Here is a 57,671-nt window from a genome sequence, read left to right as displayed (position 1 = left end):
ATATCTTTCATCGCCGAAGAGTCTGCTGGAAATTGAGGACTCAGTAATTGCTAAAGAGAGCAAAACCCCAACATATGATGAATACATGAGCTTTGTAACGGAATCCAAAGGGAAGGTTCCCTGGTATTTTAATCTGTTCGGAAAGCCGCTTTATTTCCTCGAGCTCATACGCAATAAGCCCACAAAGTTATTCTACAGGCTTATTGATATTTTCCCTGATGAATGGGAATCAATGAGCCAGACAAAAAAAGTAATTGCAACCGTAATGTATGGTGTAGTTTTTATGCTTACAGTGCTGTGGTTTTTTCTTATACATGTGCTTGATTCCGTTGCGCTAAGCCTGAACGTGTTTTCAACACTGGGCTTCGGGCAGATACCTATTAAAGGAATTCCCCGATACTTAACTATTCTCGAAGGATTCATAGGCTGGTTTTTGCTTAGCATTTTCAGCGTTTCTTTAATTAGCCAGGTAATACAATAATTTCTATGAGTAATCTCGAAGACCTATATCATGAAACAGGGATTAAAGAAAAACCTAATGAGTCTAGGATCAAACCAGCTATTCTAAAATTTTTTGTTTATATTATTATTCTGGGTAGTATTATATATTGGGCATATCTAAAAAATATTCTTGATTTTAGTACTTCTCAGCCTTATTATTTTATTGTCTTAGCAGCACTATTTTTATATGTTATTTTCAATAAGTTAAATTCTTATTGGGAAATAGTAAAACAAAATAGAAAATTCTTTAAGCCATAATGTTGATTCTGGCCATTTGAAATATACTGATAATCAAACTTCATAGCAGAGTAATGTTGTTAGCTGAAATTAATCGCAATCGTAGAACCCTCTGCAGAAAAGTCATGTTTGCCTGCCTTATCGAACGTAATGAGAGAAGGTAGAAAAAAATCACTTGAAAATTAGAAGCCCCGAAGAGGCAGCGTGTTTGATAGCCTAATTAGCATTTGAAGGGACAAGCAATTGTAAAATAGCTCCGTAGGAGCGCCATGTTTGTAGAAAGTTAAACCCAAGAAAATCAGAGCTCCGTAGGAGCGATATGTAAAAAAATGGCTAATTCATATTCACAAATCTACATTCAAATAGTTTTTGCAGTCAAAGGCAGACAAAATCTGGTCAAAAGAGAACACAAAGAGGAATTACACAAATACATCACCGGGATAGTAAAAGGCAAAAAACAAAAAATGCTGGCAATAAATTGTATGTCTGACCATACCCACATGTTTATTGGTTTTACACCTGATATGAAGATTTCGGACCTTGTTAGGGATGTAAAATCTATTTCATCCGGTTTTATAAATGAAAAGAAATTTGTAAAAGGAAAATTCAATTGGCAGCATGGATTTGGCGCTTTTTCTTATTCACATTCGCACATTGATAGGGTTGTGAAATATGTTCTAAATCAGGAGGAACATCACAAAAAGAAGACTTTTCGAGAAGAATATATTGGCTTGCTGGAAAAATTTAATGTGGAATATGATCCAAAATACATTTTCGAATTTTATGATGATTAACATATCGCTCCTACGGAGCTATAGACCATTAAGAAACCAAATTTTTTTAAACCAATGTTGAAAAAGATTATCATCCTGTTATCATTTGCGATTTCGCTGAATATCCTATCTCAAAATGAAATAACCACGGAGAAGCTTATTGGATGTTGGGTTCAGACCGAATCAGGCTTCTGGAAGAATGATAGTATATATCTTATAAATAATTTGGGAATGTTGAACGGAGTTTATGATGGTTTATGCTTTGACAAAGATTCTGTGGAGTTTTTGCATGGGTTAGATAGATTTGATCTTTTGTATTCTTCAAAAGAATATGATTTAAGGAAAAACTCTGATTTTATCTGGAACAATAGAAAATGTAAATACTATATCGAAGGTAGTAATTTATTCGTCGTTAGAATATTGTTCAATGATACTTCTAAAATAATCATCAAAAAAAATAAAAACGATACTCTCATAATTAAAAAAGGGAATTATTCTGAATCATTCATTAAAAAGTATTACAACTTTGACTCCATTATTGCATTTAGAAAAATTACGATAATTGATGATGGTATAGGCGAGGTAATTCGACCTGCATACGTTATGGAGATTTTTGATAATAGAACATTGAAATTATTTACTGACGAGAGCCGTATTTTTGAAAAAGGAACCTACATGGCAAAAATTCCGAAAAATAATTTTGATCTTTTATTAAAGTATTTCAGTTTTCTCAATTTAAATGTGATTAATAATAAGATGTTTGATGGAGAAAACTCAGAATCAACTCCCACTACAATTGTTATTGAACTTAAGGATAATCAAAAGATTTTTGTCCGATCTAATGGGTATTATGAACCGCATGAATTTAGATGGTTCCTGAGACTTTTGTATAGCTTATATTATAAATTAGATTGCACAAGGATTAATTAAATGAAATTCTTCAACTTCAAATTCATTCTGACCGCAACATTAACATACATTCCATACACCGCGCTATGGTTTTTTTGGCATAATAATTTATTTCATAAATTATATTATTCCGTAAATTCATTTTATTCCATTAATGAGCAGAATATCTGGCTCATGAATTTTGCGAATGCTCTTCTTGTGTACGGATTTGTATATTTTTACCGCCGCTTTGTTAAGCCGGATACACTCTCATTTAAAGCTGCGCTGTGGGGTGTGTATTACAATTTATCTGTTACAGGATTTTATACATTTATGCTCATGGGTGCGTTTAAGGAATGGAATGCATCAATTTTAATCCACGATCTTATATGGGCTGTTTTAAGCGGTACAATTTCCGGGCTGTTGGCTTTTCATCTGAATAAATATTTTGGCGGAAATCTCAAGCAAATCACTTGAAAATCCCGAAATTTAAACTTACATTTATTTAACAATTTCCATTGAATTTAACCTAATCTATGAATAATTTTACCGATTAAAGCATTAAAATAATTAAAATTCAGGTAAAATTGGCAAAAACAGTAGGTTCTGTTTTATTCGTACTATTATTCACAACCCTAAGCTACGCTCAGCAATACGTAACGGTTACTGCATCCCCTCAGAAAAAGGATTTTTATCCCAGCGAAAACATTCGTGTTAATGTAAAAGCTGATATTCAGGGCGGCTATCACATCAATGCAAACCAGGTCAGCGATCCTGATCTAATCCCTACAACTATTGAAGTAGATGCGGGCAGCCTGAAGGTCGGGAAGATCTCATGGCCGGGTTCGCATAAATTCAAATTCAGCTTTTCTGAAACTGAGCTTGATGTTTATGAAGGCTCAATTACTATTGGTGTGAATTTAAAAGCGCCTAAGGATATCAAGCCGGGCAAATATGATATTTCAGGCAAGCTGAATTACCAGGCTTGTAATGACAGAGCTTGTTTCGCGCCTAAAGATGCGCCGTTCACAGTTACAGTGGTAATAAAAGAAGATACTGCAAAAGTTGATACTTCAAAAACTGAAACACCGAAGGATACAACTAAAAAAACCGATACGCTGGATAATTCTGTTAAACAGGATACAACTTCCAAAACTCAGCTTACCGAAAATAAAAGAGATACAACCCAGTTAGTTACATCCACTGAAAATAAAAACCAGATAGCAGCATATATTGAAGAGAACGGAATGTTCGTTGCTCTGCTGATAATTTTTGTGCTCGGCATTGGACTTAATTTAACACCATGCGTTTACCCGCTGATTCCAATAACAATAAGCTATTTCGGCGCGCAGGTATCAAACAGCAAGGGCGGAAAGCTTTTAATGGCTCTTTTCTATGTGCTCGGCATGTCGGTCACATATTCAGTGCTTGGACTCGTTGCTGCGCTCACAGGCGGAGTATTCGGAAGTTTACTGCAATCACCGCTTGTAATAGGTTTTCTGGTGCTCATTTTCCTTGCACTTGCTTTGAGTATGTTCGGGGTTTATGAAATTAAAATTCCGCAGTCACTTGCTAACTTCAGCGGTAAGAACCGCCAGGGATATTTCGGCACTTTTTTGATGGGTCTTACAGTTGGTTTTATAGCTGCTCCCTGTATCGGACCGTTAGTTCTAAGCCTGCTGGTTTATGTTGGTCAGATTGGAAGTCCCTTTTTAGGATTTATAATGTTCTTTGTGCTTTCACTTGGCCTTGGTTTGCCATACGTTTTCCTTGCAATGTTCTCAAGCTCCATCACAAAGCTGCCGCGCTCAGGTGAATGGATGGAAGGCGTAAAGATAATTTTCGGGCTCATGATGATCGGACTCGCACTTTATACAGCGCAGCCGCTGATGTCTGTTGAGCTTTACGAAATTATATTCCCAATATTCCTGATACTGAGCGGTATTTATCTTATAATGATAGACAGGAAAGCAGTTGCTGCAGCAACATATACCAGGATAAAATACGCTATTGCGATAGCTGTAATAATATGGGGCGCTATGAACCTGCATTTTGGCGAAGAGCAGGTTGTTGGCACAGGTAAGTATGAATGGCAGATGCTGCAAACCCAGTCATTAATAGATGGTTCAATTGCAAAGTCAAAAGATAAGCCTACTATTATTGATTTTTACGCTGACTGGTGCGCTCAATGTAAAGAGCTTGATAAATATACTTATGTTGATCCTAAAATTATTGAGCTTTCCAAAAAATTCAATAACATAAAAGTTGATCTGACAAAAGGCGATAAAGAAATTGAAGGCAAGTTCAAAATACAGGGTCTGCCTGTTGTTGCCTTTATTGATAAGAACGGAAAAGAAATGGAAGACCTGAGGGTCACAGGCTTTTTAAAGGCTGATGAGTTCATAAAGATTATGGAAAAAGCGCTTGCAAGGTAATTAAGTGAGCGTGTAACCAAAATGTTTTTTAAATTGTTCTGTTAATTAAGAAATTAAACAATATATAATGAGATTTTTGAAATTTGCCGTATTAATGCTGCTGCCTTTAACATTATTTGCTCAGAATAATTTTGAGCCAGGTTTCAGGCTCAAAAGCAGTGATAAGAAGATCATACCCCTGTCACATATCGATGCCGCCCCAATGAAGCAGAATTCAGGTTCCAGCTTTATTGATTCCGTTACCGGCACTGAAACTAAATCAACAGTCAGGAAATCAAAAAAATCACCCGGACTGGCATTCATTTACGGACTTTTAGTTCCGGGAATGGGGCATGTATATGCCGACCGCTTTAATACCGGTAAATATTTCATGATATCTGAAGCCACACTGTGGCTTACTTACGCAGCTTTTACAATTTACGGCAATTGGCTGCTTGATGATGCCTACAGCTATGCTACAACCCACGCAGGTATCACAGTTGGTGATAAAGCCAGGGATGATAAGTTCTTTATTGATATTGCAAATTACAGCAATGTTGATGAGTATAACAATGAAAAGCTACGCTTTGGTGAATATGACAAGCTTTACCTGCCTGAGAACGGCTATTACTTCTGGTGGAATTCAGATGAAGAGCGCAGGCAATACCGCGGCGATAAAATTGGCGGTGACAGAACACTCAATGACAGGCTTTTTGTTGTAGGCGCAGTTCTGATAAATCACCTGGTAAGCGGTATAAGCGCAGTTTTTGCAGCTAACGGTTACAACAGTGATATCAGTAAAAAAAGCTCAGGCGGTTTAAGAATGAACGCAGGTGTTATTAAGAACTTTAACCGAATTGATGGTATTAAGTTCAGTATATCAAAGAATTTTTAGCTTTGCCTCATACAGCAAAACTAATTGATAAAAACACCGTAAACCTTAAGCTGCTTATTGAATATGACGGTAAAAATTATTCAGGCTGGCAAAGACAGAAAAATGAGCCAAGCATTCAGCAGAAAATTGAAGACTCTCTTGCCGTAATCTTTAAAGGTGAGAAGATAACAATTACCGGCGCAGGCAGAACAGATGCAGGAGTTCACGCATATGCGCAGTGCGCAAATTTCAGGATCGATGGATCCAGGCTGCAGAAAAAGGGTACTGAGCGCCTTAAGAATTCACTTAACGCATTGCTTCCCGGTGATATTGTAATAAAGAGTGTAAAAAAAGTAAGTGCCGGTTTCAGCGCGCGGTATTCAGCTAAAAAAAGAGAGTATATATACCGTATCACGGAAAGCAGCAGGGCAATTGACCGTGAAAAAGTTTACAATATCAAAGGCAGCTTGGATTTAAAAATTGCCAGGAAGTTCTGTAAAATTATTACAGGCAACCACTCATTTAAAGCTTTATGCAAGAATAAAACCGATGATCACGGGTTCAGAAGCATAATTTACACCGCTGCAGTAACAAAGAAAAAAGACGGTGTTATAGAGTTCAGAATTTCAGCCAACAGGTTCCTGCATTCAATGGTAAGGGCAATTACCGGGGCTATGATAAAAACAGCAACAGGCAGGATGCCGCTGGAAGAATTCACAGAAAAATTCAAAAAGGGAGATGAAATAAAGATACAGTACGTACCTTCTAACGCTTTATTTTTATCAAAAGTAACTTATTAAAACCATGAAAATTAAATTATCCGCAGCGCTTGCAGCGCTGATCTTCACAACCTCATTATTTTCTCAGGAGCTTAACACTCAGGAGCTGTATCAGCAAAAACTTTCTTTAACCGGAAGCAAAGAGAATTCTTTTGATCTTTCTTCCACCCGGAAGCTGATCATAGAAGATAAACTATCCGGTGTAAACAGTGAGCTCAGTAAAGAAAAAATATTTCTTTCGGATTCCTATAAATTTAATAATGCTGAAAGTAAGTTCCGTGCTGCTGAAGATAACCTGCAGGTTAAGAAAAAAGAAAAATCAGTCGGTCTTGGTGTATTGCTTTCTGCAGTATTGCCGGGGGCGGGGGAGTTCTACGGCGGTAATTATCTTAAAGCAGGTATATTTTTCGGGATAGAAGTGCTTGCATGGGCAACTTTTGCGTACTTCGAAAGCAAAGGAAATAAAAAAGAAGAAGAGTATATTGCTTATGCTGACCAGTACTGGGATGTAAGAACTTACGCAAGATGGCTTAAAAATGAAGGTTTCAGTGAGTCCAGCGGAATTAATCCCGATGAGCCGAACCGTGATATTCTGCGTGAGCAGATTATGGTTTGCGAGCGCGCTAATTTCTCTCACACCATGCCTGAATACGGTTCACAGCAATACTATGAGCTGATCGGCAAGTATCAGAACTTCCAGGCCGGATGGACAAACTTAACGCACATTCCAACAAAGGCTGCGGGTCCTTATAACTACCAGACTTACCGTGACCCGGTTTTTACAAACTATGCTTCTGAAAGGCAAAAAGCTAACGATTTTTTTGATTATGCTAAGATCGGGCCGATAACTGCAATAGTGAATCATATTCTGAGCGCTGCTGATGCCGCATGGGTAATTTCAACCTATAACAGCAAGATCAAGCTTGAAACCGGCTTCAGGATGCAGAACAGGGTATCTCCATACACCTACAGGATTCAGCAGTTTCCCACATTCAATGTGGCAGTAAGTTTTTGATTTTCTCAAAATGTAAAGACGCCCCGCTGGGGCGTCTATTATTATTACACGTTGTAAGCTAGCAATGCAAGAGCGGCATGTATTTATTTAATTGTTAATTTATTGAGTTAGCCTTTTTTATTATGCAGCTCAATAAACTCTCACCCTGAGCCTTTCGAAAGGTGAAGTCATCCCTCGACAAGCTCGGTATGAGTAACTACTTTAGATGAGAAATTACTCTATAAGTTTCAAATAATTCAAGAAAAGGTATACCCTAAACAAGATTAACAAACAAATACTTTATACTTTTTCAGCTTAAAATATTTTGCAGCAGCCTTTATATCTTCATTTTTAAACACGCCGTAAACTGTTGAGCCGCTTCCGCTCATTAACGCATATTCAGCCCCTGAGGATATCATGTCATATTTTATCTTTTCAATTTCAGGATATTTGCTGAATACTACACGCTCAAAATCATTTATCATCAGCGCGGAATTATCAATTGAATATTTTTTAACTCTGTCTAGCAATTTTCTTTTAACACCTTTAATTGCCAGAGCTTTAAAAGCCCATGGAGTTGAAATATGAATTCCGGGGTTTACAAGCAGTATTTTTCCTTTGATTCTGAATTGAGAAAGGGGAGTAAGCTTTTCACCCCTTCCTGCAGCGTAAGCTGCTTTACCAACAAGGAAAAACGGAACATCACTGCCTGCGGCAAGCGCAATACGGGTGATTGCTGAAGTACTTCCTTTTATACGGAAATGCTTAAGTAATATCTTAAGCAGTGCGGCAGCATCAGAGCTGCCGCCGCCGAGTCCCGCCCCGGTTGGAATATTTTTCTTAATATAAACATCAATTTTGTACGACCCATTTATTTCAAAATTACTCAGAAAAATTTCTACGGTTTTATAACAAATGTTATTTTTGCCCGATATTTTTTCCTTTGAATCAGTTTCAACTGAAATCACATTATTACCGGTAGTTTCTGATATTTTCCTTATCTTAACGGTTAACACATCACTAAGCTTTACCGGGTAAAATATCGTTTCCAGGTTATGATAGCCGTCTTTTCTTTTGGAAAGGATTCTGAGCCCTGCATTAATTTTAGCGGGTGCTGTAATTTTGTAAATTGCTGTTTTTCTTTTTTTCATTCGAGCAAAATTGCAAATTTAAATAGACTTTACAATCTAAAATTTAAGTTCAATCCTTAACCAAAAATGCCGTAACTAAACGGCATTTAAGAGGAAATATCAAATTGAATATTCGCAAATTTTCAAGTATTTTAGCACCCTATGAAAAAAATTATACCGCTTCTTCTTGTTTTGATGAGCTTTTCATCATTTTCGCAAATTGTACCTTTTACAGTAAACCTGGATACTTCAATTACAAAGACCCTTGATAGCGCTTTGATCTACGTTAAAAATCCAACAAACAAGGTTATAAACGTTACTTCAATAAGAAACACATCTCCGTTTTTTTTCACACGTATTAATACTTTGAATGTTAATCCCAATGATAGTTCAGCGTTATGGGTAATATATTCATCTTATCATAACTTAACGTACCGTTCATTTTTAATTCTGGATGCGCGGGTGCCCAACGGGGGAATGCATTATTCATTGGTATATGGATTAATTGCTACTTCCAAATATCCTGATGTGATCTATGCATTTTCGCAGGGCTTAAGCGATGAACCGCTTAAATCTGCGCTTAAAACATTTACTTCTACGGGTTATATTTCACTTGGCTACAATACAGCCAGGGACAGGATGTTTGAAACTGTAGATGATTACGGCGGCGATACTATAGAATGTATTTACAGCGGAAGGAAAATTTACGCTACAACACGAACCCAGGCACAGAACCAGAATTTTGATACAGAACATACATGGCCGCAGAGCTTTTTCAATGAAAATGAACCGATGAGAAGTGATATTCATCACCTGTTCCCGACCTATTCACCGGCAAACAATGCCAGGTCATCATATCCGTTCGGTTTTGTGGTATCCAATATCACTTACCAGGATGGCGGTTCAAAGCTTGGCAGGGATGTAAATAATAATATTGTTTTTGAACCAAGAGATGTTCAGAAGGGAAATACAGCGCGGGCAGTGTTTTATTTCATAACCCGTTACCAGAATCACGAAAATTACCTTGCCCTGGTTCAGGAAACTGCTTTAAGGCAGTTCCATGCTATGGATACGGTTAATGCAAGGGAAAGAACAAGAAATGACAGGATAAAAACCTACCAGAATAACCGCAATCCGTTTGTTGACCACCCGGAATTTGTTGAAAGGATAGCTGCATTTTACACTACTCAAAACACAGCTCCTAAAGCAAAGATCTCTGCAGCGCCGTATACCGTAAACTTTGATACGCTGTCTAATCCGGGGGATACTGTAAGTTATTTTGTATCCATTTGTAATTACGGCAATACTAATTTAAGTGTCAGCTCTGTTACTTCAAACAATCCAGTTTTTACGGTTGAAAGCTTTCCCGCAACAATAAGTGCCAACCAGTTCGGTTATGCAAAAGTTAAATTTACTCCAACTTCGGCTAATACTTTTTATACAGGTGTGCTCACGATAAATAACAGCGATAGTACTCTGAATATTACACTGAACGGTGTAAGCGGAATTGTAAACGGTATAACGCCTGTTGCAGGTGAAATACCACGCAGCTTCAGCATGTACCAAAATTATCCCAACCCGTTCAATCCTGTAACGAATATTAAGTTCAGCATTCCTAAAAGCGGATTTGTAAAGATTGATGTTTATGATATTAACGGAAAGGCTGTTAGAACGCTGGTTTCGCAAAATCTGCCTGCAGGCAGCTTTATTGCTGATTTCGATGCTTCTTCGCTTACAAGCGGAGTCTATTTTTACAGGTTAACATCCGGTTCATTTACTGAAACCCGAAGAATGATATTGGTGAAATAACAATCTATGGTATCTTAAACGTTGTGTACTTTCTTGTGAAGGATACTGGATATTAACTTAAAGTATATTAAATAGATTCTTCTTTTTGTATATTGTTAATGTAAATCTTAATAAACTAAAACCTTCAGGAGTTCATTATGAAGAATCTATTTTTATTGCTTCTAGCCGCTTTATCTCTTACCCAGCTTATTCCATCTCAATGGGTTTACCAGCAGGTACCAAATAATGCAAGTTATTTCATTTCGCTGGATTTCATTTCATTAACAAACGGCGCAGCCGGCGGTATTTATTCAAATAATTTTACAGGCAGGGGAGTGTATACAACAAATTCCGGTACTAACTGGTTTGTTTCAACAGTACCTGATTCATGCAGGGTTATGCTTGATATTGAATTTGTCGGCAATTCAACCGGTTTTTGTGCCGGTGCATATAATACCTCTGTTTTAAATAACTCTCAAAGTAATACCGGTTTAATTTATGATAAAAAAACTTACCAGGTTATTAACAACCCTGAAAGTTTTAATGGAGCAGGGTATAAAGGGCTATTCCTTAAAACAGTCAATGGAGGGCAAAGCTGGGCAACTTTCGGAAGCTTACCTGTTAACGTTTATTATATGCTTGGAATGGACTTCATCAATGAAACTACCGGTTATGCGATAGTATCATATGATTTTTCAGGGGGCGTTAATGACGGTGTAATAAAAACGACCAATGGGGGAGTTAACTGGTTTACGCTGCCAATGCCTGAAATAATAAATCACTTGAGTGATATTGAATTTATAAACAGCAGTACAGGGTTTGCAGTTGGTTATGATAAAGTAAACGATTCTGCCCGCGGTGTTATTCTGAAAACTACTAATTCAGGTTCAAGCTGGCAAAGACAGGTTTCCAGTCAGCATATGCAGTATCGCAATATTTGTTTTACTGATCAAAATACCGGTATTGTAATATCCGGTTTAACAGGCCTGATAAACTACCCGGCAAGCAATATTTATAAAACAACAAACTCAGGTTTAAGCTGGAGCTTGATCACAACTCTTCAGGATATAGAACTTCAGGATGTAAATTTTTTAAAAGGTACAGGAACTGCTTTTGTATGCGGTTCAAGATATCTGCCGGGTTTCGAAAGTATAGACTATTCATCCAAAAGCTCTAATTACGGTTCAAGCTGGCAGGCAGGTACATTCAATGATACAGGTCTGGGATTTTTTACTTCTGAATTATTAAATAACAGCTCCTGGTATCTGGCAGGGGGTAATTTTGATGCACAATTAAGTCCTGTAATTCTTCATACATCTAACGGTACACCAATTGGTATTATTAATGAAGGCAATCAACTGCCTGATGTGTTTTTACTCGAGCAGAACTACCCGAATCCTTTTAATCCTTCAACAAACATAAAATTCAGCATCCCCAAAAGCAGTTTTGTATTACTTTCTGTTTATGATATTAACGGTAGTGAAGTCAGCCAGCTTGTAGCTCAGCAAATGAGCCCGGGTAGCTATAATGCCAGCTGGAATGCTGCAGGTTTATCCAGCGGGATCTATTTCTATGTTCTTGAATCTGGAAGCTTTAAAGAAACTAAAAAAATGATTTTGTTAAAATAAATTATTAACAGGTTTTATGCTGAAAGTAACAGTCATTCTAATATTATTTGGTTTTATTCTAAACGGATGTTCAAAAGATGAACCGCCGGCTCCGGGTGATAGTGATATTGTGTATGTTTGCACTTCAAATTCCGCTAAAACATACCACACACTCAGGGATTGCGGTTCATTGAAACAATGTAAAGAAGATGTGCTTGAAGTTACCAGGAAAAAAGCACGTGAGAATGAAAGAATTATATGTATGAACTGCAGTAAAAAACAGGATAGTAATTTTAAGGATTCTGTTTCAAAATAAACCAATTAAGTATCAGCTAAGCTCTTATAACAATTATCAAACATGGTATAAAAACGAAAGGCAGCTTTTTCAAGCTGCCTTTTCAGGGGGATTGGTTGTTTAAGCCGATTATGCTATGCTTAATATTTGATCTTTTTGAAGATTGTAATAGAAAGCAGGCTGTGAGTCATTATCGTGATTTTTAATATGTCCCAGCATTAAAGCCTGAACTTTGTTTGCTTCTGCCATATTATTTAATTTTTCAAGATATTTGTAGTGCTTATCAAGGAATATCTTTGATTCCTTATAGTTACCTTCAATGCTGTAGTTCTCACTGTATATCTTGCAGATCTTGCTTAAGTCTTTGTAAGACTTTGCTGTTTTTGCAAGCTTTTCAGCAATGTGTAAATATGTTACAGCTTTTTCGGTATCTTTGAATTTAAGATATAATCTTGCAAGCCCTGTATTAATTCTTAAAATATTCATTATATCGTTGATCTTTTCTGATACTTCAAGCCCGTCTTTGAAATACTGGATACTTGCTTTGTAGTCATTAAGCTCAAAATATAATTCGCCAAGCTCGCATAAAGTATGGTCAACAGAGCTTTTATCGCCTATTTCCCTGTAATACTTTAAAGCGCGGTTGTAATATTTTATTGCTTCAGGGAAGCATCTCATTTTTGAATAAGCTTTTCCTAAGTTTGCATAAACCTGGGTTTCTGCCTGGCGGTTACCGTACTTTTTCATAAGAAGCATTGCTTCGCTTAAATATGTAATAGCGTTTGCAAAATCTTCCATGTAAATGTATGTTCTGCCGATGTTGGCTAAAGTAAAGCTTTCATCAATAATTGATTTCTTTTCCTGGGTTTTCTTCAATGCTTCTGTGAAGTACATTAAAGATTCATGGTAGCTTCCTGTTTCCAGGTAAACTATTCCCAGGTTATTGTATAAAGCGTAGTGAATTTCAGTTTCACTGCTTTTATATATACTTAAGCTTTCGAGGTAGTTGTTTAAAGCGGCTTTTAGATCGCCGTTCTGCTGGTATGAAAGTCCTCTGTTTGTCAGTACTGTTGCTTCAAAATTCAGGTCGCCTATTGACTGAAGAACGAAAATGCTTTCATCGTAGTATTCAATTGCTTTTGTGAAATCGCTTAATGAATAGTATACGTTTGCGAGTGCATTTAATGTTCTTGTTTCACCTCTTTTATCTTTAAGCTTTCTGTATAAGCTTAAAGCTTCCTGGTAATATTCTATAGCAGCCTCAAAATTTGAAGACAATCTGCATGAGATACCTGCATTCAGATAAGCTTTGGCAAGTCCTTTGGAATAACCTAAGAGCTGTGCCATGCTTATAGCTTCTTTGCTGAGTGATAGCGAGAGGTTGTTGTTGTCTTTTCTTGCTTCATCTGCTTTACTGTTAAGTAAATCAACCTCTTCAAAGCTATTTCTGTTGATTGTTTTTATATTTTCTGTAGATTTCATTTTTTGTGTATTAGAAAATAGTTTTATTGAAGTAGGTTATTTTACTAAAGTCATTTTTTTGATGTCTCTGAAGCTTCCTGCTTCGAGCTTATAGAAATATATACCTGATGATAAATATGCTGCGTTAAATGATATATTATGTGTTCCTGCTGTTAAGTTCTGGTTTACTAAAACGTTAATTTCCCTTCCAAGCATATCATAAACTGCAAGCTTAACGAATGTTGCTTCCGCAAGATCAAATCTAATGCTTGTCGAAGGATTGAACGGATTAGGATAGTTCTGGTGAAGACTGAAGCTACCCGGATTGGTATTTTCAAGGTTAAGCTCGCTGTTATCGCCGAACTCTACTGACATAGTTGAAATATATGTTGATGAGATCCCGGCTTCAACTATCAGTTCACTGAAACCTGTAATTACTACTTTTTTAGTCGGTGTAATTGCTATATCTTTTGCAATATCTGTTGAAGTACCTGTGAAAGTATACCTGTTAACCTGGGACTGAACCCCGTTATCTACGTTATATCTGACTGTTGCGTAGTCAAATGTATTAGTTGTACCCCAGCTTTTACCGGTTACAACAACACTTTTTGTGTTTGTATTGTTTAACAGAATACCGATTGAGCCTGCAACATCTTCGCCGCCGCCTGTGCCGTTGTATTCTGATGCCCAGGTCTGAACGCCGGTGCTGCTGTATTTTAATGTCAGGTAGTTCACGCCTCCATTAGAAGAAGTTGTTTCACCTGTAATGTATGTTGAGCCGTCTGTATCTACTACTATTCCCCAGGCTTTGTCATTTTGATTGCCTGAACCGTTGTATGTTTTAGACCATACTATTGAGCCTAAAGTGTTGTACTTAGCTGTATATGTATTGGTGGTATTGGCTGCTTCAGTGATATATCCTGTAATGAAAACATTATCATCAACATCAACAACAATACCCCAGGCTTTATCTTCTGAATTCCCGGTCCCGTTCACGGTATTTAACCACTGGAGGACACCGCTGCTGTTGTATTTTAAAACTGCTATATCAGTGTTATTCGAGCCTGATTCAGAAACAAATCCGGTTACATAAACATTTCCGCTGTTTCCAACAGCAATACCCAGACCCTGTGCATTCAGGTTCCTTATTCCGTCCTCGCTTGCTGTCCATAAAGGTGTACCAGCTGCGTTGTATTTTCTTACAAGAATATCGGTATAACCGTCAAGTTGTGTTGAGTAGCCTGTTATATAAATAAAGCCGGAAACATCAACTGCTATTCCAAGGCCTTTATCTATTGTGGGTGTATCAGCTCCTGAATAAGTTTGTGCCCACTGAAATGTTCCGTTTGAGGAATATTTAATGATTACTACATCTTCAGATTTGCCGGTAAACTGAGCAAAACCTACTACGTAAACGTTTCCTGCATTATCAACGCAGATACCGTTACCTTCATCATTTAGATTTGCTGTTCCATTATAACCTCTTACCCAGGCCGTATCGCCATTTTGGTTGTATTTAATAGTTATAATATCGTTTTGTGATGCCCCTTCGTAGGAATATCCCGTAACATAGCTGTTTCCTGAAGCATCGCATGTTACAGCATTGCCCTTGGCATTGGTAAAATTAACATCTCCTGCGTAATTCCCGTAATTAGAAACCCACTGTGAGTATGTTAAACTGAATGTACAAAGCAATAATGCAGTAAATAGTAGCTTTTTCATTGTTTTGTTAATAGTTAATTAAATTGGTTTTTTTAGATCTGTTTATTTCTTCTATGACAAAATTAGCCTTTTAAAGCTGTTTTTTAGGTCACGGTGCACGTTACAATGGGTTATTTACTGCATTCACGGTAGAAGAATTGTAGAATACTAAGAATTTTTATCGTTTTTATTTGTAATGCAGTTACGAAATAGCTCGGTTATTAGTCTAGGGTTGTAGTAGTAAAATCGGTTAGATTATAGCTATTTCACGGTATGTTTTTCGGGAATTGATGATGAGGTATGATTAATTGCATACTGATCAAATATAAATCATCAAATTTTCTGATGTTACCATATACGAAAACCTTCTCAAGTTATATAAAATTTAATTGGTTACATTAATTATAATTATTGTTGAATATACTTTGAAAATTGAATAAGTTAGAGAAATTAGCTGTTTGCTGCTGGTTACAATACATTTGTATATCTTTGGATAATCCTTATTTATTGATATTTTTACAATTAAAGGCAAATTTAAATTGATCGGAAGTTAATTTTATTACAACTACTGTTTATATGGAATCGATCTTAAGAAATCTCCTCGAAAAAAAAGGCTGTTCATTCGATAGATACCTTAATAAAATTCAATATATTAAAACCAAAGATGATATCCGGGAATCATTATTTCTTACTCCCGTTATAACATCAAAAAAAAGTAAAATATTATTCATAACCAGGGAAATTAAAGGTAACTGGTTCGAAAGTATAAAGGATATTGATGATATTATCTCATTTGTTGTAAAGAACTACAATTATAAATTAAAAGATTACACTTATTACTTTCATATTTACATCGAAAATATCAAGTTTGAACACTTTTACAAAGTAGATACTGAAAAAAATAATAAATTATCACGCCTTTCACAGGAAGAGCTGGAAAAAATATTATAATATAGTTTTTCACTTTTCACTGCTCATATTTTTCTCGCCTGTTTTAATATCCAGTCTTTATAATGAAGGATTTTTTTCTTTTCTGTATCTTTTATCAATTTTAGTTTAGTCTTAATATCCGGTTTAAATTTCAGATCCATAAGCCTTTCCATTATATCGATATATGTTTTGAACGATTCCCGCTGGTATTCAGTTATTGTTTTGTTGTTTTTAATTATCAATTTGTTTCTTGAGATCTCATTCCTGCATTTATCAAAATAGCCCAGCTCAAAAAGGCATACAAGCTTGTCAATTTTCATATCAAGATTCAATATCTGAATATTTTTGGGACATTTATCGTAAAATCCCAGGGTATTCAGAAAATTCTTCTGATGCATATTGATCTTACCTTTCGAAAAATTCAACATGGTTTCCTTATTTTCAGGTGCAAGGATATCTGTGTATTCTTTAATGAATTTTTCAGCTCCTGCGATATCGTTCTGTTTCAGGGCAGTAAGTATAAATTCCCTGAAAAGCATTGAAGGCATGTATTCATTACCTGATTTCATATAAGCATTATGCCTGATTATCAGCTTCAAAAGATCATATAATTCGATATTAAATTCTGTTCGCCTTATATTTATCTGGGTAATAGTATATGAATACAATAAGCTGAATACAGTGAACTTAGATATCTGCTCAAATATCCCTATATTCTCTAGGAAATCCTTTTTAGCCTTAAAATAAAGCTCATCATTCGTTTTGTTTTCATAAAGCCTGCTTATCTGCACCATGACTTTCATATACGCTGAAAGTTTGTTATGGCTGAGTGATTTTACAAGATTTTCAATGTTGATATTGCTCATATATTTTTCAAGCTGCAAAATCGAAGTTCCTGCAATTTGAAAGTTTTCAATATTTTTTATTGCGCAGTACATTGTCAGCAGCCTGGTTATTATATAAATAAGGAATATCTCAATGTTTTTCTCAAGCAGCTTGTGAACTTCAATGAATTTTTCCCGTTCGATCAAACACTGGCCTTTTAACATTAACAGCTTATCAAGCTCATACAGCTGCCTTTCGCTTATTTTATTTAAATTCTCTTCTTCATGAAGCATTCTGTCTAATGAATTATCAAAAACAGTGTATATCTTTCTTTCCATCATTACTTCTGCTACCAAACGGCCTCGTAAATTCTGGTCTTTGTTCAGTTTCATGCTTAACATGAAGTTTTCAACCATCCTGTTCAGCTCTGATAGCCGGGAAATTATCACCCTGTTGTTGAATTTTTTACCCGGGTACAGCGAGCTGTACATTGATTCAAGTGAAAGCTCTTTGCTGCTGAATTCAGGGTAAAATCGTAATAAATGATCAACCAAAGGAAAATAATCACGGCTCGCATAAACTGAGTCTGATTTAATATAACGCTCAAATCTTTTTAATTCTATTGGCTGAATTGAGGAAAGAAGGTCAAAAATACGCAGTTTTTTCATAAAATCCCTGTAAAATTCTGGTTACAATAATATATGTAGTATTATGGAATTTATTATATAAGTAAATATAATTCATATATTAGCTGGTTACAATGATAAAATTTCTTTTTGAAACTGCGTTTATATAAGTTATCTTTGGAACTGAAATTTTATAAGGTAAGTGTTTTATAATATATGAGTTTAACCGGTTCTATTCTTAAAGAGATCTTACAAAGCAAAGAGTGTTCTGTAGGTAAATATCTTTCCCCAATGTTCTGTAATGATGAAAAGGGAGTAATGATCGAATATTATATTACTCCTGTGGTTACCAAATCCAAATCAGATATCCTTATCATATCAAAAATTGTAAAAGGAAACTGGTACGAAGCCCTTTTAAATATTGAAAATATTGTAAAAAGCATCAAGGATCATTATAACCTTAACACAGATGAATACACTGTGATACTTCATGCCTATTTTGATGTTGTTGAGCTCGAAAATTTTTATGTAGTTGATGTAAAGGATAAATATATGCTTCACAAGCTTAAGCTCAGTGAATTTGAAAAGATCCTGAGCAATTAGGCTGCTTTTTGCTGCATCTCACGTGCGCAAAAATCCCCCGCTGCCGTTAAACATTATGAATTTAATTTTGACGGCAGCTTTTTTTTACGCCTAGGCTTCATTTATAGCAGCCTGCTGTTCAATTTCAGCAGCTTCATTTCTGGAATTCAGCTTTATAATGCCAAGCTTGCCCAATCCCAGGATTATATAATATGTAAAATCAACTTCATACCATTTAACACCGAAGTTTATGGCTGATGCGTGCTTGTGATGGTCATTATGATAAGCTTCGCCCATCAGCAGCACATCTACCGGCAGCAGGTTGGTTGATGTATTTTTCATTTCAAAGTTCCTGTAGCCGTATTTATGGGCAAACCAGTTCACAATTGCGCCGTGGAAAGGCACCATAAAAATTTCTATGGGCAGCAGAAGGAAATACCAGTATGATGGAGCGAATATTACATATATCGCAATATAAAACAAGCTCCATACAACCTTTGATGTTTTAGTTACAGTCCACCTGTCAAACCATGGCCAGTCAGGGATATCTTTCACAAAACGCTTTTCAGGCTCAACAGTTTTAAAGAATATCTGCTGGTATATTTTGCGGGTATGGCGCATCATTGAAAACACATTTTTAAAGAAAAGGGGTGAGTGAGGGTCTTTATCTGTATCCGTATAAGCGTGATGCATCCTGTGCATGACCGCGTATGCGCGCGGTGACATATATGAAGAGCCCTGTGCTATATAAGCGAATACAAAAAATACGCGCTCCCAGAATTTGCTCATTTTAAAAGCGCGGTGTGATGCGTACCGGTGATGAAAAAATGTCTGAAAAAACAGTGCAAGGTACCAGTGAAAAATAAAAAATAGAATGAACATTGTTTGTATTTAAATTAACAGTAAACCCTGCTTTTTGAAGCAGGGTTAAAAATTTTTATAATTGGTGTAATATTCGGAAACTAAACCTTATCCCTTATTATGCTCGAAGCTAGATCAAGGTCTTTTTCATGCTGGACTTTATGGGCATTATTCTGCAGCGTTACAATTCCAAGCTTGCTGAATGCAAGAATAATATAATATGTGATATCAATTTCAAACCATCTTACGCCCATTTTTATGCTTGCGGGATTCCTGTGATGATCGTTATGGTATGACTCACCGAGGAAAATAAAATCAAACGGGTACAGATTTGTTGATGTATTTTTAAGCTCATAATTCCTGTAGCCAATTTTATGGCCGAACCAGTTCACAATTACCGCATGAGCCGGATTCATAAGGATCGATATCGGCAGCAGCAGGAATTGCCACCAGGCTGTTGCGAATATAACATAGAATGCAATATATGCTGCGATCCATAATACTTTAACCCAGCGTGAATCCGCCCAGCTATCGAACCACGGCCAGTCAGGTACATCTTTCTTAAAGCGGGGCTCAATTTCAATATTTTCCCAGTAACAGGCAGTGTACATTTTGCGTGTATTTTCCATCATTGCGAAAAGATTTTTATGATTGGAAGGTGAGTGAGGGTCCTTTGGCGTATCAGCGTATGCATGATGCATCCTGTGCATCAGCGCGTATGCGCGCGGTGACATATATGTGGCGCCCTGTGTTATAAAGGCGAATACATAAAAAAATCGTTCCCAGAATTTGTTCATTTTAAACGCACGGTGTGCAGCGTATCTGTGCTGAAGAAAGGTTTGTGAAAATATTGAAGTGTACCACTGAATTATAAAAAAGATGATAATAACCATTAAATCAGGCTTTCTAATTTTTGAATATTAATTTTTTGATATTTTTGAGGCAGATCGGATGATTGTGGTTAATTATTAACTAAATATAACCATAATATAGACCAATTAAAACCTATCTCATAATACCAAATTTCAAATACCAAATAACAAATAGCAAATACCATTTCACGTTTCACGTTTGACATTTCACGTTTCACGTTTGACATTTCACGTTTCTCGTTTGACATTAATGTTTCTTTTATATTATCTTTGTATCACAAATTATTTAAACAGTTCTTTTAAATATATAAGTCACATTACAAGTGACGTTTATCAAGAAAGACTTGAGGGTCAGGCCCGATGATAGTCTTAGCAACCCGCGTTGAGCTAATAAACCGGCAAAAAACGTGATAGGTGCTAACTCCTTCTTCAATTTACAATTGAAGGCAGATAAACAGGTATAAAGGTTTGCTTCATCGAACGCCTCTAACAGCCTGCTTTAGAGGTTTTTTTATTTTATACACTCCATTCTTATATCTATCAAGCCTAACGATTAAGTTTTCTCCTGATAAACATTCATTATTTTCATCTGTACAGACGTCCCGCCGGGACGTCTCTGCAGGGCAGATGGTGGCTTAAAACCAGTTACCACGCCATATCAAACAATCAGACGATTGTTTGATATTTCCCCTCCTTAAAAAAGGAGGGGAGCAATGTCTTCACAAAAATTTTATTCATAAACCGCCTGGGAAGCAAAAATATTTCCCCGGTAAAATAAAATAGGAGAAACATCATGCAGTTCGAAACAGCAGCAATACACGCAGTACCATCATGCAGGCTCACAGGAGCCGTTTCAACACCCATTTATCAAACATCCACGTATGAGCAGGATGCGCCGGGCGTGCACAAGGGTTTTGACTACAGCCGCACCAACAATCCAACACGCAAGGTCCTCGAAGACCTCATCGCCTCCCTCGAAGCAGGCACGCACGGCTTTGCGTTCTCGAGCGGCTTGGCCGCAATTGACGCTGTCATAAAACTGCTTAACTCAGGCGATGAAGTCCTTGCCGTTGATGATATCTACGGCGGAACCTTCCGGATTTTCACGCATATTTATTCACGGCTTGGCATCAAAATAAAATATGTTGATACCACCGATATCATCAACGTAGTTGATAATATCACTCCGCAGACAAAATTTTTATGGCTTGAAACACCGACTAACCCAACCCTTAAGATCAGCGATATTGCCGAAATATCCAAAGCTGCGCATGCAGCCGGAGCGCTGCTTGTGGTAGATAACACCTTCGCATCACCTGCGCTGCAGCAGCCACTTAAGCTTAGCGCGGATATTGTAATTCACAGCGCGACAAAATACCTTGCCGGGCACAGCGATGTAATTGCAGGACTCGCCGCCGTAAATAACCCGGAGCTTGCCGAAAAGCTTAAGTTCATACAAAATTCAAGCGGGGCAATACTTGCGCCGTTCGATTCATGGTTAACCATTCGCGGGATCGAAACTCTCGCACTGCGTGCAGAAAAGCACTCCGCAAACGCACAGAAGGTCGCCGAGTTTTTACAAACCGTGGAGCTGGTTGATGAAGTATATTACCCAGGACTCGCTTCGCACAAAAATCACGCAGTGGCTGCATTGCAGCAGAAAGGGGGATTCGGCGGCGTGGTATCATTCACACTTAAAACTGATACCGAAAAAGCGGCGGGGGAGTTCACTCAGCTTACCAAGCTTTTTAAGCTGGCTGAAAGCCTTGGCGGAGTGAAATCACTTATCTGCCATCCGGCGCAGATGACGCATAAATCAATTCCCGCAGAAACACGCCGCTCATCGGGTGTAGCTGATTCACTCATACGCTTAAGTGTAGGTATTGAGAGTGCCGGTGATCTTATCGCCGATCTTAAACAGGCATTCGGCAGGCTTGATTTTATCTTAGCTAATGAGTTCAGTAATGAGGTGGCGAAATGAGTAAGTCCTCTTTGTCATTCCTGCGAAAGCAGGAATCTAGTAGTGAAGTTGTTTCTGTGGAAGCCAAAAGTGTCGTTAATATAATATCTGACAACATGAAAGTGGCTCGTGCTTCTCACACCACCATCCCTCTCGTTCCCAAGCTTCCGCTTGGGAACGCAGTATCCAACGACCTCACCCCCGACCCCTCTCCAAAGGAGAGGGGTGCAAAACCTGTTAATTCTGGGGTCCATTTCCCCCTCCCCATTTCGGGGAGGGGGCTAGGGGGTGAGGTTAAATCCCTCAATATCGGGCTCTTCGGCTTCGGGTGTGTGGGGCAGGGGCTATACGACGTGCTGAACCACTCACAGGGCTTAAAAGCCGAAATAGGCAAAATATGCGTGAAGGATAAAACAAAACCACGAAGTATAGCCCGTGAACACTTCACGTTCAGCAGGCACGAAGTGCTGGACTCCGGTGAGCATAACCTGGTGGTTGAGCTTACCAGCGATGCTGATGCGGCGCTGGAAATTATCACAAGCTCGCTGCTCAGCGGGCGCAATGTTGTGACCGCAGGCAAAAAAGTGCTCGCCGAAAACTTTGAGCTGCTTTACAGCCTGCAGCAGCAAACGGGGGCATCGCTGCTGTATGAAGCCGCCTGCGCCGGAAGCATACCCATAATACGCACGCTCGAGGAGTATTACGATAACGAGCTCTTAAGCTCCGTTCGCGGGATACTAAACGGCTCGAGTAACTATATACTCAGCAAAATGGAGCTGGATAAGCTTACCTACCATGATGCCCTAAAGCAAGCGCAGCTTGCGGGCTTTGCCGAGGCTGACCCCGCCCTTGATGTTAACGGCACAGACGCAAAGTACAAGCTTTGCCTGCTTGCCGCGCATGCCTTCGGTGTTATCATTAAGCCTGAATACATCTACTCATCAGGCATACAGAACATAACGCCCTTTGATATCAATTACGCGGCGCAGAATAACTGCCGCATAAAGCTTGTTGCAGGTATCGCAAAAGATAATGGCGGCTATCGCGCATATGTGCTGCCGCGGTTTATCAGCAGGGATAGGCCCTTAAGCAATATTAATTACGAGTTCAACGGAATTGAAGTGGAAGGAGTATATAGCGATAAGCAGCTCTTTGTGGGTAAAGGCGCAGGCAGCCACCCGACAGGCTCCGCCGTGCTCTCAGATATATCAGCCATCACATACGATTATAAGTACGGGTATAAAAAGCTTGCGAAGAGAAATTTATCCCCGTGTAGGCGGGGATCTCAATTGCAGAATGGTGAAAATATCCTCCATACGGATTTTTCTATCCAAACTGTTTCTTCACACGTTCCCGTAGAGTCTCTCAAAGAGGACTCTGCGGTAAATATAAGCAATTCATTCGCAGAGTCCCTTTCAGGAGACTCTGCGAAGACGGTTTCTCCCGACTTCTCCCGGGACCACCGCTTCCTCGAAAGCGATTTCAACATCAGGCTGTACATACGGTACCGGGATTCACATGATGGCCATGATTCAGGTAACGCCCGCGATTTTTTAGACCGGCTGGACCTGCAAAGCATCGAGGAAGAATACACATCACGAAAAGGCAATTACATAATTGCAAACGTCGGATTCAGCTCGCTGCAAAGCCTGGCCGCCATACCCGATGGTGTGTTTGTGTGCGAGGTGTGACCTCACCCCTCTACGAGTCTTCGACTCGAAGAGTCGTAGACCAACCCCTCTCCAAAGTAGAGGGGAGGAGGATCTCGAAAATTTATCGGTATCATCGTAACCCTCCCCTTCGGGGAGGGCAGGGAGGGGTCAATTATTGCAAACGTCGGATTCAGCTCGCTGCAAAACCTAGGCACCATACCCGATGGCGTGTTTGTGTGCGAGGTGTGAAACCCCATTATTGATATTAGAAATGAAATTTTTTATTTAATTCGTAATATAATTTTATATAGGATTTAATTATCCTTCTCAGTTGGAGGAGGGGTGTGTTCTTTATTTATCTTAAAAATAGTATCAACAAGCCTTGTACTTGCAGACGTAATTCTTGCAAGAATTGCCAATTGATCTTGAAGAATTTTTCTTGAAGTTTCATGAGGATAATTTACTGTATGTGAAACTTCACCCCATAATTCCTCCGCTAACGTCCTAATTTGTAGCTCTATTGGTGTATTATCTCTGTTATAAGAAGAAATTATCAGATGTATACTAGTATACATCTTTTTTCGTTCTATGACTTTTATGTTTCGTTCCTCATAATAATCTTTATACTCTAAATCCCATATGCTTGCAATTGGTTCTTCAATAATTTTATAACTGTCTTCTCCTAAAAGATATTTCACTACATTTAAAATATCTGTTATTTGATCAGAATGTATGTGCAATATCCTTACTCCAACTAGATCTTGAATTCTTTGGAAAAGATTTTCAGGTGTAATATCAAATTTTGCACCAGCATCATTATTTTCTATAGCTTTTCTTATTAACTTATCTTTAAAATGATCCTTATCTTTTAGTCTGTATCTAACCGAATGTATTAATGGTTTTAATTCATCACTCTTGCTCAAAAGTCCAAAGATGTTTTCTCCATGCCTTTTGAGCATGGACTTTTTATCATCGTATACTGCTAATAACTTATCGATAGCTGTCTTATTTTCGACATAGGTAGCCTCCATCAGTTTAATTTTATCTTCTAATTTCATGCCTGTGAAGTTTTCTCAATAATATTATTGGCTAAAATTCCAAATGCTTCTTTAGCCATAGTTTTTTGTGAGGGGGTTCCTTTTGTTACCTCCCATATGGGCACACCTTCCTGTTGACCAAGAGCAACAATTTGAGTGAAATCCTTGATTTCACCTATTCTTGAACCAGTCGATGTTGATGGAGCGAGATTTTCATTAATTTCTCTCAATAAGGTTAAAACATGCTCGCTAATATCTCTCTCTATTTGAGAAACATAACTACTCGCTGGAGACGATATTACACCACGGTAGATTTTGTAACCTTGGGGTAAGTATCCCAAATAGCGGGGGAATCCTAACATCATATCAATATTTTGAGGCGCAAGAGATAATATAACTTGCCAATCACTTATCCATCTACTTAAAGTTACACCTAAAGTTTTCAAGGCACGTTTCGAAAACAAATCACTAGCTGCTGGTATTATAAAATAGTCACAGTCTAATAAAACAGAACGATTTAATGGGCCTATATTAGGGCCTACATCATATAATACATAATGAAAATTTCCCGAGCTTGAAATATTAGTTATTAAATTACTTAATGCATTTGTACCTCTATAACCAGTTATTTTTCTTTCAAAACATTCACGCCAGTAATCTGTTAATTTAATTTCAAATTCTGATAGCCTAATATCTCCTGGTATAATAAATAAATTTTCTTGATTGGTTTCTAAAGGTTCAATTATATTAATATCACCTTCTGCTTGTACAATAGGTCTTACTGCAGACCAAATTGTTCTTCCACTATCGTTATCAGAGTTATCTAAATAATTGTCAAGTACATTTTCCTCTAGAAAATATGCAGATATATTCGTTTGGGGATCAGAATCTACAATTAAAACCTTTTTACCTTTTTGAGCTAACATATAAGCCAAATTGGCAGTAATGATTGTTTTGCCAACACCGCCCTTATGATTATATAAAACTATTCTTTTTGTAATTACAGAAGTATTCTCAGGCATATAATTATTAATTTACCTTCTCTGTCTTATTGTTTTTTTTAGATTTCTTCTTTCTCATTTTTGACATCACTTCTTGAGCAGTTACCTTATCCGGAAGTGCTTGTACGTACAATTCTCCAATTGCACTAAGTTGCTTCATTCCTTTACCTACGGGTACTAAGTATCCTCTACTAGTTGCATTATCAACAGATATAGCAGCATTAGAAAATTTCCTTTGAGCAGCTTCAGTATTTAGCATACTTATGTCAAGAGTTTTAAAATGCGGTTGATTCCTGTAATGAGTTAAATAATATGCTAAACATGCTACACGTTCTACATCGGTTGACGGATTCTTTTCTAGAATAAACTGCTTTGGTCCAATAGTCCTGTCTTCTGAAAATAAGCTATTTTGATTAGATGCAATGTATGAATGTGAGGTTTTTTCTGTATAAATTGAATTATTTTCTTTAAAATCAAAATATGTTATAAGCATTTTTAGTACTTTATCTATACTAGCTTTGTCTAAAGATTTTAATCTATTAAATACCTCATTGAAGATTACAATGTCTTCAGTTTTTGTTATTTCTTTTTTCTCTTCCATTTTGTACAAATATGAATTAAATGATCTGTTTTAATGAATTTACGTTCAAATTTATTAAAATAATATATCAATAATTCACTCTTTAAATAACCTTCTAATTCAATTCGTTATATCCGTCCTCAGTAACAAAAAATAGCTTCCCTTCTTTTTCGCAAAATCCTTTGCTAATGTTTTGGTTTAGGCACTCAGTAGCATTACCCAAACGTGATTGATTCGAATCTTTAAGTGCTTTACTAACATCAGAAGTGGTTATTTTGTTTGTCCCTTTATTGTGTAACCATGCAGCAGTTGCTAGAAATTTTCTGTTTTGGTTAGTAGTAGCATTTTTGTTTTTTAAAAAACTAGCTAAAGGCGTATTCTCATTTTCTGCTTTTTTTCTCTCTTGAGTATTTACTTCTCCTTTGGCATTTAGATTTTCATTTAACTTTTGAAATTCATATAATCTAGATAATAGTTTATCTAGTTGAGTGGTAACCCATTTTTCCTCGCCCTCTCCGAAAAAAGAAAAGTTACCCAATTTAACTTCTATTTTTGAATTCATTTGATATCTCCATTTTTATTGATTTTAAAACGTTATAATAATTTGTTGATGTTTTTTCTTTATAAATAAAAGAATTTTTTGCTAAAATCTTTAACTTTATTATTAGTTATGGCTTAGAGTATATAGAAATTTTTTTCTGAAATAGTTATCGGAGCAATGGTCCAATGTCATTCATCAATTCATCAATGAATTCATTGAGCATTTTCTCGGTGATTGGTGTACCTTCGGGATATTTTTCAAATGAATTCTTCATAGCATTTTTTATTGAATCATCTTTACTTTTATTCCATTGTCGTTCTTTTGCAATATTCAATACTCTTTGAAATGCTTTTTGTACTGATTTTACACTACCTAAGTCTCCTTTTTTTAAAGTCTCTAGAATATATTCTTTCCCATATTCCAAATAAACATTTCTATTAAGCTCAACACTTTGCAATACATCAAATATATAGTTAGTCTTTATCTTTGGTCCATCGTAATTTTGATTTAATAAAACTAGAAAATTATGAACATTGTATAATTCTACGTAAGCATATAGAATGCCTTCATCTGGATTACCTTCAATATATAACACATGACTTACTTCATCACCTGGTATATAAATTGCATCTTGTGGATGATGAGATATAGCTACTTTCATTTCAGATTCTCCTTTTAAATACGGGATTAGATCTTTAATGTATTTTCTGTCTCCACCTTTTAATAGATAAAAATTAATTGCAATTTTCACAATTGATGGTAAAACATCAGAGCCACCAATCATTGTATCAAAATTTAACGGTTCATCTAAATATTCTCTGAAATGTTTAGCTTTTCCCAGTGCATCTTCAACATTTAATTGTGGGTAGTTTCTTTTCAATCCTGTCAGTATTTTTTTTAATTCACTTCTGCTTCTTGCCTTAATTGAAATTTTCTTCCCTTTTTCGATATCTTCAATTTCAATATGTGGTTTTACTGCAATGGGTTTTCCTCCATATTCTAAATAGAATTCCCTTCCAGTACTTACATGTTCTGCCCTTATAGATTGAGCTTCACCTCGATGTCTTTTTATTAAGAGTAAATTTGCTAAATCATTTGTTTGTTTTGCTAGAATTGCATCTATCTTTTCTCCAATCTCACTATTACATTTAACACATAACAGATCATTTGAAGTTAATCGTCCACCACAAGCATTTAGAATAATATGTTCATTGCTTGAATTATCTTTATTTAACTCTGTTTCACATATATAACAATTTGCCATTTTGGTAATTTATTATTGATTTATAATATATTATTTTTTTTTTGTTGTTTACTATCTAAAATTGACATTTAAAAAATGTTTTTGTTGAAATTCTCAACAAAAAAAGGCTTGTCCCGTTTATTCAACGGGTCGGGCTTTCTGAATTTGTATGATTTAATTTATGATACATATTTTTTAGTAACAGTTATATGTCGTTATTTCCCATAAATCAGCTAACGGCGTCGCAATTTTCTTAATATTTGCTATAATAATTGCGCTTATTGCTATCGGTGATTTTTTAAAATTTGATTCATCGATATATACAACAAACTCTCTGCTTTCATTTTTCTTGTTAGGATTTTCTCTAATAGTAATTTCGTAATAAATTCGATTTAAAAGATTTTTTGACATTGCAAATGCAATTGGATTATGAATATCAATTGATAATCTTTTTTTAAAGCTTACTTGTTTATTTATATTCATTACTTTACCGCTTATATCAGTTTCTAGACTCAAATCATCAATTGTTATCTTTTTGAATGGATATTTTCGTTTACCTAATTCAAATTCTAACATTTCAGAAATTTGATCCGTAACCTCTAAATTGTTGTCTCTGCCGAATGTTTCAATTTTATGGTAAATTTCTTCGTCAGTCATACGATCAACTATTTTTAATGTAGAGATTGCATCCCGAAGTATTTTGTATCTGCAAATATGTATGGGCCACGGCCATCCAAGAGCATCAAAATATACTTTGCTGCCGCAAGTACATGAGAAGAACCAAACATCTTCATTGCAATCTGGACATTTAGTTTCAAAAGCTCTTGTGAAACAAGTTCTATCATGTGTGGGTACTGGCATATTAATTAACCAATTCTATTTGAAAATTTTTTTAGGAAAATCATTTCTACTCACAATTAGTTGTTTACCTAAGTATGTATTTTTCTGACCGGGATAATTTATGTATGCCCTAAAACTGCTTCCTTTGGGCAGATTAACTAGCACAGTATATTGATTTTCGCTTTTCCCAAGTGTGTTTTCTCTTATTTTAATCATTTCTTGTAATTCTTTATAAGAAATAAGACATATTTGTTTTCCTTTTACGCAGATTAGTGCAATAAATAGTTTAGGAGTAACTTTTCTAATTTTTTCAAGTTCTCTTAGATTATTGCTCATAAAAGTAAATAAATACTCTTTATGTTTGTAATGTGGTTTAGATGCATACTTAAAATAAACACCGATTTTAGTATTTACTCTATAAGCACTCCTATAAATAATATTTTTATAGGTCATCGAGTTAATTGCTGTAAAATGCTTGTCTTCCGCAATTTGAATCAAAGCAGCTCCATGGTATAGATGATCATCATCAATTGTCATTAATTTTCTCCTTAAATATTTAATTTTACCACAAAAAAAGGCTTGCCCGTTTATTAAACGGGTCAAGCCTCTAGCGATTTTTTTTGCGTGATTTAAAACTTACTGCGATATTTCACAACATCACAATAAGCAAACATAAGTAATTGCAATGTTTATGTCAATAGCATCACCGCTACCCAAAAAAGCAAACCCCCATCGAAAATTATTGCAAAATCTTTCATATAGTTAAATCCTGATGGTAAGTGCTGCATAGAAACTGTCCCCCCTCGTTCTTTATCCCGCCAAGGCGGGACTTCGAAACTGCTGCCCCAGTTTCTCGGGAGGGGGAGAAATCTGAGATTGAGCAGTTTATTTAAATCGGTCTTAAACCTTAATAAAAGGTTGATCCCGGATGGGGGTTTCTCTTCAGGACTTGCATATTCACAACGCATATATTATATTACAAATGTATGCAATCAGCATACAGCGGATTGGCTTAAATTCGTATAAATATCCTTTATTAATTAAATTTAATATATAGCAGCAAAATTGTTCAATTTACCGGCGGGTCCGGTTTTGGGTTGTAGCTGTGTAATTCCAGCGATTCAGCGATTGCGGCAAATATCCCCATCGGCTGGAATTCCTGCAATTCTGTGCTGTAATGCCCATTCTAATCGGTCAACCTTTCAAAATGAATTAATATTAGAATTCTAACGATTGGGAAGGGGGGATGGATCTATTCACGTTCGACACCGCTGGTGTCGTATGCTTTTTTATCTCATTTGCTATAAACGTTTGACCACTCTGTGGTCAAAAGAAAAAGCTTAATATAATCAATCCCGTAGGGATTGCATGTTTATAGCTAAATGCTATTAGTTGTTATCGATGCCGTAGGTATCGCACGTGAAGGGTTGAGCTGTCCACATTACACCTCACCCCCTACGAAGGAGCCCCTTCGGGACGAAACTGCTGCCGCAGTTTCTCGGGAGGCGGCGGGGAGAAAAATCCGTAATATTGGTTTTAATTTTGATCACACGAAAACAAAATCCATGTATAATTTGCAATGGGGGTTTGCCATCAGGACTTGCATATTCAAAACGCATATATTATATTACAAATGTATGCAATCAGCATACAGCGGATAGGCTTAAATTCGTATAAATATCCTTTATTAATTAAATTTAAAGTATGGCAGCAAAATTGTTCAATTTACCGGCGGGGCCGGTTTTGGGTTGTAGCTGTGTAATTCCAGCGATTCAGCGATTGCGGCAAAGATCCCCATCGGCTGGAATTCCTGCAATTCTGTGCTGTAATGCCCATTCTAATCGGTCAACCTTTCAAAATGAATTAATATTAGAATTCTAACGATTGGAAAAGGGGAGGGATCTTTTCACGTTCGACACCGCTGGTGTCGTATGCTTTCCTATCTCAATTGCTATAAACGTTTGACCACTCTGTGGTCAAAAGAAAAAGCTTAATATAATCAATCCCGTAGGGATTGCATGTTTATAGCCAAATGCTATTAGTTGTTATCGATGCCGTAGGTATCGCACGTGATGGATTGAGCTGACCACATTACAATACATCTCTCCAAAGGAGTCCCTTCGGGATGAAACTGCCGCCGCAGTTTCTCGGGGGGCGGGTGAGAAAAATCCGTAATATTAGTTTTAATTTTGATCACACGAAAACAAAATCCATGTTTAATTTCCAATCGGGGTTTGTTTCTGTAGAGAGGACCCACCGGGTCGTCTCAGATTATAATGGTGCCAAAGTATGAGGCGCGCGCGAAAAACAACCCCCATCAAAAATTATCGTAACGGGTAAATTATGATAAATTTTAATTTTAAAATGAATTCTGAATATAGTCCCCCCTTTAGCAAAGGGGGGATAAAAATCCGCAAGTTTGGTAATAATTTTGATCACACGAAAACAAAATCCATGTTTAATTTGAAATGGGGGTTTGCTTAGTTTGTTCTTTTTCATCACTATATTAATCATTGTAAATACCTTAAAATTACACTATATTTAAGTTTATTTTAGTTTTAAGTTGCTATTTAACAATGGGTTGCATTGATAGTTGCTGCCCTAATATAACTTTTTATTAATATGTAACAGAGACCCCCGCTTGCGCAGGGGAAAAAAATATGTTTAAAGAATTACCCGATAAAATAGATCAGTCTCAATTAGAAAAAGAAGTTATATCTTACTGGAAAAGTAATGATATCTTTTCCAAAAGTATATCAACCCGCGATGGGAAACCATCATTCACATTCTATGAGGGTCCGCCCACAGCAAACGGCAAACCCGGAATTCACCACGTAATAGCGCGCGCAATAAAAGATCTTATCTGCCGCTACAAAACATTAACGGGTCACCAGGTTTACCGCAAAGCGGGATGGGATACCCAGGGGCTTCCGGTTGAAATTGAAGTTGAAAAAACGCTCGGCATAAAGTCAAAGGATGATATCGAAAAGCTTGGCGTTGAAAAGTTCAACAAGGCATGCCGTGATTCCGTGTTCAAATACCTCAAGGATTGGGAAGAGCTTACCGAGCGCATGGGTTACTGGGTGAACCTGAAAGATGCGTACATCACATATAAGAATGAATATATAGAATCAGTTTGGTGGTCGCTTAAAAAATTCTTCGATGCGGAGCTTATTTACCGCGGTTATAAGATACAGCCTTACTGCCCGAGATGCGAAACGCCTCTTTCTACCCACGAAGTGGCGCAGGGTTATGAAGATGTAAAGGATCCGAGTGTTTACGTTACATTCAAAATAAAAGATGGCCAGGGTTACGATGGTTTCAGCTTCCTTGTGTGGACTACTACACCATGGACACTGATATCCAACGTTGCGCTTGCGGTTGGACCCAAAATTACCTACGCTAAAATTCAGTTTAAAGAAACTGGCGAAAAAATAATTTTAGCCAAAGAGCGCCTTGCCGTAATAAAGGAAGATTACGAAGTGCTGGGTGAAGTGCCGGGCAGTGAGCTTGAGCGCGTGGAGTATGAACAGCTTATGCCGTATGTTAAGCCTGATCCCGAAAAGAAGGCGTTTTATGTAACGCTTGGTGATTTTGTATCTACAGAAGACGGCTCGGGTATTGTACATATTGCTCCCGCATTTGGTGAAGATGATTACCAGGTCTCGCGCAAATACGGCCTGCCGATAATGCAGCCTGTTGATAAAAGCGGTAAGTTCACAAGCGAAGTCACGGATTTTGCGGGCAGGTTTGTAAAAGAAGCCGATGATGATATTATATTAAAGCTTAAGGAAGAAAAAAAGCTTTACAAAAAAGAAAAGTTCGTTCACTCATACCCGCACTGCTGGCGCTGCCACAGTCCATTGCTTTATTATGCCCGTGAAAGCTGGTACATCAACACACCCAGCTACAAGGATAAAATGATAAAGCTTAACAATGAAATTAACTGGTTCCCGCCGGAAACCGGCACGGGGCGTTTTGGCAACTGGCTTGAAGAGAACCGCGACTGGGCGCTCTCACGTGACAGGTACTGGGGAACTCCGCTGCCTATATGGGGCGCAGAAGTTGACGGCAAAATGGTTTATGAAGCGATCGGCTCCATAGAAGAGCTCAAGGCTAAAGCCGTGAACTATGATGAAGTTTATCCCGCAGGCACTGAGCTTGACCTGCATAAACCGTTCATAGACAGGATTAAAATTAAGTCAGAAAAATACGGCGTTGAAATGACGCGCGTTACTGAAGTTATAGATGCATGGTATGATTCAGGCTCCATGCCGTTTGCGCAGCATCATTACCCGTTTGAAAATAAGGAATTGTTCGAGCGCAACTATCCCGCTGATTTTATCGCCGAAGGCGTTGACCAGACAAGGGGATGGTTCTACAGCCTGCACGCTATAGGTACTTTTATTTTCGGTGATAAAGCGTATAAGAATTTGATTGTGAATGACCTTATACTGGATAAAGACGGCAGGAAGATGTCTAAACACGTGGGTAACGTTGTTAACCCGTTTGAAATAATGGATAAGTACGGCGCTGATATACTGCGCTGGTACCTGATAAGCTCCTCACCTGTTTGGCGTCCCAAGATGTTCAACGAAGAAGATATGGTTGAGGTGCGCAATAAGTTCTTTGATACTGTAATTAACACTTACAGGTTCTTTGTTCTTTACTGCAACCTGCTTGGCGTTTCACGCGCTGAGCTTGAAAAGAATTCCGTGCCTGTAAACGAAAGGCCTGAAATTGACCGCTGGATAATTTCAGCATTCGAGAAGGCAAAATCTATTTACATAGACCTGATGGATGGTTACCAGATAACCAAGGCTGTGAGGGTGCTAAGTGATTTCGCAATTGATGACCTTTCAAACTGGTATGTGCGCCGCAACAGGAAACGTTTCCGCCAGCCTGATGGCGATGCTGACAGGCAAGCAGCCTACGGCACATTGTATGAAGTGTTAACCGGTTTGCTGCAGCTTGTATCTCCAATAGCGCCGTTTATAACAGAGAAGCTTTACCGTAATTTGACTGAAGCGGAATCGGTTCATTTAAGTTATATTGCGGAAAACAGTGAAAATATTGACGCAGAGCTGAACTATAATATGGATCTTGCCAAGAAGATAGTATCACTTGCCAGATTCATGCGCGTGAAAAATGACCTGAAAACACGCCAGCCGCTCAGGCAGATACTTATTGCAATAACCAATGATACAGAGCGCGAAGCAATAGAAACGATGAAGGATATTATCCTTGAGGAAATAAATATTAAAGAGCTTAAGTTCATAGAAAAGGATTCAAGCCTTATCAGGCGTTCAGCAAAGCTGAACTTTAAGGTTGCGGGTCCCAAGTACGGCAAGGATGTGAAGAAGGTGGCGCAGCTTGCAGTAGAGCTTCCGCAGGAAAATATAAATGAAGTCATTGCCAATGGCAAAACAGCCTACGGCGGGTATGATTTCACCATGGATGACCTGCTTATTCAGACAGAAAACATCGAAGGCTGGGTGATAGAATCACAGGATAACCTGACGGTTGCGCTGGATACCAAGCTTGATGAAGAGCTTGTGAGCGAGGGCATTGCGCGTGAGTTTGTTAGCAAGGTGCAGAATATCCGCAAGGAAAGGGATATGGATGTAAATGACCGCGTAAAGATAAGCTTCCTTGCTGATAAGGAGCTTAGCAGCATAATTACCGGGCAGAAAAAGTATATATCAGAGCAGACAATGGCTGAATCAGTAAATGAAGCCGCTGCGGATAAGATGAACCGCTCTGAAGAGCTGAATATCAACGGCAGGAACTGCCGGGTCTCGGTTGAGAAGGTGGGGTAGGATTCAGGTTGCAGGTGTCAGGTTGGAGGTGTCAGGTTTCAGGTTTCAGGTTGGAGGTTGCAGGTTGGAGGTTACAGGTTGCAAGTGTCAGGTTGGAGGTTACAAGTTGCAGGTTGCATGTTTCAGGTTGGAGTTTTAGGTTTTTTTGTAGATTACAATTTTTTTTGATCCATAGCTCCGTAGGAGCGGTATGTTTGTAGTAATGCAATTGTTTTGATTCACAGCTCCGTAGGAGCGAAATGTTTGTAGTAAGGCAATTGTTTTGATTCACAGCTCCGTAGGAGCGGCATGTTAGTAATATTAAGAGAAAGTTTAATATAAATAATTAATATAATTCCGTTAAACGGATCGAGCAGTAATAACAAAAAGGAAACAAATTATGGCCGTCAGCAAAGTTAAAACCAAAAAGAAAACTGCGGTAAAAAAATCAGTAAAGGCTGTTAAGAAAACTTCGGCTAAAAAAACTACAGCCGCGGGTAAAACAAAGACTGTAAAAAAAGGAACCGCAAAAGTAAAGAAAACTGTTAATAAGGTATCAGCGGGCAAGCTTTCGGCTAAATCACCTGCGGAAAATAATACTGTGAAAACGAATTCAAAAGCTAACGGCAAAACCTATCTTAACGAAAAAGACCTGAAATTCTTTACAGAGCTTATTGTAGAGCAGAAGAATGAAATTCTTGAGAACGCCAGGAGGCTGAGGGAATCATTGATAGATGAGAACACGGGCGATTACGTTGGCGACCATTCAACTTTCAGCATGCATATGGCAGAGCAGGGCTCTGATGAAATGGAGCGCGAAAAAGCTTATATGTTCATTCAGCGCGATGAAAAGCATCTGTTCTACCTTGAAAACGCGCTTGAAAGAATTGCAAAAAAGACCTACGGTCTATGCATTTCATGCGGCAAGCCGATAAGCAAGGCAAGGCTTGAAGCTGTGCCGATTACATCACATTGCATTAATTGTAAGCAAAGCCTTTCGAGTTAAATATTAGACTTTATTGTCTTCCTGAACTTGTTTCAGGGTATGTTATTAAAATATTATTAGATGCTGAAACAAGTTCAGCATGACTGGTGAAAAAATATTATCACCTTCACTTAAAAATTGAAATATTGAAAGTATTATTCATAACGCTGATAGTTGTAATTATTGATCAGGTAACCAAATTATGGGTTAAAGGTATTAAGATAGAATCGCTTGGTATTGATATCAAAGGAATGCCTTATGGTTCATCAAAGCCGCTGATAGGGGATATAGTAAGGCTTACGTTCATAGAAAATCCCGGAATGGCATTCGGAATTGATGTTGGCCCCAAAATGTTCCTTACGATATTTACTATAATAGCATCGTGTTTTATTTTCTTCTATATATATAAGCACAGAAATGACGGGATACTGATAAGGCTCTCGCTGGCTTTGATACTTGCGGGTGCTATCGGTAATTTAATAGACAGAACGTTTTACGGTGTTATCTATAATTATGCTCCGCTTTTTAACGGCAAGGTTGTAGATTTCATGCAGGTTGAGTTCTGGGATTTTACGATCTTCGGCAAAACATATACCACATGGCCTATATGGAATATAGCGGATGCGGCTGTATCAGCGGGATTTTTGATAATACTGTTCTTTCATAACCGTATATTCAAAGTTGTTGATCCCCAACAGCCTGTTGATACTGACGGTAACCCCATTGAAAGCACACAGGTCTCACCGCCGGTTGACGGCGAGTACCCCATTGAGCCTGATAAAATCGTACTTGAGGAAAATTCCATTCAGCCCGGTGATAAAATTGAAAGCGGTGATGAATTAAAGAACAAACCAATAAATAATTTTGACAATTCTTTAAGCGAGAGTATCCAAATTGAAGATACAACGGAAAATGCTTCTGCAGGTCCCGGCGGGCCAATCGAAAATAAGAATTGATAAATACTTAGCCAACCACATTGAAAATTCTTCCCGTACAAAGATAAAAAACGCAATGACCGATGGCTGCGTGGAAGTGAACGGCAAAAAGATAAAAGCCAATTATGTAGTGCAGCCAAATGACTCCATAGAAATTACCCTTCCTTATTTACCCGATAAAGAAGACGTAAAGCCTGAAAATATCCCTTTGGATATTTTGTACGAGGATAATTACCTGATGATAGTAAATAAGCCGGCGGGAATGGTAACACACCCGGCTTATAAAAATTATTCAGGTACGCTTGTAAACGCGCTGATGTATTACATGGGCGATGCCGCAGCGAAGCTGCCGCGCTTGAACGGCGATGAAGATGAAGGCGGCGATGAGCGCGCGGGTATAGTGCACCGGCTTGATAAGCATACTTCAGGCATAATGGTAGTTGCCAAGGATGAAGATACCCAGAGGAAGCTCTCAAAGCTTTTCAGCCGCCACGATATTGAGCGCGAGTACCATGCGATTGTATGGGGTCACTTTAAAACCAAAAAGGGCAGAATTGAAAAGCCGCTCGGGCGGAATCCGAAGGACAGGAAAAAATTCGCAGTGATAGAAAGCGGAAAACATGCTATCACAGATTATGAGGTTATTAAGGAGTTTGATTTTACCTCGCTTGTAAGCTTAAGGCTTCATACCGGGCGCACGCACCAGATAAGGGTGCATATGAGCTCAATGGGACACTCTGTTTTCGGTGATATTGAATACGGCGGCACAGAGCCGCACGGCATTCAGCTCACATCAAACTTAAAGCACCGCATTAACAACCTGCTGGAATTAATGCCCCGCCAGGCGCTACACGCCAAGGTGCTGGGGTTCACTCACCCTATAACAGGTAAACCTCTCAGATTTGAAAGCGACCTGCCCGATGATATGAAAAAGCTGATTAAAAAGCTTTAAGTTTGTAAGCCATTCCCCGTTGTTGGTCTTGAGACCAACAACCAATTTATTTGTTGGTGACAACACCAACAAATGGGAAAATAAATTTAAGCTCTTAGAGTTTGTAAGTTATGAATATAAAAATTTACTGGTATTGCTTTAAACGCCAATGCAGGGAATTCTATGAGCTTCTTACAATTCATAAGCTCATATCATGCAGTTTAGATGAATTCATGTCACATTTTACCGGCAAGAAATTTCATGATGAAGAAGTATTGATAGGTGATAAGATCACATGGTTTGGTAGTACTGAAACATTTGATGAAACATTTAAGTATCTAGCTGAAATGGGGTTTATAGATAAAGAACTTGCTTCATCAAAAGCGATGGAAGGCCATTTTATAGTTTCTGGAGCACCTGTAACAGTGAATGTAAATTACTTGTTATCACTAAATGCATTATTTCCTGAAACAACAGGCTACAGGTGTAAAACCAGATTGTATTATAAGGAAAGGAACCAAAAAAATACTATATTGAATGTTTTATCAGGCTTAAATCTTTGATCAATAATTTGATTAGTCAGTTACCTGCAGCAGTTTTTTTGCTTCCGTGATTTTTGCATCTCGTTTATCTTTGTTGTCATATTTCCAAATAATATCCTGGCCACCGCTGATAGAAAAATTTATTGTAAAATATTTACCGTTAGTGTCATCATATACACCTATTGCGGCAACATTGTTCAAATTGACATATTGAAATTTTGTTTCGGTTTCAGCATATAACAGCATTATAGTATTCCTTTCATGTTAAATTCATTTTTCAAATATACATTTTACAACTATTATTATAAATGTATCGGGAGTCATAATCTCCGGAAAAATTTTTGTTTTTGTTTCAGTTTAATTTACAGCGGCACTTATATGTTCTTTTAAATCTGTGATAGAAGTAATTAAAATTACTGAATAACTCACCTTACTTCTCCCTTGAATAATTTTCAAATTTTAAGCATATTTGTAAATTATAGAATTACGCCGGAGTAGCTCAGGCCTGCCTGACGAATCCGGTATAATTAAGTAAAGCCGGAGTAGCTCAGGTGGTTAGAGCGTCGGAATCATAATCCGCAGGTCGGGGGTTCAAGTCCCTCCTCCGGTACAATTAACCAATTTAAATTCTTCGATTTTAAGGAGAAAAACCGCAGGATTTAGTCCATAATTCCACATTTCGGGCTTTATTTAAGGAATGTTTGCTCAGTTTCTTCGGGTTCTGCAGCAATCCCGTTAAGGATTATAAAACCAATTGCTGATATTCCGGCATTCCTTTTTCTGCATAAGTCAATACAGCATGGGCAGCGTTGACTCTGATATTAAGGCTGATCTTCATACTCACACTCACTTTTCCGATGGTTATCATACACCTGAAGAATTAATTCAAAAAGCCAAAACAGCCGGCTTAACTCATCTTGCAATTACCGATCACGATAACGTTGATGCAATTGATGAAGCAATGGAAATTGCTTCAGGATATAATATTGAGCTTATTCCCGGAACGGAAATAAGCGCAGAGCATAACGGTAAAGAAACCCATATACTTGCTTATTATTTTGACCATAAAAATCCTGAACTGCTCAATTACCTTCAGAACTTCCGCAGTGAAAGAATGAAACGCGCACAGAAGATAGTTGAAAAACTGAATGAACTTGGGATGGCTATACAAATGCAGGATGTGCTTTCCCAGGTAAAAGGCAATGGTTCAGTTGGCAGGCCGCATATAGCAATAGCATTAATAGAAGGTGGTTTTGTCAATAATTATTACGATGCATTTAATAAGTACATCGGTGATGATAAGCCCGCTTATGTTAAGAAGCCAAACATTTCAACCAAAGATGCAATATCGCTTATCAGCAGGTGCGGCGGTTTATCATTTGTTGCACATCCTGGTAAAAGCATGCGGCACAACAATTCGCTGTTTGAGATGATTGAGTTCGGGATTGACGGCATTGAAGTAGTGCACCCTTCACATTCAGATTATGATATTGAATATTTCAGGGATATTGCTTCGCAGTATTTCCTGCTTGAAAGCGGGGGAAGTGATTTCCACGGCGGCAGGATTAATGATGTTTCAATACTTGGAAGATATTATATACCTGAGATCAAGATAACCGCAATGAAAAACCGATTGTTTAAAGTTTAAAAAAAATGGCTAAAAGTAAAAAGAAAATTTCAAGGAAAACCACTAAAAAAGGCTCCGGCAAAATAGCCGTAATAGTGAGCAGGTTTAATGAAGAAGTGACAGAAGGCTTGCTTAAGGGAGCGATGAGCGTGCTGCATGAAAATAAATATGATGATAAAAATATCAGTGTTATTCATGTCCCTGGCGCGTATGAAATTCCGTTAACAGCAAAACACCTCTGCATGAGCGGTAAATACTGCGGGGTTATCTGTCTTGGTGCAGTTATTAAAGGTGAAACAGCTCACTTTGAGTATATTTCCAATGCAGTATCAAACGGGATAATGACATTAAATCTTGAATATGCAATGCCGGTTTCGTTTGGAGTGCTTACTTGTTACACAGATGAACAGGCAGTAAAACGTTCCTCTGATGATGAGCATAATAAAGGCAGGGAAGCGGCATCGGCTGTACTGGATATGATCAGGATACTAAAAGAAATATAATTTTAAAAATTGAAGCAAACCCGCGTAAATACTCTGTTCGGGATAAAATACCCGATCATTCAGGCTGGTATGGTATGGACTTCCGGATGGCGTCTTGCATCAGCAGCATCAGAAAACGGATGTTTGGGGTTGATCGGGGCAGGCTCTATGAAACCGGAGCTTCTAAGCGAACATATAACCAAATGCAGGAATTATTTTAAGGAAAAAAATATCTCTCCTTCATTCGGTGTGAACATTCCTTTGATTCGCGGTGATATCAATGAATTAATAAAAACTATTTTAAAGGAAGAAATAAAAATTGTTTTTTCCTCAGCGGGAAATCCCAAAGCCTTTTCAAATATTTTCAGGGAAAACGATATTACCTGGGTACATGTAGTTGCATCGGTAAAACACGCGCTCAAAGCGCAGGATGCAGGCTGTGACGCAGTTGTTGCCGAAGGTTTCGAAGCCGGCGGACATAACGGCATTGATGAAATTACAACTCTTTGCCTCGTTCCCCAGGTATCACAAGCCCTGGAAATTCCGGTAATTGCAGCCGGTGGAATAGCGACCGGGGGACAGATAGCTGCATGTATGGCTATAGGCGCAGAAGGAGTTCAAATAGGAACCAGATTCGCAGCTTCAATGGAGGCTTCAAGCAGTGATGTTTATAAAAATAAGATAGTAGAAGCAAAAGATAACGATACTTATCTTATTATGAAAAAGCTTAACCCGGTAAGATTGTTCAAAAATAAATTTGCCGAAGAAGTAATAAAAGCTGAACAAAGCGGAGCTACAGCAGAAGAGCTTACAGAATTACTCGGCCGCAAAAGAGAAATGAAAGGAATTTTTGAAGGCGATCTTGATGAAGGCGAGCTTGAAATGGGACAATCCAGCGGCTTAGTAAATGAAATTCTGCCTGTAAAAACTATTGTTCAGAACCTGCTTAAAGAATATGATAATGCCGTTTTATCATTATGATCTGTGAAAATATGATTTTTATCCCCGATTAAACCCTTGAAATAGTATTGACTTATTAATATTAATAGATTAGTTTCTCATACTCTATTCTTCCTGTTTTATAAATTTAAAAATAAACTCACCAATTAAATTATACAGGAGGTTTCAAATGAAAAAACTATTCTTCATTGCTCTTCTTGCTTTAATTTCATTCTTTTCGATGTATGTTGATGACGGTCCAAATACATGGACGCAGTCATTAAGCAGTGCCGGACAAATTTGGGGTATAGCGGTAGCCCCTTCGAACCAGCAGGTCATTTACGCGGCCAGTAATTCTACCGGTATGTGGAAAAGTACAAATGCCGGATTGAACTGGGTTCAGGTAAATACAGGCCTGAATAACCTGATACTGCAGTGTGTTGCTGTAGCGCCATCAAATGCCAATATTGTGATGTGCGGTTCAACCAATACCGGGACTGATCCGGGTGTGTACCGCTCAAGTGATGGCGGCACAAGCTGGTCAAGAGTAGTAACCGGCATATCCGAAACCGCATTGAACATTCAGGCAATTGCTATTGATCAATCAAACCCAAGTACTGCATACTGTACAGTTTTTGACGGCGCGAATAATTCCGTTAACGGATTGTATAAAACCACAGATGCCGGCGCAACATGGTCGCCTTCAGTATCCGGGGTAGGAACAATTAAGAATTTTTTATGCGTTACAATAAATCCGCTTAACCCTAACGTTATTTATGCCGGTACATCTTTTTCGCCGCCATCTACGGGTCCATCAAAAATATATAAATCAGTCAATGCCGGCGGTAGTTGGTCTGATATCAGCAACGGACTTCCATCACTTACCACAGATATCAAGCCTATCAGAAATATCAGCGTCAGCAGGACGGATACAGCAGTATTGCTGGCCGGACTGTTTATCAATACTGATACTCTTGGCGGTGGAATGTATGTATCAACGAACGGCGGCAGCCTGTGGGTAAGGAGAAATAATGGTATTCCGAACACAGTCGGTTCACTGCCGCGTTCACAGATTATCAGATACGGCAGCTCCACAGATTTTTTTGTCGGCATGGGTAATGCCACAAACGCTAATGTCGGCGTATTCAGGTCAACTGACCAGGGGCAAAGCTGGCTGCCTTTTAATAACGGCTTAATGCTAAATACATATACTGTACGCGGGCTTGATTTCAAAACTACAGGTGATACAACTATATTCGCAGCGGTTGCGCATCCTACTGTCATAACAGGGCAGGGTGTATTTGAGTATTCCTGGCCGCCGCTTGCAGTTGGTGATCCTGACCCGATGATTCCACAAACCTACATGCTGAATCAGAACTATCCAAATCCGTTTAACCCTGTTACAAAAATATTTTACCAGGTACCAAAAACCGGGGTTAATGTAAAGGTAGCGGTATTTGATCTCAACGGGAAGCTGGTTACAGTTCTTGCTGATAAAATTATGAACTCATTCGGCGAAACACTGGAGTTTAATTCTGATGGATTAAGCAGCGGAATTTATTTTTATTCCATAACTGTCAACGATCCTGATGCCGGTGGTATGACAGTCTTTACAGAGACCAAAAAAATGATACTTCTTAAATAAATTTTTCGCTTCAAAGATCACTTAAAACTATCCCCTCTTGATGTTTGAGAGGGGATTTTTAATTTTAAATCTCATCTTTTTTTGGTAAATTTGTATAAATTTACTAAAAACAGTTCAATGAAAGATATTATAAAGATTGCTTCAGGGCAGGGATTTTGGGGAGATCTTATTGATGCTCCGGTACACCAGGCATCAAAAGGCGATATTGATTATTTAATGATGGATTACCTTGCCGAGGTAACAATGTCTATTTTGCAGAAACAAAAATTAAAGAATCCCGCATTCGGCTATGCCCGTGACATTCCCCCCCTTATGGAAAGGCTGCTCCCGTTATTAAAAGAAAAGAAATTTAAAGTTATAACCAATGGCGGCGGTGTAAATCCATTAGCCTGCCGGGATGCTATTTTTGAAGTTGCCCGTAAGATAGGTATAAGCGGCATCAAGATAGGTATTGTAATGGGCGACAATATCCTTGATAATATAGATTCATTGCTAAGTGAAGGTGTTTTGTTAAAGAACATGGAAACCGGCGAAAGCGCAGCGGCAATAAAAGATAAAATATTAAGCGCTAATGTTTACTTTGGCGCATTGCCTGTTGTACAGGCTTTGCAGCAGGGCGCTGATATTGTTATCACAGGCAGAGTTACTGATACTGGCTTAACGCTTGCACCTATGATATATGAGTTTGGCTGGGATATGAATGATTTTAACAAGATGTCAGCGGGAACTATTGCCGGTCATATTATTGAGTGCGGCGGACAGGCTTCAGGCGGAAATTTTCTTGGTGACTGGGAATCAGTGCCTGATCTGGCAAGAATAGGCTTTCCAATAGTAGAAGCGCATAAGGACGGTACATTTTATATCACAAAACACGAAGGCACTGGCGGACTAGTTTCGACAGAAACAGTAAGCGAACAGCTTTTATATGAGATCGGCGACCCGGCAGATTATATTACCCCTGATTGTGTTGCTGATTTCACGTCAATTCATCTAGAGCAGGAAGGAAAAGACAGGGTTAAAGTATTCGGAATAACCGGCAAGCCTGCTACTGAGTTTTATAAAGTATCAATGTCATACGATGACGGCTACAGCGCTTTTTCCACTTTAACATATTCTGCCCCGGATGCATTAAAAAAAGCAGAAGCTGCTGATAAGATATTGCGCACAAGGCTTGATGACCTTGGATTGAAATTTGATGAAATAAGGACTGAATTACTTGGTTATAACAGCTGCCACGGTCCCTTGGTAAAACGCCATGAAGATCTTAGCGAAGTTGTGCTGAGGATCGGGGTCCGTGCAAAGGATAAGGCTACTATCGAAAGGTTCAGCAAGGAAATTGCGCCTCTGATATTGACGGGTCCGCCAAGTGTAACCGGCTTCGCCGGAGGCAGGCCCAAGCCAAGTGATGTTGTTGCATACTGGCCAGCGTTAATTCCAAAAACCAAAGTTACACCGCAGGTAGTTGTAGAAGGCATTTAAAACGATGCAATATAATTAATGGCTGAAGATAATACACAGCAGGGTTCACCCGGAAAACGAAAAAGCAGGGATACATATTTAATTGCAGGCGCATTTATACTTATGATAACTGCAATAATCACTATCTGGCAGTTCCTGCTGAAAGGAAAAACAGATGAAGATAAAGCGCTTAACCGTGATACAGTTATACAGGTCAAAACAGATACTGTTAAGTTAATAGACAGTATAAAACAAAAAAATACGCATTCAACCCAAACAATAAATTCAACCGAAGATAATATCAATAAAAAAAACGATTCAGTTAAAACAGGAAAAACAGAAAAGCTTTCTGAAGAAGATAAAGCAAGGCTTAAGGAAGAATTCAAAGAGCTTCCGAAAAGCAAACAAGATAAGCTGAAAAGAAAATTAAAGACCAGTTTGAATAAATGAGTAACAAAATAGAGAAAATTGATCCATTATTCGATGGGCATCTGGAAAAACCCTTATCTAAAATGAATCCAAAAGAAAAATTACAATATCTTTGGATGCAAATGGAATTCAAATATTCCATAACAAACCGAAGAATAATCCTAAATAAAGACTTAAAATCCAATAAAGAAAATGAGTAAAATTATAGTGATCGGAGCATCCGGACAAATTGGCTCTGACTTAACTCTTGAGCTGAGAAACAGGTTCGGAAATGAAAATGTAGTTGCAAGTGATATAAAAAATACGACTGATGATGTTATGTCATCAGGTCCGTTTGAAACACTTGATGTTATGGATGAAGGCGGCGTAGCCGCTGTATTTAAGAAGTATGATATATCAAAAGTATATCTGCTTGCAGCAATGCTCTCAGGCAGCGCGGAAAAAAATCCGAAGAAAGCCTGGGACCTGAACATGAAAAGTCTTCTCAGCATCCTGGATATGGCTAAAGAAGGAATTATTGAAAAAGTATTCTGGCCAAGCTCAATTGCGGTATTCGGACCAACTACACCAAAAGTTAATACTCCGCAGCTTACAGTTATGGAGCCTTCTACAGTATACGGTATCAGCAAGCTGGCAGGCGAAAGATGGTGCGAGTATTATTTTAAAAAGTACGGTGTAGATGTCCGCAGCGTCCGCTACCCCGGGTTGATAAGCTATAAAACCGAAGCCGGCGGCGGTACTACTGATTACGCTGTCGAAATATTTTATGAAGCAATTAAAGCAGGGAAGTATGAATGTTTTTTAACAGAAAAAACACTTCTGCCAATGATGTTCATGCCTGATGCAATCAGGGCAACTATTGACCTTGTAGAAGCCCCCGAAGAAAAGGTTAAAATAAGATCAAGCTACAATTTAAGCGGTATTAGCTTTGACCCGGAAACACTGGCTTCAGAAATTAAAAAACATATTCCCGGATTTACTATATCCTATAAGCCTGATTTCCGCCAGCAGATAGCTGAATCATGGCCCGGAAGCATTGATGATGCCGATGCCAGGGCAGACTGGGGCTGGAAACATGAATACGATCTTGCCAGGATGACGGATATTATGTTAAAGGAAATAAAGAAGAAATTAAGTTAAAGCAGACAAGACTTTTGTCTTTAATTTATGGGATTGCTTCCCAGAAGGAGTAAACAGCTGCGCTTGTAAAATTCATATTTATGAGCGCAGCAAAGTGACGAAACAATCTCATTCTATGTTGGATTTTTAACCCTGCTTTTTTTCATAACTCTTCATAAAGTCTAGTATTGCCGCATTAAATTCATCCGGATTTTCGATGTTGGGTAAATGGCCTGCATTTGAAATCAGCTTTAAGTCAGAATTACGGGTTTTGCCGTAAATGATCTTGCTGAATTCCGGTGGAGTTAATTTATCTTCTTTACCAGCCATAATAAGCATTTTCAGGTCAAACTTATCGAGTCCTTCTGTTGTATCTGTTCTGGCTGCAAGTGTAAGCAGAGCACCTGTTATAGCTTCATTTTTCTGCCACCCGATAATTTTCTTAAGGAATTCAACAATCTCAGGCTTTTCGTTATAATTTGTTTCGCTTAAAGCGGCTTTTATGAAATTTTCTGTGAACTGGTCCCGCTGGCCGTTCTTAATCATTTTCATCTGTTCAGCCCTGGCGTGTTTTGTGGGATTGTTATCGCCTTCGGCTTTTGAATCGGCAATAATTGCACCTTTGAATTTGCTTTGGTACAGCTCAAGCGCTCTTAAAGTTATATATCCGCCCATTGAAAGTCCGCATACAACCGGCTTATCAAGCTTCATACTGTCAACAATGGAAATAAGATCGCTTACATGAGAATCTATCGAAAAATGCCCGTCGCCGTATTCGCTGTAACCGAATCCCCGCAGGTCATATACCACAACGCGGAATTTATCCTTCAGCGCTTCGGTTTGTTTATCCCACATCCTGTTGCATAAAGGGAATGCATGCACAAAGATTATTGCCTGTTTGTTCTCTTCACCGAATTCAATAACGTTTAATCCGCGTATATTATGCTTTGTCATTTTGTGTATTGTTTGCTTTTAATAATTCACCGAAAATATCTTTTAAATACTTAAGGTCGCCTGAATCTATCCGTTCATTAAGAATATAATTAATATTTTTTAACGCATACGGAATGCTTTCTAAAAACCTGGTTTTACCTTTTACTATGCCAAGAAACCCGTAAGCACCCATTGCCTGAAGTATCCTTACAAGCGCAAAATACCAGAAGTATTTTTCCATCTTATCTCTATCAACTGATATATGAAGTGACAATTGATCTAGGTAAGATCCCAGCAGTTTCTCACGGGTATTCTGCGGGATATCTGCTTTAGCATCATATAACAATGAGGCAATATCGTAAAGCAGTGCGCCTTTTCTGCCTGACTGAAAGTCGATAAAAAACGGCTCGCCGTTTTTTATCATGATATTCCTTGACTGGAAATCACGGTATAAAAAATATTCCCTGGGGAACTCAAGAATTTTATTTTTAATGAACGCCAGATCGTTTTCAAGCTTAAGGGTATCAGTTTCACCTTTATGGAAATTCTTCAGAAAACGCTGTTTAAAATAGTCCAGGTCATAATCTATATTATCGCTTCCAAACTCACTGTACTGATAGCATAATGAGTAATCTATCCCCTGACTGCAGGAAACCTGGAACCGGGGAAGCGCTGCAATTACTTTTTCATACAACCCCGAGATCTTTTCATTGAACCCGCCTTCGTTTTGAATGCATTTCAGCAGAGTATCATCGCCAAGGTCATCAAGTATATAGCTGTCTTCTGATGGTGAAACAATGTGAATCACGGGAACATTCAGGCCCTTTTCAAGGAAATGCCTGCCGAAGCTGATAAATGCCCTGTTCTCTTCGAGGTGCCTGTTTACTATTCCAATTGAACTTTCACCACTATCAGTAATTAATCTGACTATAAGCCTTTCAGAGCCATGCGAAAGTAGCTGTTCGAATTTTGCAACCGGTTTACTGCACCATTTATGGTGCAGATGCTGAAGATTTGTATAATGCGCCTTTAGCTCAATCGGAGAGATCTCCATATTCAAACGAAGCTCTCCATTATTTTTTGTATGTTCCCTTTGCTACTTTTTTCAGTATCCAGCTGTCTTTATCTATCAATACTTCCTTCGGTGTTGAATCAACCGTAAGCAGTATTGATTGTTCTTTCTGGTCATTGAATACTGTAAATTCCTTATCACCGGCTTCAGTAACAACTGTTATCTTGACCGGCATCCTGTAAACATCTATCTCTTCTTCTTTCTGAACCTGCTTCAGGTTCAATCTGACCGTATAAGCGCCTGAGCCTTTTTGTCCCTGGAAGTCTTCGAATTTCCATGAGTATTCATATTTAGGCCTGCCTGTACCTTTGTAAACCCACTGGTCAAAAAAGTAACCCAGGCTTGAGCCGTGATATTCTTCAAATACGCTTACCAGGTCTGATGTTTCAGCATTTGTATATTTGAACTTATCGTAATACGCTCTTACTGCAGCAAAGAATTTTTCATCACCCATTACTCCGCGCAGCATGTGCAGTACCCATGCGCCTTTCTGGTATATGGTAGCGTATATTGCGGGATTATCAATGAAGCCTTTAGGCGCGTAAACTGTCCCGCTGAAATAACCGTAATCAAAACCTTTCATGTGAGAAATATATGCCGTCTTGCCGCCTGTGTATTCCATCCATAAAGCTTCGCAGTAGGAAGCGAAACCTTCGTTAAGCCAGATATTCTTCCAGTCCTTTAATGTTACTGCATCGCCAAACCAGTGATGCGCAAGCTCATGCGCGTTTACAAAATCATACCTGTTATCTCCGGTTATAAGCAGGTAACCGTATGATGTAATTGTTTGATGCTCCATAGCTCCTGATGTCCAGCCGAACTGGCAGTTACCGTATTTTTCATTTATGAACGGGTACTCACCGAATTTTTCAGCAAACACCTTAATCATTTCAGGTGTCGGCTTCCAGTCAATACGTGCTTTGGCTGAATCACGAGGAAAAGCGTAATATACTACCGGCATTTGTTTATTGCCGTCAAGAGAAGTGTAGGTATCTTCCCAATAAACAAAATTTCCTACTACAATACTTACAAGATATGTTGCGATAGGGTATTGGCTTTCCCAGTTGAATGTTGTTGTGCCGTCTGAATTCTGCACTGTATCTTTAAGCAGCCCGTTGGATACACCCTTCATGCCTGTTGGCACTTTAAGATGCATGCTCATTGTAGCTTTATCATCCGGAAAATCTTTTGAAGGCCACCAAACGGGTCCCCAGTTAGGCTCACTTAATGTATATATATACATATTGCCGTAAAGCTCTTTAAATGAAAATGAATCAAATCCTTTTTTAACAGGTTTGCCTGAATATTCAATTTTAAGGGCAAGGTTATCACCCTTCATAGGCACATCGCTGTCCTTCATTGTAATAATAAGGTAGTTCTTCGTTTGTGTATAAGATACATCATACCATTCAGGAATATCCCTTGCATTCCTGTAATTAATTCCGGTGCGCATCATATTCTGAAAGCTTACTTTATCCACTTTCAGGTTATCATAAATGTTTACATATATTGTCCGGAGGGTATCAGTTTCAGCGCGGATGCGCATGTAGTTAATTCCGTTTATCGATCTGCCAGGGATATCAAAAGATAAATTAAGATCATAATCCACGGCATCATACAAAGCAAGCATTTTCAGCTCTGTTTCAGTATCCTCTCTTACATCACCTGCGGAGCCTTTATATAAACCCCAGAGCTTTTCTACTACCTGGATACCTTTTTCCTTTGAAAGCTCTACCAGCACCTTACCGTTGGATGTGCCGCGCTCAGTTAGAACTGAAGCGCCCAGAAACAGCAGCGCTGATATGAATAAATTGAAAATCACTCCGGCACTGAATAAAAATGCCCCTTTTTTGTATTTTTGCGGATTTTGCATAATTTTTATTAGAATTTACAATGATAAGTTAAATTTAATTAAAGTTAAATTTAATAATTGTTGGACTTTAGTAGTGTTTATATTATATACTCAACATTATATATTATAGTTTCAGGTTGATCATACTTATCGAATTAAGTAAATTAATAACACACCCCGTCTCGACTGTGGCGAGCCGCCCCCTTCAAGAGGGGAATTTCTAATTGTATTATAAAAAAGCCGGTTTGAACCGGCTAATTGTTAATTGCTAATTGTAGTTTGATAATTGTTTTAATAATTATCGATCTGCGCTCTTTGCAGCTTGCCTGAGTAATCGATATAAACAGCCTTCCATTCGGTGTAGAAATCATACACTGTCCAGCCGCCTTCACGGTGGCCGTTTCCGGTCTGCTTAACGCCGCCGAAGGGCATATGCGCTTCAGCGCCTATTGTTGCGCCGTTTACATAGGTAATGCCTGCTTTAATATCGCGTACAGCTGTGAACGCGTCATTTACATTGTTTGTAAATATTGATGATGATAAACCGTATTTTGTATTGTTAAGTATCCTTATGGCATCTTCGAGGCCGGTGGTTTTAATTACAGCAAGTACCGGACCGAAAATTTCTTCTTTTGCAATTCTCATTTCAGGAGTTACATCAACAAAAATTGTCGGTTTGTAGAACCAGCCTTTAACCAGTGAATCCTCTGCTGCAAACTCACCGCCCAATACAAGCTTTGCTTTATCTTCATTCAGCCCGATCTGAACATATTCATTAACACTGTTGCGCTGGCTTTCGCTTACGCATGGACCCACATCTATGCCTTTATCATTGCCGTAACCAAGCTTTAATTTTGAAGCACGGTCCACAAGCTTTTTTATGAATTCATCATAAATTTTTTCATGCAGAATTAACCTTGATGTAGCTGTGCAGCGCTGACCGGTGGTTCCGAATGCGCCCCATAATACCGCTTCAAGCGCAAGCTCCTGGTTTGCGTCATCCATTACAATCTGCGCGTTCTTGCCGCCAAGCTCAAGTGATACTCTTTTCAGCGAAGCGCCGGCAACTGCATTAATACGTTTGCCAACATCTGTGGAGCCGGTAAATGAGATCAAGTCAATATCTTCATGGTTAGTGATGGCTTCGCCAACAACACTGCCTTTGCCGTGAACCAGATTTATCACACCGGGGATATAATCTTTACCCAGTACTTCGCGCATTGCCGCATCGATAATTTCTACTAATGTATGCGCTGTTTTAGGTGTAAGCTCTGCAGGTTTGAACACTGCTGTATTTCCGCATACAAGAGCAGGGAAGAGCTTCCAGGTTGGAATAGCCATAGGGAAGTTCCACGGGCAGATAAATCCGCCAACGCCAATAGGCACACGGAAGCTTAAGTTCATTTTATTGGGCAGCTCGCTTGGAGCATTCAAACCAAAAAGCCTTCTGCCTTCTGAAGCTGCATAATATGCTGTATCGATTCCTTCCTGGGTATCGCCTTTGGTTTCAGCAAAAACTTTACCCATTTCACGTGTCATTTCAAATGATATTTCATCTTTTTTAGCGAGCATCATATCGCCAACAACTTTCAGCACATCGCCGCGCTTTGGCGCAGGCACAAGACGCCATTTATCAAACGCAGCTTTAGCTGCTGCTACCGCTTTGTTTACATCTTCTTCAGATGAAGCGGGGAATAAGCCGATAAGGTCATCTTTATCAGCGGGATTGCGGTTTTCTATATATTTGCCTGTTGAAGGTGCTACCCATTCACCGTTTATTAAGTTTAAATATTTTTCTGCCATGTAGTTATCCTCATATTATAGTCACCCTGAGCGGAGTCGAAGGGTCAACTTTATTAAAATTATCTACAAAAATAATCAAAATTTACAACTCTTAATATGAATAATTCTTTCTCAAAATTCCATTGAAACATGCGTTTAAATCATTTAAATGTAATATAGATAAATCAATTCTCTCGTGCCAAGAATAGAATGTTCATCCAACATGGGTATACAGATTATTTTCAAATACATGTAAGTATTATAGATACTAATTTCGTGGAACGAGTAAAAAAAGCTAAAAGATATTCGTGCCACGAAATCGTTATCCTGCAAACCTATCGTTTTTAAAAATTATATCATTTAATTCAGTTTAATGAAACCTGTATTCGTGGCACGAAAGATAAACCCAGCATACATCCCTTTATAAATTGTTTAAGTTCTATTTTAAAACTAAATTTGTATAATTTATAAAAATAATTCTTTCTATTTATATGGCCAGATTAACAGGTACAGGAACAGCTTTAGTAACACCTTTTAAGGCAAACGGAACAATTGATGAAAAATCACTCAGGGGACTTGTAGAATGGCAAATTAAAAATAAGGTTGAATTCCTTGTGCCGTGCGGCTCAACTGGTGAATCAGCCACTATGACCCGTGATGAACGTCGCCGCGTAATTGAAATTGTTGTTGACGAGAATAAAGGAAGAGTTCCGGTGATTGCAGGAACCGGCACGAATTCAACGCTTGATTCACTCGACCTCACACACGATGCCAAAGAAGTAGGGGCTGATGCTGTTCTGCTTGTAGGTCCATATTACAATAAGCCTACACAGGAAGGTTTCTACCAGCATTTTAAGCGAATTGTTGAAGAGTGTGACGTAAAAGCAGTGTTATATAATGTACCGGGGCGGACTGCATCAAACATGCTGCCTGAAACTACACTCCGGCTTGCCGAAGAAGTTGAAAATGTTATCGCGATCAAAGAAGCTTCAAACAATCTCGAGCAGATAATGGAGATAATTAAATACAGGCCAAAGGATTTTTCAGTGCTCTCTGGCGAGGATTCACTTACGCTTCCCATTATTACAGCAGGCGGTGATGGTGTGATCAGCGTTATTTCAAATGAAGTGCCTAAAGAGTACAGTGACCTGACAAGAGCAGCGTTAAAAGGTGATCTTAAGAAGGCGCAGGAGCTTCATTATAAATTGTTTGAGCTGATGAAAGCTAATTTTTATGAGTCTAATCCTATACCTGTTAAGACTGCTTTGCATATGATGGGTAAAATAGAAGAAAGCCTTCGCTTGCCGCTTACCAAAATGTCTAAGCCTAACCGCGAAAAGCTGAAGAGTGTATTGCAGGATCTGAAGCTGATATAATCCTGGATTTACTTCATCTATTTACAAGAACAAGGGGTTGCAACCCCTTGTTCTGTTTATATATTCTAATTCACAATCCGCCCCGAAGGACATGTTTGGGAATTATTTGTAAAATTTTTTGCCTTTTGATTTTTTACTTTTGGCAGCTTTTTTTACTTCACCAGCACCATTTTCTTTGAATCACTAAATCCACCGCTTACAAGCTTGTAAAAATATATTCCGCTTGGCAGATCTGCTGCATCAAAATCAACTTCGTAAGTCCCGGCATTTAATGGCTGGTTAACCGGAGTTGAAATTACTTTACCTGTTATATCATAAATAATTAATGATACCTCACCGGCTGAGCCGGATACTCCTTTGTATTGGGGAATATTGAATATGATTTTTGTCATCGGGTTGAACGGATTTGGATAGTTTTGACTCAATGAAAAGGAACCTGGAATTTCAGAGCCGATCTGTTGAATACCGAAAACATCCCAGTTCTCATAATAGTACAAGCCGCCTTTGATGTTTCCAACAAAAAGGTCGGGGTCTGTATCGCCGTTTATATCAACAATAGCGGGGACTGAGTTCTGAAAAGCATTTATACCCGAATAATTGGATGTAACAAATGTGAATGCAGGTGATGAAACGCTCCCCGTATTGCGGTAAAAAGCAAGTTGACCGAGGCGATTGCCAACCAGCAGGTCAAGATCACCATCGCTGTCAAGATCGCCCAGTGAAGGCGCTGCATCATTGGTTACGTTAACATTTGCATAGTTACCTGAAACAAACTGGTAATTGAAGCTGCTTGCTGAACCGTTATTCCTGTAATAAGTAAGCCTGCCGCTTGAATTGCCAGCAAGGATATCAAGATCGCCGTCGTTATCAAGATCAGTAAGGCAGGGTGCGCTAGCCTGTGAAAGGTTCATTGTATCAAGCTGTGAGGCAGTATATGTAAAGACCGGGTTTGCCAGTGTGCCTGTATTCCTGAAATAACGAAGCCTTGCCAGTGAATAAAATCCTGCAACCAAATCTTTCTTCCCGTCGCCGTCAAGATCTCCGATTGAAACGGAATAATTGAAATTATTTACATTAAGCGGTAAGCTATCAGTTACCAGATTAAATGCGGGTATTGAAGCAGTCCCGGTATTTCTGTAAAATCCAATTGAATTGCCGCAGCCCATGAAGAGATCCTTATCGCCGTCATTATCAATATCACCGAATGCGGGGTAACTGTAAGCACCAATATCTGCAGATAAGATAAGATTATCTGTGACCTTTGTGAAAACGGGATTATTTAATGGACCCATATTCCTGAAATGAACAAAATTATCAACTGATTTTGAACCTACCAGTACGCCAACAAAAAAATCATTCTTCCCGTCATTATCAAGATCGTGGATCCCTGGCATATTAAAACCGCCGCTGAAATAGTAATTCGGCGGGGGAGAGTTTGTATCAATTACATTCCAGTTAAAGCTTGATGCTGAGCCTGTATTGCGGATGAAATAAATGCTTAACCCGAAAAGATCTCCCCAGAAAAGATCCCTGTCATTATCACCGTCAATATCCGCAAAAGTTATTGAGCTTGCCCCATGCCTCGGATCGTCGGCTCCGCCGACAATTAAAATATTCGCAAACCGCGATGTTATAAATTTAAAGTTAAAGTTCTGCGCATTTCCTATGTTCTGGTAATATGTAATTTCTCCTGTTGAGCTTCCCGTTAAAAAATCAAGGTCACCATCTGCGTCAATATCCACAATTGTTGGCACACTTGCTGATTCACTTCCCATGTAATCATTTAGATCAGTCTTTACCCCGTAAAGCTGCAGAGTGAAGTTTGGATTTGATATTGTGCCTATGTTCCTGTAGTAGCGTACTCGCTGTGAATCACCGCCGCAGAAGAGATCGATATCGTTATCGCCGTCAAGATCTGCAAATTTGAACCAGTTGCGTATGTTCAGGTTTTGATAGCGGGTTGTGTTTAGCCTGAATACAGGTACACCTGCATTACCTTCATTTCTGTAGAAATTTAATGTGGTATCCCTGTCATAAATAAAGAGGTCAAGATCATTATCTCCATCAATATCTATGAACTGGTATCTGGGTATCTCGATACCCCCGTTAAACGGGTTTAGAGAATTATTCCCGTTGATGATAAAATCCATCCCGTCAAAACGCTGGTGCAGGTTTTGTGCAAATACAGATGTGCATGTTAAAATTAAAATCAGAAGTATTCTTTTCATATTACGCGAAATTATGGCAAAAATGAGATTGTAACAATCTATATATATTTATACTATAATGTTTAATAGCATATAGTTTTAAAATGATGGTATTTCAATGTTTAACAAAGGTGAAGAAATAAAAAATCCCGTTTAAGAACGGGATCTGTTATACTTATTTATTTCTGTTTGGAGGGGGAGAGTTCCTCGGCTTTTTCTTGCGAATGATTTTTTTAACTCTTTCGCTTTTTGTAAATTTACCGGGCTTTCCTTTCTGAAATTTATGTCCGTTTGAGCGGTCAAAAGTTTCTTTTGGAACAGTGATATCATTATCGCCTATCAATGCTGATTTATTTTCTTTAGAGAACCTGAGTTTTTTCCTGCCGAATTTTTTGCCGCTCTTTTCTTCTACGCGGTTTACATCCGGTCCGTTAGTGATAATCTTATCATCCTCGGTTTTGATATCTGTTATATTTACTGAATTTTTTACCAGTGCTGAATTTTCGTTCACAGTTTTAATTGAAGCTGAGTTTATCTCTCCTGCAAAGTTACCTGTTTCTACAAAAACCCAGTCAGCATCTTTATTGGTGTAGTTGTAATTCTTTTCAGTAATGCCTGATTCGCTTTTCCATTTTGCTTTTGGCGTAAGCGGCACCCAGCCGATATATTTATCATCGCCGGATACTTTCCATCTTACCCAGGCGGGAGCCCAGGTGTATCCCGGCAGCCAAACCCATCCGTATTTGGGTGAGTTCCACCACCTGCCGTAATTGTATGTTGTGTTACCCCATTTATCATTTGATACCCACAACCAGCCATGATCTGTATATTCCCATTTCCCGTTTGAGTATGGTTTCCAGTCACCGGTAACCTGCGGTTTCCAGATATAAAGGAAGTCATCTTCATCGTAATAATAAGCAGAATACCTGCCTTCACCTTCGCCATCGCTCAGGTCTTCATCTATGTCTTCCTTCGTTATCTGAATCCACTCGCCCATTGGTGAGAGCACATCATAAAAAGACTGGAATGAAACAGTATTCATGTACAGATTTTCCTCGCTGTCAGGGGCTTCATTCAGGGATACATCGATGTTCCTAATTTTTTCGAGTAAACTATCCTGGTTCTGGGAGAATGTTAACCGGGAAATTAGAAAAACAGCAATAAACAAAGTTATTTTGCTGAAATAAACAGTATTATTAAATGCATATTGCATAAATTTGTGATTTTTTCTACTTTTCTATAAATTAGACATTAAAAATCCTGAAAAGTTTAATCAAATATACTTAAAATTTTGGGATAAATTGAGATTATTTCCGGTAAGTCTACTAATGAATATGCTTAAAACGATTGTTAAAGTAATCTTTTACGTTTATTCAGGTATCCAAGTAATGCCTGGTCAAAGGGTGTATCAGTTGAAAGCAGCACATAATCAATATTATTCGAGAGACAGGCTGTTCTGTAGTTATCGATGAATTCCTTTACAGCGTCTTTGTATGAATTCATAACTGAGATGGGCTGCGAAAGCATTTCCTTGCTGGTTTCCATATCTTTAAATATAGTGGGTGAGTCGATCGCGAAATTCATTTCAGCCGGGTCTAAAACCTGGAACATTATAACCTCATTCCGTTTGTAGCGGAAATGTTTTAGCGCGTTTATTACCGCAGTTTGGTCATCGAAGAGATCGCTGAAGATAATTACCAGTCCGCGCCGCTTAATACGCTCCGCAACAAGATTCAATGCAGAAGCCGTATTGGTTTTTCCTGAAGGCTGAATTGATGCAAGCTGATTTAAAATCAGCTTAAGGTTCTGGCTGGTAGCCTTTGGCGGTATGAATGTTTTAACGGCTTCATCGTAAACCACTAGTCCCGCCGCGTCCTTCTGAAAATTCATAAGCACTGCCAGTGATGCAGCTATGTAAGTAGAGTATTCAAGCTTTGAAATACTGCTTTTTGTCTCTGCTTTTACCTGTTCTTTTTTTCTGAAAAACTTGCCAAACGGGGAAGAGGTGCCAAGTCCGCTATCAGATGAGCGGAACTGCATAGAGCGGCTTGAATCTACTATTATGTATGATTTTAGATTTGTTTCTTCTTCGAATTGTTTGATATAGTAGCGGTCGGTTCTGCCAAGGACTTTCCAGTCAAGATATTTTAGGTCATCACCCGGCATATACTGGCGGTGTTCTGCAAATTCCACGCTGAAGCCGTGGTAGGGAGATTTATGTAAACCGGCAATAAAACCTTCCACAACAAATTTAGCTTTCAGCTCTATGTTTGCCAGCTTTGATATTACTCGGGGCTGAAGGAATTTTTTATAGTCGGTCTGCAAAATAATTACGGAGTTATATTATTTGTTTTAATATAACTCCGTTTTTTATTAATTTGTTTCTTAATTAAAGAACTTATTTTTTTGTGTCTGAATCTGTTGGTTTTGAATCAGGATTATCTTTTGGTGCTTCTTTCTTCGTTTCATCCTTTTTTACATCTTCTTTCTTAACATCATCTTTCTTCGGTTCTTCCTTAGGCGTATTTGTCTTTACAGTATCCTTCTGTGTATTTTTGATAATATCC

The 57,671-nt window shown here is 38.3% G+C and carries 51 protein-coding genes, 1 tRNA gene and 1 riboswitch (2 of these 53 only partly in view); of the genes, 30 read left to right on the top strand and 22 right to left on the bottom strand.

All coding sequences use genetic code 11. The annotated features are described in order from the left end of the window. The 8 genes from J0M37_13600 to J0M37_13565 form a co-directional block, all read left to right on the top strand. A protein-coding gene (locus J0M37_13600) for a hypothetical protein (GenBank protein MBN8586120.1) crosses the window boundary here: on the top strand, positions 1–481 show its end. The gene continues 1,229 nt to the left of window position 1, outside the view; 481 of the gene's 1,710 nt are visible here — the last part of the coding sequence; its start codon lies beyond the left edge, outside the window; the stop codon is at positions 479–481. 586 nt (positions 482–1,067) lie between these two features. Further along, positions 1,068–1,532 carry an IS200/IS605 family transposase gene (gene tnpA, locus J0M37_13595; protein ID MBN8586119.1) on the top strand — a complete coding sequence of 155 codons (465 nt, stop codon included), beginning with the start codon at positions 1,068–1,070 and terminating at the stop codon, positions 1,530–1,532. Positions 1,533–1,586: 54 nt separating this feature from the next. Next, positions 1,587–2,441 carry a hypothetical protein gene (locus J0M37_13590; protein MBN8586118.1) on the top strand — a complete coding sequence of 285 codons (855 nt, stop codon included), beginning with the start codon at positions 1,587–1,589 and terminating at the stop codon, positions 2,439–2,441. Then, positions 2,442–2,876 (top strand): hypothetical protein, encoded by a 435-nt coding sequence (locus J0M37_13585; GenBank protein ID MBN8586117.1) that lies wholly within the window; start codon positions 2,442–2,444, stop codon positions 2,874–2,876. A 110-nt stretch (positions 2,877–2,986) separates the two neighbouring features. Further along, complete coding sequence (gene dsbD / locus J0M37_13580; GenBank protein MBN8586116.1) at positions 2,987–4,834, top strand: protein-disulfide reductase DsbD; 1,848 nt, start codon at positions 2,987–2,989, stop codon at positions 4,832–4,834. 67 nt (positions 4,835–4,901) lie between these two features. Beyond that, positions 4,902–5,708: a hypothetical protein gene (locus J0M37_13575; GenBank protein MBN8586115.1), complete on the top strand. Its 807-nt coding sequence runs from the start codon at positions 4,902–4,904 to the stop codon at positions 5,706–5,708. Between the two features lie 2 nt (positions 5,709–5,710). Beyond that, positions 5,711–6,487, top strand: coding sequence for a tRNA pseudouridine(38-40) synthase TruA (gene truA, locus J0M37_13570; GenBank protein MBN8586114.1), 777 nt, complete (start codon positions 5,711–5,713; stop codon positions 6,485–6,487). A 4-nt stretch (positions 6,488–6,491) separates the two neighbouring features. Then, complete coding sequence (locus tag J0M37_13565) at positions 6,492–7,481, top strand: hypothetical protein (protein MBN8586113.1); 990 nt, start codon at positions 6,492–6,494, stop codon at positions 7,479–7,481. 263 nt (positions 7,482–7,744) lie between these two features. Here the strand turns inward: J0M37_13565 and ispE are convergent, their stop codons facing one another. After that, positions 7,745–8,611: a 4-(cytidine 5'-diphospho)-2-C-methyl-D-erythritol kinase gene (gene ispE / locus J0M37_13560; GenBank protein ID MBN8586112.1), complete on the bottom strand. Its 867-nt coding sequence runs from the start codon at positions 8,609–8,611 to the stop codon at positions 7,745–7,747. Between the two features lie 141 nt (positions 8,612–8,752). On the opposite strand from ispE, the gene J0M37_13555 reads away from it, so the two are divergent. The 3 genes from J0M37_13555 (at position 8,753) to J0M37_13545 (ending at position 12,301) form a co-directional block, all read left to right on the top strand. Further along, positions 8,753–10,399, top strand: coding sequence for an endonuclease (locus J0M37_13555; GenBank protein ID MBN8586111.1), 1,647 nt, complete (start codon positions 8,753–8,755; stop codon positions 10,397–10,399). Positions 10,400–11,013: 614 nt separating this feature from the next. Continuing rightward, positions 11,014–12,006: a T9SS type A sorting domain-containing protein gene (locus tag J0M37_13550; GenBank protein MBN8586110.1), complete on the top strand. Its 993-nt coding sequence runs from the start codon at positions 11,014–11,016 to the stop codon at positions 12,004–12,006. Positions 12,007–12,022: 16 nt separating this feature from the next. Beyond that, positions 12,023–12,301, top strand: coding sequence for a hypothetical protein (locus tag J0M37_13545; GenBank protein MBN8586109.1), 279 nt, complete (start codon positions 12,023–12,025; stop codon positions 12,299–12,301). A 108-nt stretch (positions 12,302–12,409) separates the two neighbouring features. Here J0M37_13545 and J0M37_13540 read toward each other — a convergent pair whose 3' ends face one another. Together J0M37_13540 and J0M37_13535 are read right to left on the bottom strand one after the other, a co-directional pair. Beyond that, positions 12,410–13,762 carry a tetratricopeptide repeat protein gene (locus tag J0M37_13540; protein ID MBN8586108.1) on the bottom strand — a complete coding sequence of 451 codons (1,353 nt, stop codon included), beginning with the start codon at positions 13,760–13,762 and terminating at the stop codon, positions 12,410–12,412. Positions 13,763–13,798: 36 nt separating this feature from the next. After that, positions 13,799–15,463, bottom strand: a complete 1,665-nt coding sequence (locus J0M37_13535) for a T9SS type A sorting domain-containing protein (protein ID MBN8586107.1) — start codon at positions 15,461–15,463, stop codon at positions 13,799–13,801. A gap of 555 nt (positions 15,464–16,018) precedes the next feature. Between J0M37_13535 and J0M37_13530 the strand changes: the two genes are divergently transcribed. Continuing rightward, the gene (locus J0M37_13530; GenBank protein MBN8586106.1) at positions 16,019–16,393 is read left to right on the top strand and encodes a hypothetical protein; all 375 of its coding nucleotides are present in this window, start codon (positions 16,019–16,021) and stop codon (positions 16,391–16,393) included. 23 nt (positions 16,394–16,416) lie between these two features. On the opposite strand, the gene J0M37_13525 is transcribed toward J0M37_13530, so the two are convergent. Further along, the gene (locus J0M37_13525; protein ID MBN8586105.1) at positions 16,417–17,865 is read right to left on the bottom strand and encodes a hypothetical protein; all 1,449 of its coding nucleotides are present in this window, start codon (positions 17,863–17,865) and stop codon (positions 16,417–16,419) included. Positions 17,866–18,039: 174 nt separating this feature from the next. On the opposite strand from J0M37_13525, the gene J0M37_13520 reads away from it, so the two are divergent. Further along, positions 18,040–18,426 carry a hypothetical protein gene (locus J0M37_13520; GenBank protein ID MBN8586104.1) on the top strand — a complete coding sequence of 129 codons (387 nt, stop codon included), beginning with the start codon at positions 18,040–18,042 and terminating at the stop codon, positions 18,424–18,426. 90 nt (positions 18,427–18,516) lie between these two features. Here the strand turns inward: J0M37_13520 and J0M37_13515 are convergent, their stop codons facing one another. Then, the gene (locus tag J0M37_13515) at positions 18,517–19,287 is read right to left on the bottom strand and encodes an acyl-CoA desaturase (protein ID MBN8586103.1); all 771 of its coding nucleotides are present in this window, start codon (positions 19,285–19,287) and stop codon (positions 18,517–18,519) included. An 80-nt stretch (positions 19,288–19,367) separates the two neighbouring features. Further along, the gene (locus tag J0M37_13510) at positions 19,368–20,159 is read right to left on the bottom strand and encodes an acyl-CoA desaturase (protein ID MBN8586102.1); all 792 of its coding nucleotides are present in this window, start codon (positions 20,157–20,159) and stop codon (positions 19,368–19,370) included. 306 nt (positions 20,160–20,465) lie between these two features. Then, a riboswitch (SAM riboswitch) is annotated at positions 20,466–20,595 on the top strand. 336 nt (positions 20,596–20,931) lie between these two features. Here J0M37_13510 and J0M37_13505 point away from each other — a divergent pair. Continuing rightward, positions 20,932–22,119 carry a PLP-dependent transferase gene (locus J0M37_13505; GenBank protein MBN8586101.1) on the top strand — a complete coding sequence of 396 codons (1,188 nt, stop codon included), beginning with the start codon at positions 20,932–20,934 and terminating at the stop codon, positions 22,117–22,119. 311 nt (positions 22,120–22,430) lie between these two features. Further along, on the top strand, positions 22,431–23,789 hold the full coding sequence (locus J0M37_13500) for a homoserine dehydrogenase (protein MBN8586100.1): 1,359 nt from the start codon (positions 22,431–22,433) through the stop codon (positions 23,787–23,789). Between the two features lie 275 nt (positions 23,790–24,064). Here J0M37_13500 and J0M37_13495 read toward each other — a convergent pair whose 3' ends face one another. The 7 genes from J0M37_13495 to J0M37_13465 all read right to left on the bottom strand — a co-directional run bounded on the left by J0M37_13495 (position 24,065) and on the right by J0M37_13465 (position 29,529). Further along, the gene (locus J0M37_13495) at positions 24,065–24,808 is read right to left on the bottom strand and encodes a RelA/SpoT domain-containing protein (GenBank protein MBN8586099.1); all 744 of its coding nucleotides are present in this window, start codon (positions 24,806–24,808) and stop codon (positions 24,065–24,067) included. Continuing rightward, positions 24,805–25,809, bottom strand: coding sequence for an AAA family ATPase (locus J0M37_13490; GenBank protein ID MBN8586098.1), 1,005 nt, complete (start codon positions 25,807–25,809; stop codon positions 24,805–24,807). The genes J0M37_13495 and J0M37_13490 overlap by 4 nt, the downstream gene beginning before the upstream one ends. Before the next feature lie 7 nt (positions 25,810–25,816). Continuing rightward, positions 25,817–26,389 carry a hypothetical protein gene (locus tag J0M37_13485; protein MBN8586097.1) on the bottom strand — a complete coding sequence of 191 codons (573 nt, stop codon included), beginning with the start codon at positions 26,387–26,389 and terminating at the stop codon, positions 25,817–25,819. A 94-nt stretch (positions 26,390–26,483) separates the two neighbouring features. Then, complete coding sequence (locus tag J0M37_13480; GenBank protein MBN8586096.1) at positions 26,484–26,930, bottom strand: hypothetical protein; 447 nt, start codon at positions 26,928–26,930, stop codon at positions 26,484–26,486. 145 nt (positions 26,931–27,075) lie between these two features. Further along, a complete protein-coding gene (locus tag J0M37_13475; GenBank protein MBN8586095.1) occupies positions 27,076–28,173 on the bottom strand; it encodes an HNH endonuclease in 1,098 nt (365 codons plus the stop codon). Between the two features lie 174 nt (positions 28,174–28,347). Next, positions 28,348–29,013 (bottom strand): hypothetical protein, encoded by a 666-nt coding sequence (locus J0M37_13470; protein MBN8586094.1) that lies wholly within the window; start codon positions 29,011–29,013, stop codon positions 28,348–28,350. A gap of 15 nt (positions 29,014–29,028) precedes the next feature. Then, positions 29,029–29,529: a hypothetical protein gene (locus J0M37_13465; protein ID MBN8586093.1), complete on the bottom strand. Its 501-nt coding sequence runs from the start codon at positions 29,527–29,529 to the stop codon at positions 29,029–29,031. A gap of 2,123 nt (positions 29,530–31,652) precedes the next feature. On the opposite strand from J0M37_13465, the gene J0M37_13460 reads away from it, so the two are divergent. The 5 genes from J0M37_13460 to J0M37_13440 all read left to right on the top strand — a co-directional run bounded on the left by J0M37_13460 (position 31,653) and on the right by J0M37_13440 (position 38,204). Then, positions 31,653–34,811 carry an isoleucine--tRNA ligase gene (locus tag J0M37_13460; protein ID MBN8586092.1) on the top strand — a complete coding sequence of 1,053 codons (3,159 nt, stop codon included), beginning with the start codon at positions 31,653–31,655 and terminating at the stop codon, positions 34,809–34,811. A 379-nt stretch (positions 34,812–35,190) separates the two neighbouring features. Continuing rightward, a complete protein-coding gene (locus J0M37_13455; GenBank protein MBN8586091.1) occupies positions 35,191–35,796 on the top strand; it encodes a TraR/DksA C4-type zinc finger protein in 606 nt (201 codons plus the stop codon). Between the two features lie 125 nt (positions 35,797–35,921). Continuing rightward, positions 35,922–36,731: a signal peptidase II gene (locus J0M37_13450; protein MBN8586090.1), complete on the top strand. Its 810-nt coding sequence runs from the start codon at positions 35,922–35,924 to the stop codon at positions 36,729–36,731. Then, entirely contained in the window at positions 36,688–37,662 is a 975-nt protein-coding gene (locus J0M37_13445; protein ID MBN8586089.1) for an RluA family pseudouridine synthase, read from the top strand. Before J0M37_13450 ends, J0M37_13445 begins: the two co-directional genes overlap by 44 nt. A gap of 110 nt (positions 37,663–37,772) precedes the next feature. Further along, positions 37,773–38,204 (top strand): hypothetical protein, encoded by a 432-nt coding sequence (locus J0M37_13440; protein MBN8586088.1) that lies wholly within the window; start codon positions 37,773–37,775, stop codon positions 38,202–38,204. A gap of 12 nt (positions 38,205–38,216) precedes the next feature. Here J0M37_13440 and J0M37_13435 read toward each other — a convergent pair whose 3' ends face one another. Next, positions 38,217–38,429: a hypothetical protein gene (locus tag J0M37_13435; GenBank protein ID MBN8586087.1), complete on the bottom strand. Its 213-nt coding sequence runs from the start codon at positions 38,427–38,429 to the stop codon at positions 38,217–38,219. 290 nt (positions 38,430–38,719) lie between these two features. Between J0M37_13435 and J0M37_13430 the strand changes: the two genes are divergently transcribed. The 9 genes from J0M37_13430 to J0M37_13390 all read left to right on the top strand — a co-directional run bounded on the left by J0M37_13430 (position 38,720) and on the right by J0M37_13390 (position 45,903). Beyond that, positions 38,720–38,793 (top strand) — tRNA-Met (locus J0M37_13430). A gap of 189 nt (positions 38,794–38,982) precedes the next feature. Next, positions 38,983–39,831 (top strand): PHP domain-containing protein, encoded by an 849-nt coding sequence (locus tag J0M37_13425; protein ID MBN8586086.1) that lies wholly within the window; start codon positions 38,983–38,985, stop codon positions 39,829–39,831. 5 nt (positions 39,832–39,836) lie between these two features. Continuing rightward, positions 39,837–40,313: a 6,7-dimethyl-8-ribityllumazine synthase gene (locus J0M37_13420; protein ID MBN8586085.1), complete on the top strand. Its 477-nt coding sequence runs from the start codon at positions 39,837–39,839 to the stop codon at positions 40,311–40,313. 9 nt (positions 40,314–40,322) lie between these two features. Then, positions 40,323–41,273 (top strand): nitronate monooxygenase, encoded by a 951-nt coding sequence (locus J0M37_13415; GenBank protein ID MBN8586084.1) that lies wholly within the window; start codon positions 40,323–40,325, stop codon positions 41,271–41,273. 148 nt (positions 41,274–41,421) lie between these two features. Then, positions 41,422–42,876 (top strand): T9SS type A sorting domain-containing protein, encoded by a 1,455-nt coding sequence (locus J0M37_13410; GenBank protein MBN8586083.1) that lies wholly within the window; start codon positions 41,422–41,424, stop codon positions 42,874–42,876. A gap of 117 nt (positions 42,877–42,993) precedes the next feature. Beyond that, a complete protein-coding gene (locus J0M37_13405; GenBank protein ID MBN8586082.1) occupies positions 42,994–44,355 on the top strand; it encodes a DUF1446 domain-containing protein in 1,362 nt (453 codons plus the stop codon). Positions 44,356–44,373: 18 nt separating this feature from the next. Continuing rightward, positions 44,374–44,784 carry a hypothetical protein gene (locus J0M37_13400; protein ID MBN8586081.1) on the top strand — a complete coding sequence of 137 codons (411 nt, stop codon included), beginning with the start codon at positions 44,374–44,376 and terminating at the stop codon, positions 44,782–44,784. Then, positions 44,781–44,963 (top strand): hypothetical protein, encoded by a 183-nt coding sequence (locus J0M37_13395; protein MBN8586080.1) that lies wholly within the window; start codon positions 44,781–44,783, stop codon positions 44,961–44,963. Before J0M37_13400 ends, J0M37_13395 begins: the two co-directional genes overlap by 4 nt. After that, positions 44,956–45,903, top strand: coding sequence for an NAD-dependent epimerase/dehydratase family protein (locus J0M37_13390; GenBank protein ID MBN8586079.1), 948 nt, complete (start codon positions 44,956–44,958; stop codon positions 45,901–45,903). The genes J0M37_13395 and J0M37_13390 overlap by 8 nt, the downstream gene beginning before the upstream one ends. Positions 45,904–46,029: 126 nt before the next feature. Here J0M37_13390 and J0M37_13385 read toward each other — a convergent pair whose 3' ends face one another. From J0M37_13385 to J0M37_13370, 4 genes are all read right to left on the bottom strand, one after another. Continuing rightward, positions 46,030–46,836 carry an alpha/beta fold hydrolase gene (locus tag J0M37_13385; GenBank protein MBN8586078.1) on the bottom strand — a complete coding sequence of 269 codons (807 nt, stop codon included), beginning with the start codon at positions 46,834–46,836 and terminating at the stop codon, positions 46,030–46,032. Beyond that, entirely contained in the window at positions 46,823–47,869 is a 1,047-nt protein-coding gene (locus J0M37_13380) for a phosphotransferase (protein MBN8586077.1), read from the bottom strand. Before J0M37_13380 ends, J0M37_13385 begins: the two co-directional genes overlap by 14 nt. Positions 47,870–47,888: 19 nt before the next feature. Then, on the bottom strand, positions 47,889–49,760 hold the full coding sequence (locus J0M37_13375) for a M1 family metallopeptidase (GenBank protein ID MBN8586076.1): 1,872 nt from the start codon (positions 49,758–49,760) through the stop codon (positions 47,889–47,891). A gap of 270 nt (positions 49,761–50,030) precedes the next feature. Further along, positions 50,031–51,542, bottom strand: coding sequence for an aldehyde dehydrogenase family protein (locus tag J0M37_13370; protein ID MBN8586075.1), 1,512 nt, complete (start codon positions 51,540–51,542; stop codon positions 50,031–50,033). A 470-nt stretch (positions 51,543–52,012) separates the two neighbouring features. Here J0M37_13370 and J0M37_13365 point away from each other — a divergent pair, with 470 nt between their 5' ends. Next, positions 52,013–52,897, top strand: coding sequence for a 4-hydroxy-tetrahydrodipicolinate synthase (locus J0M37_13365; GenBank protein ID MBN8586074.1), 885 nt, complete (start codon positions 52,013–52,015; stop codon positions 52,895–52,897). 152 nt (positions 52,898–53,049) lie between these two features. On the opposite strand, the gene J0M37_13360 is transcribed toward J0M37_13365, so the two are convergent. From J0M37_13360 to J0M37_13345, 4 genes are all read right to left on the bottom strand, one after another. Next, a complete protein-coding gene (locus J0M37_13360) occupies positions 53,050–55,125 on the bottom strand; it encodes a T9SS type A sorting domain-containing protein (protein MBN8586073.1) in 2,076 nt (691 codons plus the stop codon). A 154-nt stretch (positions 55,126–55,279) separates the two neighbouring features. Beyond that, complete coding sequence (locus J0M37_13355) at positions 55,280–56,317, bottom strand: hypothetical protein (GenBank protein MBN8586072.1); 1,038 nt, start codon at positions 56,315–56,317, stop codon at positions 55,280–55,282. A 137-nt stretch (positions 56,318–56,454) separates the two neighbouring features. After that, complete coding sequence (locus tag J0M37_13350; protein MBN8586071.1) at positions 56,455–57,429, bottom strand: DUF58 domain-containing protein; 975 nt, start codon at positions 57,427–57,429, stop codon at positions 56,455–56,457. 73 nt (positions 57,430–57,502) lie between these two features. Next, positions 57,503–57,671: the final stretch of a tetratricopeptide repeat protein gene (locus tag J0M37_13345; protein MBN8586070.1), read on the bottom strand. It continues 698 nt past the right edge of the window; only the last 169 of its 867 coding nucleotides appear in the window; the start codon falls outside the window, past its right edge — the gene reads right to left on this strand; the stop codon is at positions 57,503–57,505.

Source organism: Ignavibacteria bacterium (assembly GCA_017303675.1).
Classification (GTDB): domain Bacteria; phylum Bacteroidota; class Ignavibacteria; order Tepidaquicellales; family OLB5; genus OLB5.
This window is presented reverse-complemented; position numbering and strand designations above follow the sequence as displayed.

Bases quoted from the DNA above. Each gene is read 5' to 3' on its own strand.
- tnpA (MBN8586119.1), top strand. From the start codon at position 1,068: ATGGCTAATTCATATTCACAAATCTACATTCAAATAGTTTTTGCAGTC.
- J0M37_13590 (MBN8586118.1), top strand. From the start codon at position 1,587: ATGTTGAAAAAGATTATCATCCTGTTATCATTTGCGATTTCGCTGAAT.
- J0M37_13585 (MBN8586117.1), top strand. From the start codon at position 2,442: ATGAAATTCTTCAACTTCAAATTCATTCTGACCGCAACATTAACATAC.
- J0M37_13575 (MBN8586115.1), top strand. From the start codon at position 4,902: ATGAGATTTTTGAAATTTGCCGTATTAATGCTGCTGCCTTTAACATTA.
- J0M37_13565 (MBN8586113.1), top strand. From the start codon at position 6,492: ATGAAAATTAAATTATCCGCAGCGCTTGCAGCGCTGATCTTCACAACC.
- ispE (MBN8586112.1), bottom strand. From the start codon at position 8,611: ATGAAAAAAAGAAAAACAGCAATTTACAAAATTACAGCACCCGCTAAA.
- J0M37_13555 (MBN8586111.1), top strand. From the start codon at position 8,753: ATGAAAAAAATTATACCGCTTCTTCTTGTTTTGATGAGCTTTTCATCA.
- J0M37_13550 (MBN8586110.1), top strand. From the start codon at position 11,014: ATGCTTGGAATGGACTTCATCAATGAAACTACCGGTTATGCGATAGTA.
- J0M37_13545 (MBN8586109.1), top strand. From the start codon at position 12,023: ATGCTGAAAGTAACAGTCATTCTAATATTATTTGGTTTTATTCTAAAC.
- J0M37_13540 (MBN8586108.1), bottom strand. From the start codon at position 13,762: ATGAAATCTACAGAAAATATAAAAACAATCAACAGAAATAGCTTTGAA.
- J0M37_13535 (MBN8586107.1), bottom strand. From the start codon at position 15,463: ATGAAAAAGCTACTATTTACTGCATTATTGCTTTGTACATTCAGTTTA.
- J0M37_13530 (MBN8586106.1), top strand. From the start codon at position 16,019: ATGGAATCGATCTTAAGAAATCTCCTCGAAAAAAAAGGCTGTTCATTC.
- J0M37_13525 (MBN8586105.1), bottom strand. From the start codon at position 17,865: ATGAAAAAACTGCGTATTTTTGACCTTCTTTCCTCAATTCAGCCAATA.
- J0M37_13520 (MBN8586104.1), top strand. From the start codon at position 18,040: ATGAGTTTAACCGGTTCTATTCTTAAAGAGATCTTACAAAGCAAAGAG.
- J0M37_13515 (MBN8586103.1), bottom strand. From the start codon at position 19,287: ATGTTCATTCTATTTTTTATTTTTCACTGGTACCTTGCACTGTTTTTT.
- J0M37_13510 (MBN8586102.1), bottom strand. From the start codon at position 20,159: ATGGTTATTATCATCTTTTTTATAATTCAGTGGTACACTTCAATATTT.
- J0M37_13505 (MBN8586101.1), top strand. From the start codon at position 20,932: ATGCAGTTCGAAACAGCAGCAATACACGCAGTACCATCATGCAGGCTC.
- J0M37_13495 (MBN8586099.1), bottom strand. From the start codon at position 24,808: ATGAAATTAGAAGATAAAATTAAACTGATGGAGGCTACCTATGTCGAA.
- J0M37_13490 (MBN8586098.1), bottom strand. From the start codon at position 25,809: ATGCCTGAGAATACTTCTGTAATTACAAAAAGAATAGTTTTATATAAT.
- J0M37_13485 (MBN8586097.1), bottom strand. From the start codon at position 26,389: ATGGAAGAGAAAAAAGAAATAACAAAAACTGAAGACATTGTAATCTTC.
- J0M37_13480 (MBN8586096.1), bottom strand. From the start codon at position 26,930: ATGAATTCAAAAATAGAAGTTAAATTGGGTAACTTTTCTTTTTTCGGA.
- J0M37_13475 (MBN8586095.1), bottom strand. From the start codon at position 28,173: ATGGCAAATTGTTATATATGTGAAACAGAGTTAAATAAAGATAATTCA.
- J0M37_13470 (MBN8586094.1), bottom strand. From the start codon at position 29,013: ATGCCAGTACCCACACATGATAGAACTTGTTTCACAAGAGCTTTTGAA.
- J0M37_13465 (MBN8586093.1), bottom strand. From the start codon at position 29,529: ATGACAATTGATGATGATCATCTATACCATGGAGCTGCTTTGATTCAA.
- J0M37_13460 (MBN8586092.1), top strand. From the start codon at position 31,653: ATGTTTAAAGAATTACCCGATAAAATAGATCAGTCTCAATTAGAAAAA.
- J0M37_13455 (MBN8586091.1), top strand. From the start codon at position 35,191: ATGGCCGTCAGCAAAGTTAAAACCAAAAAGAAAACTGCGGTAAAAAAA.
- J0M37_13445 (MBN8586089.1), top strand. From the start codon at position 36,688: ATGCTTCTGCAGGTCCCGGCGGGCCAATCGAAAATAAGAATTGATAAA.
- J0M37_13440 (MBN8586088.1), top strand. From the start codon at position 37,773: ATGAATATAAAAATTTACTGGTATTGCTTTAAACGCCAATGCAGGGAA.
- J0M37_13435 (MBN8586087.1), bottom strand. From the start codon at position 38,429: ATGCTGTTATATGCTGAAACCGAAACAAAATTTCAATATGTCAATTTG.
- J0M37_13425 (MBN8586086.1), top strand. From the start codon at position 38,983: ATGGGCAGCGTTGACTCTGATATTAAGGCTGATCTTCATACTCACACT.
- J0M37_13420 (MBN8586085.1), top strand. From the start codon at position 39,837: ATGGCTAAAAGTAAAAAGAAAATTTCAAGGAAAACCACTAAAAAAGGC.
- J0M37_13410 (MBN8586083.1), top strand. From the start codon at position 41,422: ATGAAAAAACTATTCTTCATTGCTCTTCTTGCTTTAATTTCATTCTTT.
- J0M37_13405 (MBN8586082.1), top strand. From the start codon at position 42,994: ATGAAAGATATTATAAAGATTGCTTCAGGGCAGGGATTTTGGGGAGAT.
- J0M37_13400 (MBN8586081.1), top strand. From the start codon at position 44,374: ATGGCTGAAGATAATACACAGCAGGGTTCACCCGGAAAACGAAAAAGC.
- J0M37_13395 (MBN8586080.1), top strand. From the start codon at position 44,781: ATGAGTAACAAAATAGAGAAAATTGATCCATTATTCGATGGGCATCTG.
- J0M37_13390 (MBN8586079.1), top strand. From the start codon at position 44,956: ATGAGTAAAATTATAGTGATCGGAGCATCCGGACAAATTGGCTCTGAC.
- J0M37_13385 (MBN8586078.1), bottom strand. From the start codon at position 46,836: ATGACAAAGCATAATATACGCGGATTAAACGTTATTGAATTCGGTGAA.
- J0M37_13380 (MBN8586077.1), bottom strand. From the start codon at position 47,869: ATGGAGATCTCTCCGATTGAGCTAAAGGCGCATTATACAAATCTTCAG.
- J0M37_13375 (MBN8586076.1), bottom strand. From the start codon at position 49,760: ATGCAAAATCCGCAAAAATACAAAAAAGGGGCATTTTTATTCAGTGCC.
- J0M37_13370 (MBN8586075.1), bottom strand. From the start codon at position 51,542: ATGGCAGAAAAATATTTAAACTTAATAAACGGTGAATGGGTAGCACCT.
- J0M37_13365 (MBN8586074.1), top strand. From the start codon at position 52,013: ATGGCCAGATTAACAGGTACAGGAACAGCTTTAGTAACACCTTTTAAG.
- J0M37_13360 (MBN8586073.1), bottom strand. From the start codon at position 55,125: ATGAAAAGAATACTTCTGATTTTAATTTTAACATGCACATCTGTATTT.
- J0M37_13355 (MBN8586072.1), bottom strand. From the start codon at position 56,317: ATGCAATATGCATTTAATAATACTGTTTATTTCAGCAAAATAACTTTG.